Annotated in this window: 51 protein-coding genes (2 of these 51 only partly in view); 31 read left to right on the top strand and 20 right to left on the bottom strand. The window is 56.0% G+C overall.

Annotated features, from left to right (window positions below; all coding sequences use genetic code 11):
- The 7 genes from GH769_RS10160 to GH769_RS10130 form a co-directional block, all read right to left on the bottom strand.
- Nucleotides 1–426 carry the start of a benzaldehyde dehydrogenase gene (locus tag GH769_RS10160; RefSeq protein ID WP_153649722.1) on the bottom strand. Its footprint begins 1,050 nt before the window's first position, so 426 of the gene's 1,476 nt are visible here — the first part of the coding sequence; the start codon lies at nucleotides 424–426; its stop codon lies beyond the left edge, outside the window.
- A gap of 219 nt (nucleotides 427–645) precedes the next feature.
- The gene (locus tag GH769_RS10155; RefSeq protein WP_372242390.1) at nucleotides 646–804 is read right to left on the bottom strand and encodes a DUF2798 domain-containing protein; all 159 of its coding nucleotides are present in this window, start codon (nucleotides 802–804) and stop codon (nucleotides 646–648) included.
- A gap of 154 nt (nucleotides 805–958) precedes the next feature.
- Nucleotides 959–1,564 carry an OmpW family protein gene (locus GH769_RS10150; protein WP_178128922.1) on the bottom strand — a complete coding sequence of 202 codons (606 nt, stop codon included), beginning with the start codon at nucleotides 1,562–1,564 and terminating at the stop codon, nucleotides 959–961.
- 369 nt (nucleotides 1,565–1,933) lie between these two features.
- Nucleotides 1,934–3,052, bottom strand: coding sequence for a class II histone deacetylase (locus GH769_RS10145; protein WP_153649719.1), 1,119 nt, complete (start codon nucleotides 3,050–3,052; stop codon nucleotides 1,934–1,936).
- 442 nt (nucleotides 3,053–3,494) lie between these two features.
- On the bottom strand, nucleotides 3,495–4,382 hold the full coding sequence (locus tag GH769_RS10140; protein ID WP_153649718.1) for a LysR family transcriptional regulator: 888 nt from the start codon (nucleotides 4,380–4,382) through the stop codon (nucleotides 3,495–3,497).
- 36 nt (nucleotides 4,383–4,418) lie between these two features.
- Entirely contained in the window at nucleotides 4,419–5,723 is a 1,305-nt protein-coding gene (locus tag GH769_RS10135; protein WP_153649717.1) for an FAD-dependent monooxygenase, read from the bottom strand.
- 73 nt (nucleotides 5,724–5,796) lie between these two features.
- Nucleotides 5,797–7,515, bottom strand: coding sequence for an ABC transporter ATP-binding protein (locus GH769_RS10130; RefSeq protein WP_153649716.1), 1,719 nt, complete (start codon nucleotides 7,513–7,515; stop codon nucleotides 5,797–5,799).
- 466 nt (nucleotides 7,516–7,981) lie between these two features.
- Here GH769_RS10130 and GH769_RS10125 point away from each other — a divergent pair, with 466 nt between their 5' ends.
- A complete protein-coding gene (locus GH769_RS10125; RefSeq protein ID WP_153649715.1) occupies nucleotides 7,982–8,269 on the top strand; it encodes a cytochrome c5 family protein in 288 nt (95 codons plus the stop codon).
- A gap of 359 nt (nucleotides 8,270–8,628) precedes the next feature.
- On the opposite strand, the gene paaX is transcribed toward GH769_RS10125, so the two are convergent.
- Entirely contained in the window at nucleotides 8,629–9,552 is a 924-nt protein-coding gene (gene paaX / locus GH769_RS10120; protein WP_153649714.1) for a phenylacetic acid degradation operon negative regulatory protein PaaX, read from the bottom strand.
- Nucleotides 9,553–9,616: 64 nt separating this feature from the next.
- The gene (gene paaY, locus GH769_RS10115) at nucleotides 9,617–10,213 is read right to left on the bottom strand and encodes a phenylacetic acid degradation protein PaaY (protein ID WP_153649713.1); all 597 of its coding nucleotides are present in this window, start codon (nucleotides 10,211–10,213) and stop codon (nucleotides 9,617–9,619) included.
- A gap of 358 nt (nucleotides 10,214–10,571) precedes the next feature.
- Between paaY and paaF the strand changes: the two genes are divergently transcribed.
- The 15 genes from paaF (at nucleotide 10,572) to paaZ (ending at nucleotide 26,389) form a co-directional block, all read left to right on the top strand.
- Entirely contained in the window at nucleotides 10,572–11,345 is a 774-nt protein-coding gene (gene paaF / locus GH769_RS10110) for a 2,3-dehydroadipyl-CoA hydratase PaaF (RefSeq protein ID WP_153649712.1), read from the top strand.
- A 39-nt stretch (nucleotides 11,346–11,384) separates the two neighbouring features.
- Nucleotides 11,385–12,176: a 2-(1,2-epoxy-1,2-dihydrophenyl)acetyl-CoA isomerase PaaG gene (paaG, locus tag GH769_RS10105; RefSeq protein ID WP_153649971.1), complete on the top strand. Its 792-nt coding sequence runs from the start codon at nucleotides 11,385–11,387 to the stop codon at nucleotides 12,174–12,176.
- A 3-nt stretch (nucleotides 12,177–12,179) separates the two neighbouring features.
- Nucleotides 12,180–13,703 (top strand): 3-hydroxyacyl-CoA dehydrogenase PaaH, encoded by a 1,524-nt coding sequence (gene paaH / locus GH769_RS10100; RefSeq protein WP_153649711.1) that lies wholly within the window; start codon nucleotides 12,180–12,182, stop codon nucleotides 13,701–13,703.
- Nucleotides 13,690–14,139 carry a hydroxyphenylacetyl-CoA thioesterase PaaI gene (gene paaI / locus GH769_RS10095; RefSeq protein WP_039011420.1) on the top strand — a complete coding sequence of 150 codons (450 nt, stop codon included), beginning with the start codon at nucleotides 13,690–13,692 and terminating at the stop codon, nucleotides 14,137–14,139. Before paaH ends, paaI begins: the two co-directional genes overlap by 14 nt.
- Nucleotides 14,132–15,343: a 3-oxoadipyl-CoA thiolase gene (gene pcaF, locus GH769_RS10090; protein WP_153649710.1), complete on the top strand. Its 1,212-nt coding sequence runs from the start codon at nucleotides 14,132–14,134 to the stop codon at nucleotides 15,341–15,343. Before paaI ends, pcaF begins: the two co-directional genes overlap by 8 nt.
- A gap of 99 nt (nucleotides 15,344–15,442) precedes the next feature.
- Nucleotides 15,443–16,768 (top strand): phenylacetate--CoA ligase PaaK, encoded by a 1,326-nt coding sequence (gene paaK, locus GH769_RS10085; RefSeq protein ID WP_153649709.1) that lies wholly within the window; start codon nucleotides 15,443–15,445, stop codon nucleotides 16,766–16,768.
- 398 nt (nucleotides 16,769–17,166) lie between these two features.
- On the top strand, nucleotides 17,167–18,156 hold the full coding sequence (gene paaA / locus GH769_RS10080) for a 1,2-phenylacetyl-CoA epoxidase subunit PaaA (protein WP_153649708.1): 990 nt from the start codon (nucleotides 17,167–17,169) through the stop codon (nucleotides 18,154–18,156).
- Nucleotides 18,157–18,184: 28 nt separating this feature from the next.
- A complete protein-coding gene (gene paaB, locus GH769_RS10075; protein WP_007943393.1) occupies nucleotides 18,185–18,466 on the top strand; it encodes a 1,2-phenylacetyl-CoA epoxidase subunit PaaB in 282 nt (93 codons plus the stop codon).
- A gap of 8 nt (nucleotides 18,467–18,474) precedes the next feature.
- Complete coding sequence (gene paaC, locus GH769_RS10070; protein WP_153649707.1) at nucleotides 18,475–19,236, top strand: 1,2-phenylacetyl-CoA epoxidase subunit PaaC; 762 nt, start codon at nucleotides 18,475–18,477, stop codon at nucleotides 19,234–19,236.
- Complete coding sequence (gene paaD, locus GH769_RS10065; protein ID WP_153649706.1) at nucleotides 19,223–19,756, top strand: 1,2-phenylacetyl-CoA epoxidase subunit PaaD; 534 nt, start codon at nucleotides 19,223–19,225, stop codon at nucleotides 19,754–19,756. Before paaC ends, paaD begins: the two co-directional genes overlap by 14 nt.
- 33 nt (nucleotides 19,757–19,789) lie before the next feature.
- Nucleotides 19,790–20,866, top strand: a complete 1,077-nt coding sequence (gene paaE / locus GH769_RS10060; RefSeq protein WP_153649705.1) for a 1,2-phenylacetyl-CoA epoxidase subunit PaaE — start codon at nucleotides 19,790–19,792, stop codon at nucleotides 20,864–20,866.
- 175 nt (nucleotides 20,867–21,041) lie between these two features.
- Nucleotides 21,042–21,350, top strand: a complete 309-nt coding sequence (locus tag GH769_RS10055) for a DUF485 domain-containing protein (RefSeq protein WP_153649704.1) — start codon at nucleotides 21,042–21,044, stop codon at nucleotides 21,348–21,350.
- Nucleotides 21,347–22,993 (top strand): cation acetate symporter, encoded by a 1,647-nt coding sequence (locus tag GH769_RS10050; RefSeq protein ID WP_153649703.1) that lies wholly within the window; start codon nucleotides 21,347–21,349, stop codon nucleotides 22,991–22,993. Before GH769_RS10055 ends, GH769_RS10050 begins: the two co-directional genes overlap by 4 nt.
- A gap of 32 nt (nucleotides 22,994–23,025) precedes the next feature.
- A complete protein-coding gene (locus tag GH769_RS10045; RefSeq protein ID WP_153649702.1) occupies nucleotides 23,026–24,279 on the top strand; it encodes an OprD family porin in 1,254 nt (417 codons plus the stop codon).
- A 58-nt stretch (nucleotides 24,280–24,337) separates the two neighbouring features.
- Nucleotides 24,338–26,389: a phenylacetic acid degradation bifunctional protein PaaZ gene (gene paaZ, locus GH769_RS10040; protein WP_153649701.1), complete on the top strand. Its 2,052-nt coding sequence runs from the start codon at nucleotides 24,338–24,340 to the stop codon at nucleotides 26,387–26,389.
- 346 nt (nucleotides 26,390–26,735) lie between these two features.
- Here the strand turns inward: paaZ and GH769_RS10035 are convergent, their stop codons facing one another.
- On the bottom strand, nucleotides 26,736–27,695 hold the full coding sequence (locus GH769_RS10035) for a helix-turn-helix domain-containing protein (RefSeq protein ID WP_153649700.1): 960 nt from the start codon (nucleotides 27,693–27,695) through the stop codon (nucleotides 26,736–26,738).
- 166 nt (nucleotides 27,696–27,861) lie between these two features.
- Here GH769_RS10035 and GH769_RS10030 point away from each other — a divergent pair, with 166 nt between their 5' ends.
- Entirely contained in the window at nucleotides 27,862–28,875 is a 1,014-nt protein-coding gene (locus GH769_RS10030; RefSeq protein ID WP_153649699.1) for a carbon-nitrogen hydrolase family protein, read from the top strand.
- A gap of 136 nt (nucleotides 28,876–29,011) precedes the next feature.
- On the top strand, nucleotides 29,012–29,887 hold the full coding sequence (locus GH769_RS10025; RefSeq protein ID WP_153649698.1) for a transporter: 876 nt from the start codon (nucleotides 29,012–29,014) through the stop codon (nucleotides 29,885–29,887).
- A gap of 174 nt (nucleotides 29,888–30,061) precedes the next feature.
- Here GH769_RS10025 and GH769_RS10020 read toward each other — a convergent pair whose 3' ends face one another.
- From GH769_RS10020 to GH769_RS10000, 5 genes are all read right to left on the bottom strand, one after another.
- Entirely contained in the window at nucleotides 30,062–31,237 is a 1,176-nt protein-coding gene (locus tag GH769_RS10020; RefSeq protein WP_153649697.1) for a M20 aminoacylase family protein, read from the bottom strand.
- A gap of 16 nt (nucleotides 31,238–31,253) precedes the next feature.
- Nucleotides 31,254–32,579, bottom strand: coding sequence for an MFS transporter (locus tag GH769_RS10015; RefSeq protein WP_256670325.1), 1,326 nt, complete (start codon nucleotides 32,577–32,579; stop codon nucleotides 31,254–31,256).
- 54 nt (nucleotides 32,580–32,633) lie between these two features.
- Nucleotides 32,634–33,689, bottom strand: a complete 1,056-nt coding sequence (locus GH769_RS10010) for a porin (RefSeq protein WP_153649695.1) — start codon at nucleotides 33,687–33,689, stop codon at nucleotides 32,634–32,636.
- 141 nt (nucleotides 33,690–33,830) lie between these two features.
- The gene (locus tag GH769_RS10005; RefSeq protein ID WP_178128920.1) at nucleotides 33,831–34,766 is read right to left on the bottom strand and encodes a LysR family transcriptional regulator; all 936 of its coding nucleotides are present in this window, start codon (nucleotides 34,764–34,766) and stop codon (nucleotides 33,831–33,833) included.
- A gap of 433 nt (nucleotides 34,767–35,199) precedes the next feature.
- Entirely contained in the window at nucleotides 35,200–36,546 is a 1,347-nt protein-coding gene (locus GH769_RS10000; RefSeq protein ID WP_153649693.1) for an MFS transporter, read from the bottom strand.
- Nucleotides 36,547–36,730: 184 nt separating this feature from the next.
- Between GH769_RS10000 and GH769_RS09995 the strand changes: the two genes are divergently transcribed.
- The 4 genes from GH769_RS09995 (at nucleotide 36,731) to GH769_RS09980 (ending at nucleotide 41,632) form a co-directional block, all read left to right on the top strand.
- Nucleotides 36,731–37,621, top strand: coding sequence for a LysR family transcriptional regulator (locus GH769_RS09995; RefSeq protein WP_153649692.1), 891 nt, complete (start codon nucleotides 36,731–36,733; stop codon nucleotides 37,619–37,621).
- Nucleotides 37,622–37,757: 136 nt separating this feature from the next.
- Nucleotides 37,758–39,344, top strand: a complete 1,587-nt coding sequence (gene mdlC, locus GH769_RS09990; protein WP_153649691.1) for a benzoylformate decarboxylase — start codon at nucleotides 37,758–37,760, stop codon at nucleotides 39,342–39,344.
- Nucleotides 39,345–39,356: 12 nt separating this feature from the next.
- Nucleotides 39,357–40,550 carry an alpha-hydroxy-acid oxidizing protein gene (locus GH769_RS09985; RefSeq protein WP_153649690.1) on the top strand — a complete coding sequence of 398 codons (1,194 nt, stop codon included), beginning with the start codon at nucleotides 39,357–39,359 and terminating at the stop codon, nucleotides 40,548–40,550.
- A 2-nt stretch (nucleotides 40,551–40,552) separates the two neighbouring features.
- A complete protein-coding gene (locus GH769_RS09980) occupies nucleotides 40,553–41,632 on the top strand; it encodes an enolase C-terminal domain-like protein (RefSeq protein ID WP_153649689.1) in 1,080 nt (359 codons plus the stop codon).
- Nucleotides 41,633–41,711: 79 nt separating this feature from the next.
- On the opposite strand, the gene GH769_RS09975 is transcribed toward GH769_RS09980, so the two are convergent.
- From GH769_RS09975 to GH769_RS09960, 4 genes are read right to left on the bottom strand one after another with little or no spacing between them, the layout of a single operon-like run.
- On the bottom strand, nucleotides 41,712–42,758 hold the full coding sequence (locus tag GH769_RS09975; RefSeq protein WP_153649688.1) for a carbon-nitrogen hydrolase family protein: 1,047 nt from the start codon (nucleotides 42,756–42,758) through the stop codon (nucleotides 41,712–41,714).
- A gap of 25 nt (nucleotides 42,759–42,783) precedes the next feature.
- Complete coding sequence (locus GH769_RS09970; protein WP_153649687.1) at nucleotides 42,784–43,689, bottom strand: transporter; 906 nt, start codon at nucleotides 43,687–43,689, stop codon at nucleotides 42,784–42,786.
- A 44-nt stretch (nucleotides 43,690–43,733) separates the two neighbouring features.
- Nucleotides 43,734–45,239, bottom strand: a complete 1,506-nt coding sequence (gene iaaH, locus GH769_RS09965) for an indoleacetamide hydrolase (RefSeq protein WP_218584666.1) — start codon at nucleotides 45,237–45,239, stop codon at nucleotides 43,734–43,736.
- Nucleotides 45,240–45,286: 47 nt separating this feature from the next.
- Nucleotides 45,287–46,039: a helix-turn-helix transcriptional regulator gene (locus GH769_RS09960; protein WP_256670316.1), complete on the bottom strand. Its 753-nt coding sequence runs from the start codon at nucleotides 46,037–46,039 to the stop codon at nucleotides 45,287–45,289.
- Nucleotides 46,040–47,157: 1,118 nt separating this feature from the next.
- On the opposite strand from GH769_RS09960, the gene GH769_RS09955 reads away from it, so the two are divergent.
- The 3 genes from GH769_RS09955 (at nucleotide 47,158) to GH769_RS09945 (ending at nucleotide 51,633) form a co-directional block, all read left to right on the top strand.
- Nucleotides 47,158–48,489, top strand: a complete 1,332-nt coding sequence (locus GH769_RS09955) for a hypothetical protein (RefSeq protein ID WP_372242389.1) — start codon at nucleotides 47,158–47,160, stop codon at nucleotides 48,487–48,489.
- 563 nt (nucleotides 48,490–49,052) lie between these two features.
- Nucleotides 49,053–49,442: a DUF2946 domain-containing protein gene (locus tag GH769_RS09950; RefSeq protein WP_153649686.1), complete on the top strand. Its 390-nt coding sequence runs from the start codon at nucleotides 49,053–49,055 to the stop codon at nucleotides 49,440–49,442.
- A gap of 181 nt (nucleotides 49,443–49,623) precedes the next feature.
- Complete coding sequence (locus GH769_RS09945) at nucleotides 49,624–51,633, top strand: TonB-dependent receptor (RefSeq protein WP_372242398.1); 2,010 nt, start codon at nucleotides 49,624–49,626, stop codon at nucleotides 51,631–51,633.
- Nucleotides 51,634–51,681: 48 nt separating this feature from the next.
- Here the strand turns inward: GH769_RS09945 and GH769_RS09940 are convergent, their stop codons facing one another.
- Nucleotides 51,682–53,142 carry an IclR family transcriptional regulator C-terminal domain-containing protein gene (locus GH769_RS09940; protein WP_178128919.1) on the bottom strand — a complete coding sequence of 487 codons (1,461 nt, stop codon included), beginning with the start codon at nucleotides 53,140–53,142 and terminating at the stop codon, nucleotides 51,682–51,684.
- Between the two features lie 261 nt (nucleotides 53,143–53,403).
- On the opposite strand from GH769_RS09940, the gene GH769_RS09935 reads away from it, so the two are divergent.
- The 6 genes from GH769_RS09935 to GH769_RS09910 form a co-directional block, all read left to right on the top strand.
- A complete protein-coding gene (locus GH769_RS09935) occupies nucleotides 53,404–54,753 on the top strand; it encodes an MFS transporter (protein ID WP_153649683.1) in 1,350 nt (449 codons plus the stop codon).
- A gap of 10 nt (nucleotides 54,754–54,763) precedes the next feature.
- Complete coding sequence (locus tag GH769_RS09930) at nucleotides 54,764–55,750, top strand: hydroxyacid dehydrogenase (RefSeq protein ID WP_153649682.1); 987 nt, start codon at nucleotides 54,764–54,766, stop codon at nucleotides 55,748–55,750.
- A 22-nt stretch (nucleotides 55,751–55,772) separates the two neighbouring features.
- The gene (locus GH769_RS09925; RefSeq protein ID WP_153649681.1) at nucleotides 55,773–56,411 is read left to right on the top strand and encodes an RraA family protein; all 639 of its coding nucleotides are present in this window, start codon (nucleotides 55,773–55,775) and stop codon (nucleotides 56,409–56,411) included.
- A gap of 89 nt (nucleotides 56,412–56,500) precedes the next feature.
- Nucleotides 56,501–56,947, top strand: coding sequence for an amidohydrolase family protein (locus GH769_RS09920; RefSeq protein WP_178128918.1), 447 nt, complete (start codon nucleotides 56,501–56,503; stop codon nucleotides 56,945–56,947).
- Nucleotides 56,947–57,102, top strand: coding sequence for an amidohydrolase family protein (locus tag GH769_RS29395; RefSeq protein WP_153649679.1), 156 nt, complete (start codon nucleotides 56,947–56,949; stop codon nucleotides 57,100–57,102). Before GH769_RS09920 ends, GH769_RS29395 begins: the two co-directional genes overlap by 1 nt.
- Before the next feature lie 86 nt (nucleotides 57,103–57,188).
- Nucleotides 57,189–57,671, top strand: the start of a protein-coding gene (locus GH769_RS09910; protein WP_153649678.1) for an FAD-binding and (Fe-S)-binding domain-containing protein. 2,571 nt of this gene lie beyond the right edge of the window; only the first 483 of its 3,054 coding nucleotides appear in the window; it begins with the start codon at nucleotides 57,189–57,191; the stop codon falls past the right edge of the window.

The raw sequence follows: 57,671 nt of genomic DNA, 5'->3' as shown, positions 1-57,671 counted from the left end.
GAGGCGACCGGATCCCGGTGCATTGGGCAATACATCACCCTGGCTTCTTCCAGGCATCATGGCGCTTTCCTGCAACGCTTTTATCGTTACACGGGTCTCAAATGCAGCTTTTAACTGAGTCGAACCGCTTTCTTTAACCAGCCATTCGACGATATCGCCAAAATGCAATTCTGCGATTTCCGCCGCTTTGCGCATGATTGCAGCACGCTCTTCATAAGAGGTGAGAAACCAATCCGTTTGTACTTCATGAGCCACACGAGCAGCAGCTGAAACCGACGCGGCGTCTGCCATACCTATGCATCCCAACGACGCCCCCGTGGCGGGCTCTACTACCTGACTGACATTAGGAGAAACGTTTATCCAAGCACCGTCGAAAACACAGTTACTCCAGAGCTCTTCCGGCAGAAATTTTGAAGTTTTATTCATGACGTTACCTATCTAAATTATTTTTAGGGCAGTGCTATGTCTGGAACTCCTTGCGTAGCAGCACAAGGCGTGCCAATACCATTTCAGGAACACAAACCGAACAATCTGTTTAACATTTGCACACCGACCAAAAAATGTGTTCCACATTTGAACACCTATTGACCGCGCAAAAAATTTGCTCGGCGGCGACATAATCACCCACATTCCTCCAGGTAAGGTCTATTGTCTGACAGTCATTCGTACCAACTTTATTACTAACGGCCTTACGCACAACACGCAACAAAACGCTACGGGCATGGACAGCTTATAAGCTTTGAGTGCGCGCGCCAGATAACCGTCGTTGAACCCGGTGTTGGCGGCAGTGATCACCAGACACATAAGAAAAGCCATAATCCCCGACATAAAAAGCAAAAACCACGGAGTTAAAGCGAACCGGCAGCTTCCAGCACAGACGTGGAGTATAAGATAGTTTAGGCATTGAGCATTCCTACCAGATTTAACAGTGCGAGCAAATTTGTTAATTAACTATCCATCAGAAGCGAAAAACTAAGCCCGTTTGAAGCACCAGCGGATCCAAGTCGATTTCAGCTTTAACTGGGGCGCCATTCATTGTGCCCGTTGCTTCTGTATTGAGCGCGAATTTTTTCACATCAAGGAACAGACCGTATTCTTTCGTAATCCAGTACTCAGCACCCGCCTGTATTTGGAAGCCCCACGCATTTTTTACATCCAACCCTTGAACCGATCCATCCTTGGAACTGAAGATATACATGTAGGAAACGCCTGCACCGACGTAGGGACGGAACGCGCTATCCTCATTGAACTGATATTGCAAAGATAATAGGGAGGGCCCGTACTTCGCCTTGCCAAAGCTGCCAAAGCTTTTTGCAGTGCCAGTCCCTTTGAGCGTAGCCTCTGGGGGCGTACCGAAAGTGAAGCCCATCGACCAATTAGGCGTGACGCGATACCCAACCTCAACAATAAGCGCCTTATTGTTGTTAGTCTCAGCGTTTGCACCTGGAATTTTTGCGCCAAACGCTTTAAGCGTTGCGTCTTCATAATAATTAATGTAACCAGGGCCAACACGTGCCCACCAAGGCGAGTCCTCCGCAAAAACCGGTCCGGTTGTGACGGCCATAAAACCCGCACAAGCAACTAGAATTTTGGATCTACGAACACGAACAATTGAGTACTGGCACATTTTTTCAATCACTCTTATTTTGTTAGTTTATTATTGAGTGCAAAAAAGTCTTATCTACCACAAACACATGACAGAGAGTTACATCTAAATAACCTTCTTCGCCAGCCTCCATAGATCCATCACCTGCAACATGATCACTGGCAAGTCAGAGCTTTATTAGCAACGAAACCACGACGACAAGATGTATCGTACCGACGCCCTTTTGAAAGCTGTGTTTGAGTTCTGAAAAAACATCGAAACAATGCTGAACAGCCGAGTTCTAAGAACTCGGCCAGTAGCAATAAATACAGCGCATTTATAATCGGTCTATCGTAGGCCGAATGCGTCCTGTACCTCTTGGATGACTGCTTCTTGATGCGGCTGGAGCTGCCTATCGGGACTTGCCTCAATCAGTCCGAAGAAAGGATCTTCAATTCCCGTTTTGATTCCTGTCACCTCTTCTATTGTAACCAGGACAGAGAAGGGAGCCGTGTAGGGGTTGGAACACCCCTCTTGTTCGAAGATGATGCGACCGTCACAAATCTCGGACGCAGCATCTACCAGCATGCGCGCCATCTGGCGGAACCCTTCCGAGCTGACAACCATACTGCTTAATAGATCAAAAGCGCTGATGTCAAATCCGGCTCCGATGAAGATAAGGTCGGGTTGGAAGCGTCGTAACGCAGGGATAATCACCCGCTCCAGACTCGCGATGTAGGCACCGTCACCAGAGCCGGCAGGAAGGGGAATGTTGATGTTCGCTCCATCGCCAGCGCCCTCCCCGCGCTCAGATATCTCCCCCTTGAGTCCGTACCAGCTACGTTGGTGGATCGACATGGTGAGCACTGAAGGATCGGAGTAGAAGGCTTCTTGCGCGCCGTTACCATGATGCGCGTCGTAGTCCAGTATCGCGATCCGCTGCATTTTATGGACGCGTTGGGCATGATGCGCGGCAATTGCTACGTTGCCGAACATACAAAGGCCGTACGCACTGTCGGCTACCGCATGATGTCCTGGTGGACGCAAAAGCGCATAGGCATTTTTAACGTCCCCCCTTACCACGTGGTCAACCGTTTCAAGAAGTGCTCCGACCGAAAGCGCTGCGATCTCAAAGCTGTCGGTACCGGCTGGCGCACCAGGGCCAGCCATGCCACCTGGTCCCGCGGAAAGTGCCTTGAACCGCTCCAAGTAGTCAGGCGTATGGAAGTAGCAAAGCTCTTTATCGGTGGCTTGCCGGGCGCGTATCGGCACCATCCGCTCAGTAAGCCGACTGCGGTCAAGAAGGTTTTTAATACGTCGTTTTGTTTCAGGATTTTCAATGGATGCATATGGCTCGACCCAGCCGCCCGCCGGCGCCAGACCACCGGTGAGGCCGGTATTGTGCCACATAAACCATTCGTCCCAAGCGAACCCTGTTCTCGACAGACCCTGCTTATCGTTATCCACGGTCACTCTCCATTTTCTAATTGTTATTGGCAAATAAACGTAAGGAGAAACTCAACCGCCACAATACAGCCTACAGAATGCAAGCTTGAGTGAGACTCAGAGCAACGGCGGTTGACGCTGCAATGATGGGAATAATCAAAACCTGTTACAAGACTTTGAATCTGATCGATCAATCACCCTTTGCGATTAATATTTAAAGCCTAAAGCAGCAAATAATATTTAAGAAAAAACGCATCTACCGCCTGTCTTCCCCGGACGTTTTCTCACCACAACGCCTCGATGGTTTGGAAGGTTTAGCACACAGCCTACCTCACAACGTGAGGGCAACATTTCAAGCATCAATGGATGCGTAGCCTTAAGTGGGCGATGCAACGGCGAATACACCAGACCGTTACAAATGCAAAAATCGAGATTTGAGTTGCGGCGGATGCTAAAGGTGACATTATCCGGCATTGCGAATTGTCTGAACCGCGCAATCACATAATGCTCTTATACCTGGGCGTCTATTCCCTTGAAGCGTTACAAGTGACATGGTGCTGTACGAAGCGTTTTCCAGAGGAACATATCTAATGCCAGGATGGCTATGCACCTTGGCGAACGAAGCCGGAGCAGTATTAAACGCTCCGCTGTAAGCAACGGCGGCGATAACTTCCGATACCGAACGGACAGTTGTCGCTATCCGGCTAGGCTCATTACGCTCATCAGCCAAACTCCAATAAGCAATCATGTCTACTGGAGCACCCGACTCGGGAATTGCAAATGGTTTGTCAAACAGGTCTGCGACGCATAGCGTTTCCATCTGAGCCAAAGGGTGGGTTACTGGCACAACAGCAACCCGGGGCTCATCAAATAAATCAAAATATTCGAATCTGTCGTCATATACCGGAAGGCGCATCAGTAACACATCGACAATTCCGCCAATCAACGACTGGACCAAGTTTGTCATTTGCAATTCTACAAAAACAAGCTTGATATCCGGATTCATCTTTCTAAAAAGCAAGAATGTTGAATGGGTGTGCTCTGGCGCCGAGTCACCAAAAAAGCCAATTTTAATAACTGATCGCTGACTATCGGATATCGCCTTGCACTCCAAAACGGTATTATGTACATCATTAATAATTATTTTTGCTTTATCGATAAACTTTTCTCCGGCCTCGGTCAACGCCACTCTGCGGTTGGCTCGCGTGAACAATCGAAATCCCAATTCACTTTCGAGCGCGGAGATTTTGGCGCTTAAGCCCGACTGCGCCATATTCTCCAGTTCGGCGGTTTTTCCAAAGTGGAGTGTTTCGCCAAGTTTTATAGCGAGGAGTAATTTTTTTGTATCCATTAGTTAATCCACCCACCAATGATCGCAAACACTGAATCAGGCGGGCCTGTAGCCCTGCGACAACAACCAACTTCGAACCCCACGCCTCTGCGATTCCGTCAAGCCGGCAAGCACCTGCTCGTGGGGTTCTGAGCGCAACCGTCGCACAAGCGGCGCCAGCTCTACCTCCTGCACGCGCCAGGCGCCCAATGGCTGATCCCTAGTGATCACCACCTCCGCCTCAACCACAAACCCGCCCTTCAGCACAGGCGCTCGCTCAATCTTCAGAGAGCCGAAATCCACTTCGGCGTGAGCGGGCTCCGCATCTGGCCACTGTCGGCGAGCAAGCCAGAAAGGTTGGTCCTGCCATCGCTGTTCGTCTAGGTAGAAATCCCGACCGATCCTCGCGAAGCGCATGAACAACTGCTCTACTCTCTGCTGGTGAAACCGCTGGGCCAACGCCGCTCGCTCTGGTTTACACAGCAACGTATTGATCACCGTCGGCGCTTGCAGCGCTGAGGACAATGATTGGAATATCCCGTTTCCCGAGAGCGGATCGACCGCCATCGCAGCATCACCCACCCGTATCCAGTGATCGCCGCATACTTGGGGATTCAAAATTGCTGTACTGCTGCGTGCATGCACTTGCACATCAATCTCACTCGCCAGGCCAAAGAATGCTTGCGCAACCATCGAATCCCGACGTCGCTCAAGGCAATATTGGAGTAGATCCCGCTTATCAGGCAGATCGGCACTAGCGACATCCAGCGTCCACTGCCAATAACACTGGCCATCGGCTCGCCGAGCCATCCATACCCAACCGTCCTTGAGGCTTTCTATTGCGCTGGCTGTGGTACCCGGAGCACCTTGCCATCGATTCAGCAAGCTTACCGTCTCCGGCCCACGTACGCCTTTACCAAGCGATGGCGCCTGACGTCCACGCGCCTCCACCAAGAAGTCAATTTTCATTGCACCATGCCCTTCGACCTCAACTTTGTGCCCATCCGTCGAGGTCTCTATGCTCAGCACACGCCCATCTATCAACTCCACCCCCGCCAGGCGCAAGTCTTCTCGCAACCCTTTATCGAATGTCGGACGGTCCAATAGATATTCTATGTTCTGTGCATGATGCTGACCGTTCCACGCCACCTGCCGCTGTGAAGGCAATGTCGCGTCCCCCAAGGCATGATGGAATCCCGCACTATGCAAAGCCTCAAGCACACGAACCGAGACACCCTCCAGCGCTGCGAATCTTCGCCACTCGCTGACCACCGAAACCGGATAACCTAACCGCCGTAACCCCAGAGCCACCGCTGCTCCGGCAGGCCCAGCACCGAGTATGAGTATTCTGATCCCAGTCATCTATAAGGCCTCTCGCCCCGAGCAAATGAACGGATACAAGGAAACTGCTTGAAGCATCATGCCGATCCTCAGATCAGATTTCGTATTGGACCGATTTGGGCTTCAACACGCCGTCGAGCAGCTCAAAATGTAGATCTGCGTTGGCCAGCGTTGAAGGGCGATGACTGATCAAGATTCGCGTGCGCCCGGAAAACAATCGGTCGATGGCTTCGATGACTTCACGCTCGGTGGCTTCATCTACCGCAGACGTGGCTTCGTCCATGACCAAAATCATCGGATCCTGGAGCAGTGCCCGAGCGATTGCGATGCGTTGTTTTTGTCCGCCAGACAACTGTTGACCCCGCTCACCCAAAGGGCTATCGAGCCCCTCGGGGAGGGACGCGATCAAACTCTCGAGCTGCGCGAGTTGAGCCACTGCGGTTATGGCTTCCCGATTAGCGTCCGGCATGGCGTAGGCCAGGTTGTCGGCGAGACTGCCACGAAACAAGACGATATCTTGACTGACCACAGCAATCCGTCGCCGTAGCTCAAATAGGTCCAGCTCTCGCACATCGACTTCTCCCAGCAGCACCCGCCCAGCCTGTGGATCGAGATGCCGCTGAAGAAGGTCTATCAATGTCGATTTACCAACGCCGGAGCCGCCGCTCAGCGCAACTTTCAAGCCATAAGGAATCCGTGCATCGACACCGCGCAACGTGCTGAGGCGCCCGGGATGGGTGAAGTGAACGTCGTCGAAACGCAAATCACTTTGGGCGGGCATGGGCTTGGGTAATACAGGGCTGACGATAGTAGGCTCCTCACCGCGTAGCTCCATGACCCGCCCGAGACTGACCGTCATCCTTTGTATTGCAACATAAAGACCTAACAGGCTCTGAACTGGCCCTACTGCCATCCCCAGGTAGGTGGAAAACGCGATCAGCGAGCCGAGTTGCCACGTTCCTTGAACAACCCAGTAGCCTCCCAAGAGAAAAGCGCAGGCACGCGCCAAAGACGTCAATGTTCCAGGCACAGCCTGAGTAAAAAACTCCGTAATCTGCAGCTTCAGCAACTGGTTCATATAGCCCTGCCCCAGTGCTTCCAATCGATGGGATTCCCTTTTTTGCTGACCGGCTGACTGAATGAATTTCATTACTGGCAACGTCTCGACCATGAACGACGACACGTCCGCTGAACACTCACGCAACCGGCGTACATCGCGCTCGACCTTGCGACGCATCCAGCGCAACCACAGTATGTCGAGAGGAATCAACACCAGGACCAACAATGAAAGCTTCCACGATAGCGTGACCAACATCGCTACTGCACAGAGCAAGCCGACCACGCTCGATACAGCCGAAAATAATGAATCCACGGCGAAGCGCTGAATTTCCGCGACATCACCATCTAGCCGTGACATCAAATCACCGATGCGTCGCTGAGCATAAAAACTCGCAGACAAGGTCTGCAGGTGTCGATAAAGGTCGTCACGTAGCGAAAACAAAATCCGTCCCGACAAGCGCGTGTGCAGGTAACGATTTATTCCAGAAAGAGCTGTTCCCAACAGGCCTGCGACTATCATCAGGCTTGCGATTGTTAACAGCTTCGGAAAGTCACGTGCCAGCAAACCATCATCGATCAGCAGTTTCGTTAGCCATGGTTGCAGCAACACCAAAAGCGAGGCAGAAATTGACAAGCCGAGCAGCCCGGCGATCGCCAGTCGATGCGGGCGTACAAAACTGTAAAGCCAACGCAACGCAGCCAGCAGCGACTCTGGATGTTGACTGTCGATCAGCCGAGAAATCAGCCGCTGCATCGAACAGCTCCGCATGGCACAAAGATTTTTGTTTTTATCATGGTAAATCCCCGCGCGAACTTCGCATGTACGTCTGCGCCTTTAATGTCCGGCGCCCATTACGTTGCGTGCAATTTCTGAACCAACCTGGAAATCGATCGGGGTGCACACACGCTTACTATGCTCCTTAGCCCCCCCCCTCGCCTAACGCCAGTTGGCATCCCGATGATTAACGGCGCCAACCTCAACAAGCTCAAACCGCGCTGTTGGCACGCCCCATGCTTAGAGCACTACTTCAACCACAATAAATGCATGCGGTCCGCGCGGGATGATTCAACGAGGATCATTACCCCGCAGAATCAGACACTGAGATGCCTGATCCTGCCGCCTGACTGAGTTATGGAGAGCACATGTGTTCAGGAACTGAACACATGCCTGAAGTTTCGACCGTCACGGTAGAGCCTTAATACAATTCATAGGGTGAATTTTGAAAAAAATCATAGTTTCCGCTTGCTTGGTTTTCTTTGCTTGCGCTGAGGCGGCTCAAGAGCCCGAAGCCGTATTCAACCGTAGCTGTGTGATGTGCCACAGCGGCCAACTCCCGGCCGCCCCTAAGAAAGGCGATCCATCCGCTTGGCAACCTCGCTTGGATAAAGGGATGGACGTACTAGTGGCGCACGCAACGGGGGGGTTCGGGGCAATGCCTCCGCGCGGCCTCTGCATGGACTGCAGCGCCGAAGACTACCGAGCGGTTATTGATTGGATGTCGAAGTAATTTAGCCAAGCTTTACGGCACTAAAACGACCCTTCACATTTCTGAGGCCAGCCCTGTCGGCAGGGTGGTGCAGGCGGATGCGATTGATGACAAGTGCAGCACGAACATCGATGACGTAAAATCGGCTCATCGCAGTTTTCTGAGTCTGCAGCGACCAGGTGCCCGCTACCACCCATATCCATGCCAGAACAATTGTGATTTATCATCTCAAGACGCTTTGGTTCTTGCGCGCCATGACAATACCTCGCGGAATTGAACGACGCGCATGGGGGCATGGTGGCGAGCGGATTCACTCTCCCATACAAGATTATGGCTAGCGCCATACCGAAGCTGTGATTTCTCCCTCGAAAGCAAGTGGATTATTTAAGCCCGCCAAAACGCCGATAAAAGCTTTCGCCCACATCCGGTAACGGACCATCGGCAGTCTCTAGTGCGCTGTTCAACCATTCCTCGGCCTTGATATATATCAGCCGATAAATATTGCGACACAACTGCCGGGCGGCCCGTCCCTCCCAATCGCCGGGCAACAACTCGTCCGGTAATTGCGGGTCGCGCAGCAACAGTTTGCGGTACTCGTGAATAAGCAGTACACGTGCCAGGAAACACTCGGACGGCTGCAGGTTTTCCTGCTCGCGAAGCGCCTGCCAGAGCGGTCGAAACAACTGGATGAACTCGCTGTAATGGGTCGCCAGCTCCTCGATGTTCCAGCTCTCGCGCACCTGTAAACGCAAGGCCTTTGAAGCCATCACGTCCTGGGCGGTGGTTTCGAAGACGATGGTTTCCTCCTGAGTACCGAGGTCCAGTAGCGTCGCGTTGACATCGGTCCGGTCGCTGCGCGGACAGGCCAGCACCGTCGGCGATATCGCACCAAAGCCCTGCCACTCCAGTTCTTCGCGTACTTGCTTGCGCTTGTCTGGGGTCAGCTGCGTAAGCATCACCAGGCACCACGAACCGTCCCACGCCGGCACCGTAGAATTGTAAACGCGCTTGAACGCCTTTTCGAAGCGCCGGCGGCCGGTACCGGTCAGGCTGTAATAGCTGCGACGCCCGACTTTCTCGCCGGTCAGCCAGCTTTCTTTGGTCAGGCGGAAAATCGAGGTGCGGATCAGCCGTTCGTTAATGCCGATGGGCTCGAGCAATTGGATCAAGCTGCCCAGCCAGACTGTTCCGCCATGGGGTTCGATGGCATCCCCATACAACGTAATGATCAAGGAACTGGCGCGGATCGGGGTCTGCTCCTGAAAACGGGTAATTAGATGGTTCAAAGGTGTCAGGGACGACATGTACGTACCGAGCTGAAAAAGAATAGGAATATACCGAATGCGCATTCCCCTGTGGGAGCGCTGTTCACAGGCCGCTGCCTTTTGGCCGCAAGCCGCTATCGCGGATACGTGGGCGATCAGGTTCTGGCTCGCTCAACGGTTCGCAGACCTGCATCTGTTCCAGACAACGCTTGGCCAGTTGCTGATACTCACGGGTGCCGGCCTGTTTCCACGACACCTCCTCGTCGCTGAGGGCGCGCTTGACGCTGGCCGGCGCACCCATGATCAGAACCTGCTCGGGGCCTGCGAATCCTGCCTTGACGAAGGCGGCCGCCGAGACAAAACAGCGTGCACCGATGTGCGCGTTGTCCATCACCACGGCATTCATTCCCACCAGGGCGTCGGCGCCGATCCGGCAGCCGTGCAGCACCGCGCCGTGGCCAATGTGACCGTTGCGCTCGACCACGGTGTCGCTGTCCGGGAAACCGTGCATCACACAGGTGTCCTGCACATTGGCGCCCTCCTCCAGGACAATCCGACCGAAGTCCCCGCGCAGGCTGGCCAACGGTCCGACGTAGCAATGAGGTCCGACGATTACATCACCGATCAAGACGGCCGAAGGGTGAACGTAAGCGGTCGAATCGACCACAGGGGTCAGGCCATCGAGGCTGTAGCAGGTCATGGGCGTTTCCTTCTAGGGCACTCACAAAGCGATGCCGATACAGGATCATCTTGTATCACATCACTTTTAATAGAACAAAGAAGAAAAAAGGTATCACTTGTAAATCCCGTATCGGCCTACCCAGCCCCATCAAAAAAACCAGGCGATAAATCAACAAAATAGGACCTAATCTCGCCATTTACAGCGCACCCCACACGCCCACTGGAAACACCAGTCGAGCCAATAAGACACATTAAATCAACTTTTTGTTTGCATTTGCGTATCGCATTGTAGCTATACTCCGGCAAAACCGGCCTATCGAGCCGATCCAACAATGAGCCGGCACCACAGCCGAGCGTGCACCGTGAGGGCATCCGCCATGCCTCTAACCCTTGCTGTCGATTTCATCGAACCGGGCGTTCGCCTGATCACCCTGCAACGTCCACAAGCGTTGAATGCGCTGAACACCGAGTTACTCGGTGAACTGGCCGATGAACTGAACGCCGCCCAGGCCGACCCCGACACCCGCGTCGTGGTCCTGACCGGCAGCCGCAAGGCCTTCGCCGCCGGGGCCGACATCAAAGAAATGGCCGAGCGCAACCTGGTGGGCATTCTCGATGACCCGCGCCAGGCGTCCTGGCAAGCCATCACCCGGTTCAACAAACCGCTGATCGCCGCCGTCAACGGCTTCGCCCTCGGCGGTGGCTGCGAACTGGCGATGCACGCCGACATCATCATTGCCGGCGAAGACGCTCGTTTCGGCCAACCGGAAATCAACCTGGGAATCATGCCCGGCGCCGGTGGCACCCAACGCCTGCTGCGCGCGGTCGGCAAATCCATGGCCATGCAGATGGTCCTGACCGGCGAACCGATCGACGCCCGCCAGGCCCAGCGGGCCGGGCTGATCAGCGAAGTGACGCAACCGGAATTTACAGTCGAGCGCGCCCTGCAGATCGCCCGCAGCATCGCCCAAAAAGCACCGCTGGCGGTGCGCCTGGCCAAGGAGGCGCTGCTCAAGGCAATGGACACCGACCTGGCCAGCGGCCTGCGCTTCGAACGCCACGCTTTCACCGTGCTGGCCGGTACCCGCGACCGCGACGAAGGCATCGCGGCGTTCCAGGAAAAACGCACGCCGGCCTTCAGCGGCCAGTGACCACCGAATTTGAACGACCTCTTAGAGAACGCCAAGACCATGAACTTCGAACACATCCTGTTTTCCATCGAGGCCGGCGTCGCCCTGCTCAGCCTCAATCGCCCGGACCAGCTCAACAGCTTCAACACGCAGATGCATGGCGAAATGAAAGAAGCGCTGAAGCAGGTGCGGCAGAACCCGGACGTACGCGTGCTGTTGCTGACCGGTGAAGGTCGCGGTTTCTGCGCCGGGCAGGACCTCAGCGATCGCAACGTCGCACCCGACAGCGCCGTGCCGGACCTGGGCGAGTCCATCGAGAAGTTCTACAACCCGCTGATTCGTCAACTGCGCGACCTGCCGCTGCCGGTGATCTGTGCAGTCAACGGCGTGGCGGCCGGTGCGGGCGCCAATATCCCCCTGGCCTGCGATCTGGTCCTGGCGGCACGCTCGGCTAGCTTCATTCAGGCCTTCTGCAAGATTGGCTTGATCCCCGATTCCGGTGGCACCTGGACCTTGCCGCGCCTGGTGGGCATGGCTCGCGCCAAGGCCCTGGCTCTACTCGGCAACCGCCTGACGGCCGAGCAGGCCGAGCAATGGGGCTTGATCTACCGCGTCGTCGACGATACCGCACTGCGCGAGGAAGCCCTGACCCTCGCCCGCCACCTGGCCAGCCAACCGACCTACGGCCTGGCACTGATCAAACGTAGCCTCAACGCCAGCCTGAACAACACTTTCGACGAACAACTGGAACTGGAAAAGAACCTGCAACGCCTGGCCGGGCGCAGCGAGGATTACCGTGAAGGGGTCAGCGCCTTCATGGAAAAACGCAGTCCAAGCTTCAAGGGGCGCTGAGTCATGACCGCTCTGGATACCAACGCACGCATCGCCGTGATCGGCGCCGGGGCCATGGGCGCCGGCATTGCCCAGGTCGCAGCACAGGCCGGTCACTCGGTGCTGTTGCTGGATAATCGTCCGGGCGCCGCCGTCCAGGCCATCGAAGGCATCGACCGACAATTGGGCAAACGCGTCGAGAACGGCAAGCTGTCCGCCGAATCTCGCAACGCGACCGTTGCGCGTCTGCACGCCGCGCAAACCATCGAAGCCCTCGCCGATTGCGCACTGATCATCGAAGCCATCGTCGAAAATCTCGAGGTCAAACGCGACCTGTTCCGTCAGTTGGAAGACATCTGCGATGACCAGTGCATCCTGGCCAGCAACACCTCGTCGCTGTCGATTACGAGCATCGCCGCGCAACTGCGCCATCCACAACGCCTGCTCGGGCTGCATTTCTTCAACCCGGCGCCGGTCATGGCGCTGGTGGAAATCGTCTCGGGCCTGGCCAGCGATCCGGCTCTGGCGGCCTGTCTGTACGACACCGCCCGAGCCTGGGGTAAAGAACCGGTGCACACCCGGTCAACGCCGGGGTTCATCGTTAACCGCGTGGCCCGGCCGTTCTACGCCGAAAGCCTGCGCCTGGTGCAGGAGCTCGCGGCGGATTGCCCGACCCTGGATGCCCTGCTGCGTGAAGCCGGTGGTTTTGCCATGGGCGCGTTCGAACTGACCGACCTGATCGGTCATGACGTCAACTATGCCGTGACCTGTTCGGTATTCGACGCCTATTACGGCGACGCGCGCTTCCTGCCGTCGTTGATCCAGAAAGAATTGGTGGACGCCGGACGCCTGGGCCGCAAAAGCGGCCAGGGATTCTATTGCTACGCCGAAGGTGCGCAGCGGCCGCGACCGACATCGCTCGACAGCGAACGCACCGTCACTTCTTGTGTGGTTGAAGGCGACTTGGGCATCGCCAACGGGCTGATCCCGCGTTTGCGTGAGCAAGGGGTCGAGGTCATCCAGCGCGACGGCGCGGGCCTGCTGCGGGTGGGCGATGCAGTCCTGGCCCTGAGCGATGGGCGCATGGCGTGCCAGCGCGCCAGGGAGGAAGGCCTGCGCAATCTCATCCTGGTGGATCTGGCCGGGGACTACGCCAAGGCCAGCCGCCTGGCCATTGGTTGCGCCGCCGATATCGAACCTGCCGCTCTCGCAGACGGTGTTGCCCTGCTGCAACGAGCCGGGTTTATCGTCAGCCGGCTCAGCGATAGCCCGGCGCTCCTGGTGTTGCGCACCGTGGCCATGCTGGCCAATGAAGCCGCCGATGCGCTGCTGCAAGGCGTGGCCTCGGCCGCCGACATCGACCTGGCGATGCGCGCCGGGGTCAATTACCCGCAAGGCCCCCTGGCCTGGGCGGACAGTATCGGCCTGACGCACATTCTCAAGGTCCTGGAAAACCTGCAAGCCAGCTACGGCGAAGAGCGCTATCGACCGTCGCTGCTGCTGCGCCGCCGCGTCGCCGAAGGGAGGACATTACATGACCCATCATGAAGCCATGAACCTGGCCATCGCCTGTGCGCAAGCGATGTTCAAGCGCGACACCGCCAGCCAGGCGATGGGCATGCGCCTGCTCTCCGTGGCGCCGGGCTGCGCCAGCGTGGGCATGAGCGTGCGCGCCGACATGATCCAGGGGCACGGCACCTGCCACGGGGGCTACCTGTTCGCCCTCGCCGACTCGGCCTTCGCATTCGCATGCAACAGCTACAACGAAGCGACGGTGGCCATCGGTTGCAGCATCGATTACATCGCCCCGGCACGCCTGGGTGACACCTTGACCGCCCAATGCACCGAGCAAAGCCGCTCCGGTCGCACCGGCAATTACGACGTACGCGTTGAAAACCAACTGGGCCAGCTGATCGCCCTGTTCCATGGCAAGTCCTACAAAGTGCGCGGCGCAGTGCTGGCGCAGGAGACCCCGAATGAATGACGCCTTGATCATCGATGCAGTGCGGACCCCCATCGGCCGCTACGCCGGAGCCTTGAGCAGCGTGCGCGCCGATGACCTCGGCGCGGTGCCGTTGCGCGAGCTGCTGCGCCGCCACCCGCAGGTGGATTGGAGCGTCGTGGATGATGTGATCTACGGCTGTGCCAACCAGGCCGGCGAAGACAACCGCAACGTCGCGCGCATGTCGGCGTTGTTGGCCGGTTTACCGATCAGCGTGCCCGGCACCACCCTGAACCGCTTGTGTGGCTCCGGCCTGGACGCGGTCGGCACCGCCGCCCGGGCGATTCGCAGCGGCGAAGCCGGCTTGATGCTGGTGGGCGGCGTCGAATCGATGTCGCGCGCGCCGCTGGTGATGGGCAAGGCCGAACAGGCGTTTTCCCGTGAGGCACAGGTCTACGACACCACCATTGGCTGGCGCTTCATCAATCCACTTATGAAAAAAACCTACGGCGTCGACTCCATGCCGGAAACTGCCGAGAACGTCGCCGAGCAATTCAATATCTCCCGCGCCGATCAGGACGCCTTCGCGCTGCGTAGCCAGCAACGGGCCGGCGCCGCCCAGGCAAGCGGCCGTTTTGCCAAGGAAATCGTCGCGGTACAAATCCCTCAGCGCAGGGGCCCGGACAAAGTCGTCGAACATGACGAACACCCACGCGGCGATACCACGCTGGAGCAGTTGCAGAAACTCGGCACCCCTTTTCGTGAGGGTGGCAGCATCACCGCCGGCAATGCATCCGGCGTCAATGACGGTGCTTGCGCGTTGCTGCTGGCCAGCCCGCAGGTCGCCAAACGCCACGGCCTCAAGGCGCGGGGCCGGGTCGTCGCCATGGCCACTGCCGGCGTCGAACCACGCATCATGGGCATCGGCCCGGTGCCAGCCACTCGCAAGGTACTGGAACTGGCCAACCTGAGCCTCCCCGATATGGACGTGATCGAACTCAACGAAGCTTTCGCCGCACAGGGCCTGGCGGTGCTGCGCGAGCTCGGCCTGAGCGATGCCGATCCAAGGGTAAATCCCAACGGTGGCGCAATCGCTCTGGGTCATCCATTGGGCATGAGCGGCGCACGGTTGGTCACCACAGCCCTTCACGAACTGGAAGAACGTCAGGGACGCTATGCCTTGTGCACCATGTGCATCGGTGTTGGCCAGGGCATCGCGCTGATCATCGAGCGCCTGTCCGTCTGAAGAATCGCAACGCCCGAGGGGCCCAGGAGTATCCTCGGGGCATGCACTCAAAGCCCTGGCGCAACAGGGCGCGAACACAACAATAATTCGAGTGAAGTTATGAACATGCCAATCGCCAAAGCCGTGCTTGATCCCGTGCTCGACCCGCTGGAAACCGCCAGCATAGACGAACTGCGCCAGCATCAACTGGAGCGTCTGCGCTGGAGCCTGAACCACGCCTACAACAACGTGCCGCTGTACCGCCAGCGCTTCGACGCGCTGGGCGTCCACCCCGACGACATCAAAACGCTGGACGACCTGGCGAAGTTTCCGTTCACCACTAAGACTGACCTGCGCGACAACTACCCCTACGGCATGTTCGCGGTGCCGATGCAGGACGTGGTGCGCCTGCACGCGTCAAGCGGCACTACCGGCAAACCGACCGTCGTGGGGTACACACAGAACGACATCGATACCTGGGCCAACGTCGTCGCGCGCTCAATCCGTGCGGCCGGGGGGCGCCGCGGCGACAAAGTGCATATTTCCTATGGCTATGGCCTATTCACCGGTGGCTTGGGCGCGCACTACGGCGCTGAACGCCTGGGTTGCACAGTAATTCCGATGTCCGGTGGCCAGACCGAAAAACAAGTGCAACTGATCAAGGATTTCCAGCCTGACATCATCATGGTCACGCCGTCCTACATGCTCAACATCGCCGATGAAATTGAGCGCCAAGGCATTGACCCGCACAAACTAGCCCTGCGCCTAGGCATTTTCGGCGCCGAGCCGTGGACTGGCAAACTGCGTAGCGCGATTGAAAACCGTCTGGGCATCACCGCCCTCGACATCTACGGCCTCTCGGAAATTATGGGGCCGGGCGTCGCCATGGAGTGCGCCGAAACAAAAGACGGTCCGACGATTTGGGAAGATCACTTCTACCCGGAAATCATCGACCCGATCACAGGCTTAGTACTGCCAGATGGTCAGATGGGCGAACTGGTGTTCACCTCACTGAGCAAAGAAGCCTTGCCGATGATCCGCTACCGTACCCGAGACCTGACGCGCTTGCTGCCAGGCACCGCGCGACCAATGCGACGGATCGACAAGATCACCGGGCGCAGCGATGACATGCTGATCATTCGCGGGGTCAACGTGTTTCCGACACAGATCGAAGAGCAGGTACTTAAAATAAAACAGCTATCCGAATGCTACGAGATACATCTGTATCGCAATGGCAACCTGGACAGCGTCGATGTGCACGTGGAGCTCAAGGCCGAACACCAGCACTTGGGCGACGACCAGCAGAAAGCTGTGTGCGCCGAGTTGAGCCGGCACATCAAGACCTTCATCGGCATCAGCTCACGAATCGTCCTGCAGCCGTTCCACTCGATCAAACGCTCCGAAGGCAAAGCCTGCCACGTCTTGGACAAACGTCCCAAAGCATGACTGCTGCACCCTTTTGAGCCCCGCTTTTGCGGGGCTTTTTTTTGCTTCTTCACTGTCTGTCTGGGTAGATCAGTACTGAATGAAAAGCTGCGTCCGCGGACACGTCGAATTATCGCACCGCCGCTCACACTGTGACCGTGTGTGACTGCAACTCCCCCCATATACCCAAGATCCCTGTGGGAGACTGCTCGCAATGGCTGAGTGTCAGGCGACATCGATGTGCAAGATCACTCCATTTGCGAGCGGACTCGCTCCCACAAAAAAACAAAGTAAGGCGGCAATCACTCCAAAGCGATACAAAAAACGAATACGACACGCCACTTACCGTTTGATATTAATTTCTGTATCGCTTATAAAGTTCTCCATGCCCTCGATCAGATTCAAGGCGGGAGACCCCCATGTACGCACAGCTCGTAGAAACCGGCGTAAAACGCATCAAAGACCTCTCGGAGATGTCCGAACAGGAACGCGCCTTCCAGGAAAAAATCGATTCAGAAATCAAGATCGAAGCGAAAAACTGGATGCCTGATGCCTATCGCCAGACCCTGATCCGTCAGATCTCCCAGCACGCCCACTCCGAAATCGTCGGCATGCTGCCCGAAGGCAACTGGGTCACCCGGGCGCCATCGCTCAAACGCAAACTGCAACTGATGGCCAAGATTCAGGACGAAGCGGGCCACGGCCTGTACCTGTACAGCGCCATGGAAACCCTCGGCGCCGACCGTGACGAGGAAATCGCCAAACTGCACAGCGGCAAGGCCAAGTACTCGAGCATCTTCAACTACCCGACCTTGAACTGGGCCGACATGGGCGCTGTGGGCTGGCTGGTGGATGGCGCAGCGATCGTCAACCAGGTCGTATTGCAGCGCACCTCCTATGGCCCCTACTCCCGGGCCATGGTGCGCATCTGCAAGGAAGAAAGTTTCCACCAGCGCCAGGGCTACGAAATCCTCCTGACCATGATGCGTTACGGTAATCAGGCGCAGAAAGACATGGTCCAGGACGCGATCAACCGCCTGTGGTGGCCGTCACTGATGATGTTCGGCCCAAGCGACGAACACTCCCCCAACAGCGCTCAGTCCATGGCCTGGAAAATCAAGCGCCAGAGCAACGACGAACTGCGCCAGCGCTTCATCGACCAGACCATCCCGCAACTCGAATTACTCGGTTGCACCTGCCCCGACCCGGACCTGAAGTGGAACGCCGAGCGCGGTCACTACGACTTCGGCGAAATTCAGTGGAGCGAGTTCTACGAAGTGCTCAAGGGCAACGGCCCATGCAACCAGGAACGCGTCGCCACCCGCCGCAAGGCGATTGAAGACGGCGCCTGGGTCCGTGAAGCCGCGGTCGCACACGCTCGCAAAAAACATAACAAGAACGCCGCCTGATTCGGCCACCTGATCTGGAGACACCGCCATGTCCGAATGGACCCTTTTCGAAGTCTTCGTGCGCAGCAAGCACGGCCTCAACCACAAGCATGTGGGCAGCGTGCACGCCGCCGACACCACCATGGCCATTGAAAACGCGCGCGAGTTGTACACCCGTCGCAGCGAAGGCGTGAGCCTGTGGGTGGTGCCATCGGCGCTGATCACCGCGTCGTCGCCGGATGAAAAAGACCCGCTGTTCGACCCCTCGGACGACAAGGTCTACCGCCACGCCAGCTTCTACGAGCTGCCGGCCGAAGTCGGGCACATGTGAGGTCGACCATGAACACCAAGAACGATCTGATCGAATACCTACTGCGCCTCGGCGACAGCGCCCTGATCCAGGGCCAGCGCCTGTGCCAATGGTGCGGCAAGGCCCCGGCGCTTGAAGAAGAACTGGCGCTGATGAATGTCGGCCTCGACCTCGTCGGCCAGGCACGCAACTGGCTCGAATACGCCGCCGAACTGCTGGACGACGGCCGTGATGCCGATCACCTGGCATTCCGCCGCGATGAGCGCGCCTATCGCAATCTGCTGCTGGTGGAACAACCCAACGGCGATTACGCGGTGACTATCCTCAAGCAGTTCCTGTATGACGCCTGGCACCTGCAAGTGCTCAGCGGCCTGAGCCAGTCCAGCGACGAGCGTATCGCCGGGATCGCCGCCAAAGCGGTGAAGGAAGTGACCTATCACCTGCGCCGGTCCGGCGAGTGGGTCGAGCGTCTGGGTGACGGCACCGAGGAAAGCCACCAACGCATGCTCGCGGCGATCCCTGAGGTCTGGCGCTTCACCGTTGAACTGACCAGTGCCGATGACAGCGAACAGCGTTTGCACGCAGCCGGCATCACCCCGGACGCCGCCCAGGTCGCTGCGGCCTGGCAAGCCAAGGTCAACGAGATTTTCGCCAGCGCCACCCTGCCCGTGCCGGCCGCGCCGAACTATTTCTATCTGAATGCACGCAAGGGCCTGCACACCGAACACCTGGGCATTCTGTTGGCCGAGATGCAATTCCTGCCACGAGCGTACCCCGATGCGACCTGGTGAGCTGATCGCCAGCGACCTCGGCGCCCGGCCGGCACAACCGACCGACCTGGCCGCCGCGTGGGCGACTCTGGCGCAAGTCATGGACCCGGAAGTGCCGGTGGTCAGCGTCGTAGACCTGGGCATCGTGCGCGATCTCGACTGGCAAGCCGGGCATCTGCATGTGGTGGTCACACCGACCTACTCCGGCTGCCCCGCCACCGAAGTGATCGAAAGCGATATCCGCGATGCGCTGGAGCTCGCCGGTTTTCGGGCGCCGCAGCTGGAACGCAAATTGACCCCGGCCTGGACCACCGACTGGATCACCGACAGCGGCCGCGAACGCCTGCGTGCCTACGGCATTGCACCGCCCGACGGCAGCACCAGCAAGCGCAGCCTGCTCGGTGAAAGCCCGGTGATCGTCTGCCCGCAATGCGGCAGCGCGCACACCGAAGTGCTCAGCGAGTTCGGCTCCACGGCCTGCAAGGCGTTGTACCGCTGCGTCGATTGCCGTGAACCGTTCGACTATTTCAAGTGCATCTGAGCGGCGATCGGCCGTCCCAGCTGGAGAACAATAATGAGTAAATTTCACAGCCTGACCATCAAGGACGTTCGCGCCGAGACCCGTGACGCGGTGTCCATCGCCTTCGAGATTCCGCAGCACCTGCAAGACAGCTTTCACTTCACCCAGGGCCAGCACCTGGTGATGCGTACGCAAATGGACGGCGAAGAAGTGCGTCGTTCGTATTCGATCTGCACCGGCGTCAACGACGGTGAATTGCGCATCGCCATCAAGCGCGTCGCGGGCGGGCGTTTTTCAGCGTTTGCCAACGAACAACTGAAGGCCGGACACAGTCTGGAAGTGATGCCGCCGGCCGGGCATTTCCATGTCGAGCTCGATCCCGCTCGCCATGGCAATTACCTGGCGGTTGCAGCAGGCAGCGGCATCACGCCGATCCTGTCGATCATCAAGACCACCCTGCAAACCGAACCCCATAGCCGCGTGACGCTGCTGTATGGCAACCGCTCAAGCTCCGGCGCGTTGTTCCGCGAACAGCTCGAGGACCTGAAAAACCGCTACTTGCAGCGCCTGAACCTGATCTTCGTCTTCAGCCGCGAACAGCAGGATGTCGACCTGTACAACGGCCGGATCAACGCCGAGAAATGCGAGCAACTGTTCACTCGCTGGCTCGACGTCAAAGCCCTCGACGCGGCATTCATCTGCGGCCCGCAGGAAATGACCGAAACCGTGCGCAACAGCCTGAAAGCCAACGGCATGCCGGCTGAGCGTATCCACTTCGAACTGTTTGCCGCCGCCGGCAGCCAGCAAAAACGCGAAGCGCGGGAAGCGGCACGGCAGGTGGATGCCGCGGTCAGCCAGATCACCGTCATCAGCGACGGCCGCGCCCTCGCCTTCGATCTGCCGCGCAACACCCAGAGCATCCTCGACGCCGGCAACGCCCAAGGCGCCGAACTGCCCTACTCGTGCAAGGCCGGCGTGTGCTCGACCTGCAAATGCAAGGTCATCGAAGGCGAAGTGGAAATGGACAGCAACCACGCCCTGGAAGATTACGAAGTGGCTGCCGGTTATGTGCTGTCGTGCCAGGCCTTTCCGGTCAGCGACAAAGTCGTCCTGGATTTCGATCAGCTCTAAGACGCAACGCAAAACACCTGTGGGAGCGAGCCTGCTCGCGATGAAGGCAGTCCATCCAGCATCAATGGAGGCTGACCCACCGCTATCGCGAGCAGGCTCGCTCCCACAGGGGGCCAGTGATCGACCGGAATACACCGTTTCACCCCACAACAAAAACAACAACCGAGAGCGCGCCATGACACCCACAGACGTAGAACTCATCCGCCAACACCCCGACTTCATCCAGTTGGTCCGCCGCAAACAGAACCTCTACTGGTCGCTGTCGCTGATCATGCTGGTGATCTATTTCGGCTTCGTCCTGCTGGTGGCCTTCTCCCCCGCCACCCTCGGCCAATCCCTGAGCGGTGGCGTGACCTCCGTAGGCATGCTGGTCGGCGTGGTCATCGTGATGCTGGCCTTCGCACTGACCGGTTTCTACGTCTATCGCGCCAACAACGTGATCGACCCACTCAACGACAAACTGAAACAGGAGTGCGCCCGATGAGCCGTCTTCTCGCCTTGTTCCTGCTGCCTCTGGCCTTCGTCGCTGACTTTGCGGCAGCGGCCGACGGCGCGTCTCGCCCATTGAACTGGAACGCCATCGGCATGTTCCTGGTGTTTGTGCTGTTCACCCTCGGCGTAACGCGCTGGGCCGCCTTGCGCACGCGCTCCGCCAGCGATTTCTACACCGCGGGCGGTGGCATGACCGGTTTCCAGAACGGTCTGGCGATTGCCGGCGACATGATTTCCGCGGCGTCCTTCCTCGGCATCTCGGCGATGATGTTCCTCAACGGTTATGACGGTTTGCTGTACGCACTGGGTGTGTTGGCGGGTTGGCCGATCATTCTGTTTCTGATCGCCGAACGCCTGCGCAACCTCGGTAAATACACCTTCGCCGACGTGGTGTCCTATCGCCTCGAACAAACCCCGGTGCGCCTGACCTCGGCGTTCGGCACGTTGACCGTCGCGTTGATGTATCTGGTGGCGCAGATGGTCGGCGCCGGCAAACTGATCGAGTTGCTGTTCGGCATCGACTACCTTTACGCGGTGATGCTGGTCGGTGTGTTGATGGTGTTCTACGTGACCTTCGGCGGCATGCTCGCCACCACGTGGGTGCAGATCATCAAGGCCGTGATGCTGCTGTTCGGCACCACGTTCATGGCGTTCATGGTGCTCAAGCATTTCGGTTTCAGCACCGAGGCGATGTTCGCCGGCGCCACCGCCGTCCATGCCAAGGGCAACGCGATCATGGCCCCGGGCGGTTTGCTGTCGAACCCGATCGATGCGATCTCGCTGGGGCTGGGCATGATGTTCGGCACGGCCGGCCTGCCACATATCCTGATGCGTTTCTTCACCGTCAGCGATGCCAAGGAAGCGCGTAAAAGCGTGTTCTACGCCACCGGCTTTATCGGCTACTTCTACCTGCTGCTGATCATTGTCGGCTTCGGCGCCATCGTGATGGTCGGCACCGATCCAGCGTTCCGCGATGCCAACGGCGCGATCATCGGCGGCGGCAACATGATCGCTGTGCATCTGGCGCAAGCCGTGGGTGGAAACCTGTTTCTCGGCTTCATCTCGGCGGTTGCCTTCGCCACCATTCTGGCGGTGGTCGCCGGTCTGGCGTTATCCGGCGCCTCGGCGGTGTCCCACGATTTGTATGCCTGTGTGATGCGCAAAGGACAGGCTACCGAGCAGCAGGAAATCCGCGTCTCGCGAATCGCCACGCTGTGCATCGGCGTGCTGGCGATCATTCTCGGCCTGCTGTTCGAATCGCAGAACATTGCCTTCCTCTCCGGCCTGGTGCTCGCCATCGCGGCGTCGGTGAATTTCCCGGTGCTGTTCCTTTCGATGTACTGGAAAGGCCTGACCACTCGCGGCGCGGTCACCGGCAGCCTGACGGGGCTGATCTCGGCGATTGTCCTGCTGGTGCTGAGCCCGGCGGTGTGGGTCAACGTGCTGCATCACGACAAGGCGCTGTTCCCCTACTCCAACCCGGCACTGTTTTCCATGAGCCTGGCGTTCTTCAGTGCCTGGCTGTTTTCGGTCACCGACACCTCGCCGCGAGCGGCCCTTGAGCGCGGCCGTTACCTGGCGCAGTTCATCCGTTCGATGACCGGCATCGGTGCTTCCGGCGCCAGCAAGCACTAACAACGACCGACTGATGGCAGGGAATAAAAACAATGAAGCCCGCACGTTCTACACCTTACGAATCACTGTTTTCGCTGGCCGCCGCATTGAGTCTGCCCATGGTCGCCCCATGCGCCATTGCCGACTTCATGGACGACAGCAAGGCCCGTATTGAAATGCGCAACCACTACATCAATCGGGATTTCCGTCAGGACAACGCGCCTCAATCCAAGGCTGAAGAATGGGCGCAAGGGTTCACCGCGCGCATCGAGTCCGGGTTCACCGATGGCACCTTCGGTTTCGGTCTCGACGCGCTGGGGAAACTGGGGTTGAAACTCGACTCCAGCCCGGATCGCCGGGGCACCGGTCTGCTGCCCTTCGGCCCGAACAGCCATGAGCCGGCGGACGAGTTCAGCGAACTGGGGCTCACCGGCAAGCTGCGCGTATCCAAGAGCGTGTTGAAGCTCGGCACCCTGCAACCCTTGCTGCCGGTGGTGACCTACAACGACACCCGTCTGCTGGGCTCGACCTTTGAGGGCGGTTTGCTGACCAGTCAGGAGATCACCGGCCTGACCGTGAATACCGGGCGCCTCACCAAGGCGAACCTGCGGGATTCTTCCAGCAACGATGACATCGGTTACGGCGCCGCCAGCAGCGATCACTTTGACTTTGCCGGCGGCAGCTACGCGTTCAGTCCGCAACTGAACCTGAGCTACTACTACGGCAAGCTTGAGCAGATTTATCGCCAGCAGTTCGTCGGGCTGGTGCATACCCAGCCGCTGGGCAATGGTTTCAACCTGCGCAGTGACCTGCGCTATTTCGACAGCCGCGGCGACGGCGCCGAACGCGCCGGGCGTATCGACAACCGCAATTTCAACAGCATGTTCACCGTGTCCCACGGTGCCCACAAAGTCAGTGCCACGTACCAGCAGTTGTCCGGCGACAGTGCCTTTCCGTTCCTCAACGGCGGCGATCCGTACGTGGTCAACCTGGTGACCTACAACACCTACACCCGCGCCGACGAAGACTCCTGGCAGCTGCGTTACGACTATGACTTCGCCGCGCAAGGTATCCCCGGCCTGACCTTCATGACCCGCTACACCGACGGCCGCCACGTCAAGGCCGGCGCCGTCGATAACGGCCGCGAACGCGAGCGCGACACCGACATCAGTTACGTCATCCAGAGCGGCCCGTTCAAGGACGTCAGCCTGCGCTGGCGCAACGTGACCTTCCGTTCCGGCAATGGCTTGAGCACCGCCATCGATGAAAACCGGCTGATCGTCGGTTACACCGTGGCGCTTTGGTAATCCCTGAAGAGCGCGGCCGCGGCCGCGCCAGACTTTTTTTTAACCTGGAGGAATCGTGATGCCTCACGCCCCTACCCTGCAAAGTTTCATCGCCGGTCGCTGGATCGGCCAACACGGTGCCCAGGTGCTGCGCAGTGCCATCGACGGCCACGAGATCGCACGCACCCACGAAGAGCGTCCGGACTTCGCCGAAGCCATCGAGCACGGTCGGCGCCAGGGCGTCAGCGGGTTGATGGCACTGGATTTCCAGCAACGCGCCCAGCGTCTCAAGGCATTGGCCTTGTACCTGAGCGAACGCAAGGAACAGCTTTACGCGATCTCCCATCACAGCGGCGCCACCCGCGCCGACAGCTGGATCGACATCGAAGGCGGCAACAGCACGCTGTTCACCTACGCCAGCCTCGGTTCGCGGGAACTGCCGTCAGGCAACATCTTCCACGAAGGCCCGGCGCTGCAACTCAGCAAACTGGGCACCTTCGCCGGCACGCATATTCTGGTGCCACGTGGCGGCCTGGCAGTGCACATCAACGCCTTCAACTTCCCGATCTGGGGCATGCTGGAAAAGTTCGCGCCGAGTTTTCTCGCCGGCATGCCGTGCATCGTCAAGCCGGCCAGCGCCACCAGCTACCTGACCGAAGCCGTTGTGCGCCTGATGGACGAATCGGGTTTGCTGCCGGCCGGCAGCCTGCAATTGATCATCGGCGGCACCGGTGATCTTCTCGACCGCCTGCAAGGCCAGGACGTGGTGACCTTCACTGGTTCGGCCAACACCGCGGCCAAGCTGCGGGTCAACCCGAACCTGATCCGCAACTCAGTGCCGTTCAACGCCGAAGCCGACTCGCTTAACTGCGCGATCCTCGCCCCGGACGTCACCCCGGACGATGAAGAATTCGAACTGTTCATCAAGGAAGTCGCCCGGGAAATGACCACCAAGGCAGGGCAGAAATGCACCGCCATCCGCCGTGCGATTGTGCCAGCCAGACACATCGATGCAGTCGCCAACCGTTTGCGCGATCGCCTGAAGAAAGTCGTGGTCGGCGACCCGTCGGTGGAAGGCGTGCGCATGGGTGCGTTGGCCTCTCACGATCAGCAAAAAGACGTCGCCGAACGCCTGGAAAGCTTGCTGCAAAGCAGCGATATGCTGTTCGGCGCCCGCGACGGTTTCGAACCGCGTGGCGAAAACGTCAACCAGGGCGCGTTCTTCGCACCGACCCTGTTGCAGGCCCGCGATCCGCACGCCGAGGGTGGCGCCCACGACATCGAAGCGTTCGGCCCGGTCAGCACCTTGATGGCCTATGACGATCTGGATGAAGCACTGGTTTTGGCCGCTCGCGGCAAAGGCAGCCTGGTGGCCAGCTTGATCACCAAGGACCCGAAGATTGCCGCCAAAGCCATCCCGGTCGCGGCCGCCTGGCACGGTCGCTTGTTGGTGCTGGATCGCGAATCCGCCACCGAATCCACCGGCCACGGCTCGCCGCTGCCGCAACTCAAACATGGCGGCCCGGGTCGCGCCGGCGGCGGTGAAGAGCTCGGTGGTCTGCGCGCGGTGAAACACTACTTGCAACGCGCCGCGGTGCAAGGCTCGCCGACCATGCTCGCTGCGGTCACCGGCGAATACGTGCGGGGGGCCAAGGTCATCGAAACCGAAGTGCATCCGTTCCGTCGGTTCTTCCAGGACTTGCAGATTGGCGAATCGCTGTTGACTCACCGTCGCACGGTAACCGAAGCCGATCTGGTGAATTTCGGTTGCTTGTCCGGCGATCACTTTTACATGCACTTCGACGAAATCGCCGCGAAGGAATCGCAATTCGGCAAACGCATCGCCCACGGCTACTTCGTGTTGTCGGCCGCAGCCGGTCTATTCGTGTCCGCGGCACCTGGCCCGGTCCTGGCCAATTACGGCCTCGACACCCTGCGCTTCATCAATCCGGTCGGCATCGGCGATACCATCCAGGCACGCCTGACCTGCAAACGAAAAATCGACCAGGGCAAAAAGAGCCCGCAAGGCATTCCGCAGGGCGTGGTGGCGTGGGATGTGGAGGTGACCAATCAGTTGGGCGAGCTAGTGGCCAGTTACGACATTCTTACACTGGTTGTGAAACGCCAATAGCAAACCTGTGTTGAACACATCGGGGCTTAAATCCGTCTTGGTACCCGCTCTGCCGAGCAGGCATCAAGACGGGTAAGGATTGTCACCGCTCGTATTTAAGCAATCATGAAGAACTTCGCGAGCACTTGGCCTGACCAGTTGCTCGTCTACACCAACTTCCTTGAACAATCCTGCCATGTATCGGAGTAGCTTCCGGTAGCAGCGCCGCGCCCCTCTCAAAACATAAAAAGCGAAAGCTTTGCAGTTTGGCGACGCTAGCCTGCAGCCCTCGCTGTGTGCGGTACTGCTTTCCGAACAAACCCTCGTATTCGGTACGAGAATCGAGCATCGGCAAACGCCCCTCCGGTCACTCAGGTTTAACTGCGATTTGATGCTCGTTTCTGAACTCGCGAGGCGAGCGTTCGTATCGCATTTTGAAAACCCGGCTGAAATACGACATATCAGTAAAGCCCCACTGATATGCGATTTGACTGATCTGCTTGTCGGCCAGTTCTGCCTTCGCCATGGCCCGCGCGCACCGCTGCAGCCGAGCGGCCATCACGAAGCGGCCAAAGGATGAGCCCTCAAGCTGAAGCAGGCTATTGATGTAGCGTGGTGTCACTCCAAAATGTGAGGCGACCCGTTGAAGCGAAAGTTCGCTATCCCCAAGATATGAATGAATATGTTCCTTGATCCTGAATAATAAAGCTGTGCTGCGACTGTGGTTAGGGACTGCTCGCTGTACTCGATCCGCCAAGGACATTGCGAGCAAATCTAGCGCTTGCTCCTGGAGCTGTAACTGTCTCGACTCCTCGTGTTCCGACAGTTGCGTCAGAGCCAGGAGAAAATCGAACGTGATGCGTTCCAGAGCGGGGGTGCGAGAAAGCGGAATCGCGGTCAGGAGATCAAGCTTAGCCAGGCGTTGTTGCATCGCCAAACGTGGAATCTGCACCACAACATGCCGAAAGGCGTCATCAAAATGCAGTTCATATGGAGAGCGCGTATCGTAGATTGCGAAGCTACCGGTGCCCAGCGTTGCCTCACGGCCACCTTGAACAATGATCGACTGTCCCTCAAGAGCAAGGCTAACGAGTACGAATTCGTCGCTGCTTCGTGAAATCCTCTGCTGATTCCGCACTACTGTTTGCGCGGAGGCCGTGACATCCACGATGCTCAAATCGGCGAATGGATGTATCAGAAGAAGGCCCGAGAAGCTGGGCTTATGGTGAGGTCTGCATTCCAAAGGTACAAAGGTGTCGCAGACCGCTTCCTGCCAATAGGATGAGCGCTCGCGTGCTGGAACATTACCCGTGTCAAAGCGATACATTTCAACACCCCTACGATTCAATAACGTGTCCTATCTACCCAGTTCCAACACCAGACTTTCTTGCAGTAATTCCCTACGATCATAGTATCGCTTCCTCCTTGTCCTACCGGCAGAAGGGTGCCTGTCGGTAGGCTTTTGATACAAAAACACAAAGAGGAGTACACCCATGAAAGAAGCTATCAAGGTCGCCTGCGTACAAGCCGCCCCGGTCTACATGGATCTGGAAGCAACGGTGGATAAAACCATCAAACTGATGGAGGACGCAGCACGTAACAATGCTCGTCTGATCGCCTTTCCGGAAACCTGGATTCCAGGCTATCCATGGTTTCTTTGGCTCGACTCACCCGCATGGGGAATGCAATTCGTACGCCAATACCATGAGAACTCAATGGAGCTGGATAGCCCCCAAGCCAAGCGCATTTCAGATGCCGCCAAGCGCTTGGGAATCATGGTCACTCTGGGGATGAGTGAGCGGGTCAGCGGCACCCTTTACATCAGTCAGTGGTTCATAGGTGATAACGGTGAAACCATCGGGGCCCGGCGAAAGCTGAAACCGACTTTTGTTGAACGTACCTTGTTCGGGGAAGGAGATGGTACATCGCTAGCTGTTTTCGAGACGCCGATTGGAAATCTGGGCGGCTTATGCTGCTGGGAGCACCTTCAACCTTTAACGAAATACGCCTTGTACGCACAAAACGAGGAAATTCATTGTGCGGCTTGGCCAAGCTTCAGCATCTACCGCAAAGCGACCGAAGCCCTGGGACCAGACGTCAATGTGGCGGCCTCTCGAATCTATGCCGTTGAGGGACAATGCTTCGTACTAGCATCGTGCGCGCTCGTTTCGCAATCCATGATCGACATGCTTTGCACGGATGACGAAAAGCATACCCTCCTTCAAGCGGGTGGCGGGCACTCTCGCATCATCGGGCCTGATGGTAGCGACCTGGTCGCACCTCTTGCCGAAAATGAAGAGGGCATTCTCTACGCAACCCTCGATCCCGGAGCACGCATCTTTGCCAAAGTAGCGGCAGACCCCGCAGGTCATTACTCCCGCCCCGACGTCACTCGTTTGCTGATAGATCGCAGCCCTAAATTACCGGTGGTTGAAATTGAAACTGATCGTGGCCCTTACGCGGTGGGCAAAGCACCCGAAGCGGGCTCGCAATTCGAAGAACTTTGATTTTATCTAGCTAGCACGCGGGGAGTTATGAATTTTTGCTGAACGAATAACATCTGAATATGTAAGTCCATATTCAGTGTATTCGTGGGTGCCTCCCGCGTGCTCCGTGCATCTTGCCTCAGTCAGGAATTAGCCGATGCCTAACAAATATAAAGTTTGCTTGCTTCTTGGTTTTGCGTGCGCCTCGACCTCAATCTATGCACTGGAGATTGCACCTGGTGATTACGAGCCAATCCCTGCTGGAATGACAGCATTTCTAACTTATTACCAACATGCCGAACGAAAAGATTTTTACAGCAAAGGGCACAAGGTTTCTGATAACTCAAAACTACGTTCGGATGTTGCGCTACTGCGCCTGATTCATTCTGTCGGGCTCTCCGAAAGTCTAGTAGTTCAGCCACAATTCATCCTCCCGTATGGTCAGCTTAAAGCGGGTGGTGATATTGATACGCTTGGTCAGGTAACCGGGATTGGCGATCTGATACTAGGTGCGCCCTTCATCTGGACGCTCCCAACCGAGCACAAAGATGTTGTTTCAATTGCGCCTTTCATCTATTTGCCGACAGGCGACTATGATCACGATCGCGGTCTCAATTTGGGCGACAATCGGTGGAAGTTCGTCTTGCAAGGGGTTTATAACCACCACTTTTCTGAAACCTGGGCGCTGGACGCGGCCGCGGATGTCACGTGGGCAACCAATAATGATGAATACGGACCTGACGAGATACGATCAGAGCAAAAGGCGCGTTATGAATACCAGACGCACGTGAGGTATAACGTTAACAATACTATGAGCGTGGCAGTGGGGGCTGGGCACATTAGAGGCGCTGAAAATTCGCTTGAGGGGGCTAGCCAAAATGACGAACTTCGGACAACTTATGCTCGGCTGACGTTTACGTATTTTGTTGAGCCGACCATGCAGTTGCAGGCACAGCTTGGCAAAGATCTCGAAGTCGACCAGGGTTCCAAGGAATCCAGTAGAATCAATTTGCGATTTACTAAAGTTTTTTAAACCTCCGAGCTGCGGCCTATCTAGGTCGCAGTTTCAAAGAGTTTGAGCACCCTGAAAAAATCAACTTCGAGGCGTCAGAGAGTTCATCCTGATGTTCTTTGGATGAGTTCGCATATGCTTTGCCACGCCACTTCATGTACATAGCGCGCCCTTTCGCCCCCGCAGACATGAGCATCAGAGATTTACTTGTTTGACTAGGTTTACCCAATAAGCCGAACCGGTGACCAAAATAGAGTCGTTGAAATCGTACTGGGGAGTATGAACGTTCGCGCAGTAATCCCCGTCTCGGCCATTACCGATGAGAATGTAGGCGCCGGGAACCTTCTTCAACATGAAGGAAAAGTCCTCGCTTCCAGAAAGTGGCCTGAGTTCTGAATTCACTCGATCTTTACCTACCGTTTCTATAGCTGCACGGACAGCCAGTTCAGTTTCCTGCTCAGTATTGATCACTGACGGATATCGACGAAGGTAGTCAAACTCGACGGTGCAGCTGTGTGCCAATGCGCAGGCCTGTGCAATCTGGCCCAAACGTTTCTCCAGCGTATCCTGAGTGGCCGGCAAGAAACTTCTGGCCGTTCCCCGAACCACGACGCGTGAAGGGATCACGTTTGCCGAGTCGTAATGACCGCCCTGGATATAGCCGACGCTCAGAACAGCTGCGTCAAGGGGGGCAACGTTTCGAGAAACGATGGACTGCATGGTGGTAATGAAGCCGGCTGCCGCAAGCGTGGCATCCGTCGCACCTTGCGGCATGGAACCGTGCCCTCCCGTACCTATAAAGTTCACCGTCCAAGTATCGCTAGCAGCCATCATAGGCCCTGGACAGATAGCGAAGTCACCGCTCCCAATGCCAGGCATGTTATGCATGCCAAACACCATTTCACAGGGAAAAAGCTTGAACAGGCCTTCTTCGACCATGACGCGCCCGCCGCCGAGCCCTTCCTCCGCAGGCTGGAAAATGAAGTGAATGGTGCCAGGAAAATCCCGATTCCGAGAAAAGTAGCGCACCGCGCCCAACAGCATTGCCGTATGGCCATCATGACCACATGCGTGCATTTTTCCTTCGTGAATGGATTTGTGCTCACACTTCGAGCACTCTTCGATATCAAGCGCATCCAGATCAGCACGCAGACCGATAGTGCGACCAGGAAGGCTACCTTTTAGTGTCCCTACGACCCCCGTTTTCGCAAGCCCGCGGTGCACCTCTACCCCCCACTCGATTAGGAGATCGGCAACGAGCTGCGCTGTGCGATGCTCTTCAAACGCTGTCTCGGGGTGTCGGTGGATATCCCGTCTGATAGCGATGAGTTCTTGTTCAAACTCTTTGATTTCGGATAAAGCGGTACTCATATGCGGTTCCTTAAGACTATTTGGCGAGGCTGGCAGTCTGTGCCGCCTGGACAGTGACTAGGCCCGATTCAATAGAATCTGCATCGAGATCGTCATGGCTCCTGTCCCTGAACATCAGCACTGCTGCGAACGAAACGATCCCTATGCCAATCACGTAGTAGGCTGGTGAGATAGGGTCTTTAGTGAACTCAATGAGCGCGGTTACGATGAACTGTCCGAATCCACCACTAATGGTCACAGCAACGCTGTAGACGGTAGCCATCCCCGTTACACGCATGTGACGCGGGAAAAGTTCAGTCAATGCGGCCAAGAGCGGCGCAATGCCTAGCGCATTGAGAATGCTGAGGTAGGCGATACAGATAAGCAGTGTCATCGCCGTTGGCGAGGCGTTAATTGCTAGGAAGGCTGGATAGATCGAGACAATCATCAGGCTCCTGGAAATTATCAGGATAGTTTTTCGCCCATATCGGTCGGTGAGCTTTCCCGCAAGCGGCGAGATTGAGAACATCAAGAGCCCACCCAGCAGTGCTGCCCCCGAAGAGATGGCTGGCGACAGACCAAGCTCTTTGACGCCATAGGTCGGCATATACAGGTTAACAATCGTGTAAGCAGAGTTCGCACCCAGCAGGAGCAGCAAGCCTATCAGTGCCTCCCTCCACTTAGAGAGAAGGGTGGCCTGGGGCCTCGCTTCCGTCGAATCAGAGGCGTGAAGATCTGCTGCGGTATCCTCAAGGTTTTTACGCAGATAGAACCCTACGGGGACGATGAGCACCCCCGCGATGAACGGAATGCGCCATCCCCAGGCTGCCAAGTCGCCTGGATCCATAGACAACGATAGCACCCATGCCAGACTGGCTGCGGCAGCAACCGCCAGTCCCTGGCTAGCACCCTGCCAACTCACATAAAAACCGCGCTGCTTGCGAGGTGCCATCTCAGCAAGCAAGGTCGTGGAAGCGCCAGTCTCCCCGCCTGCGGAAAATCCCTGCAGGAGGCGCCCCACTACTACAGCGATGGGAGACCAGATTCCAACCATGGCGTAAGTCGGCGCCAAGCCAATCAAGCAGGTTCCTACAGCCATGAGCATCAGGGTCAAGTTGATACCTTTCTTGCGCCCATACTTGTCTGCATAGCGCCCAAGGATGATTCCACCAAATGGGCGTGCGATATAACCGACGCCGTAAATAGCAAAGGAGAACATCAACTGGATAGAAGGATCATGCTCGGGAAAAATGAGTCGACCTATATAGATTGCAAAGAAGGTGTACAAGGTCAAGTCAAAATACTCCATGGCGTTCCCCAGGGAGATACCTGCAACCACCTTGACTCTTTGGCGGTGTGTCATTTCTGAACAGTTCATAGATGCCAACCAGATTTAAAAGTTATTAGTATTTTTGATTTAGAAGCGGACTCTGACCCCGCCCCCCATCGCCGACGGATCAACGCCAGGTTCCTCTACCTCAATGGAGTTTGTCGTAAACCTCGAACCTTTACGATTCTCTACAACGCTAGCCCTGACATATAAATCCCATTGGTTGGTGAGATGATATTCGCCCCCAATTGCAATGGCATTGGCGACATTCCCCATACCCGTAACATCTCTTTTGTAAAAGCTGGCACGCAGAACGTATTTGGGCTGAGGATAAACAGCGCCAACACTGTAAATCTGCGCAGCACTAGCATCGGGCGACTCAGGTCGATAGTAATTGAACCCAACGTTGCCGTAGAAACCTGAAAAATGATATCCAATGACAGAAGTCAACATATGAGTGTCGACATGTTCGAGAACTCTGTCGCCAAACACAAAGTCATTGATACGTCGCACCCGATTGTACCCCGCCCCCAGACGCCAGCGAGCATCGTCATAGACGGCTAGAACCCCCGTATTTTCCGCTCCGACCTCATCAGGCCCCGTAGACTGGTCAGGCGAATAGAGGAACTGGACATGAGTGTTGTTAAGCGTAGGCGTTATATAGCTGATCGCGCGGCTAATACGCCCTCCTAGCGTTGTTGCCGCGGTCCCGAGACCGCTCACACTATAGCCAACAGAAACGAATGGCGAAAAGGGTGAAACTGCCAAAAATGGATCGTCTTCCAAGCCGATTGATGCTGAATATTGTCGACCATAGATAAGTGATCCATATGATTTGGACTCCAACTTCAGATGGGCCTCGCGATTGAAAGGAGTGTGCTTTAAAAACTCCCCTTCAATAAGATCAATCCCAGATTCAAGCCTGGCTGACAAACGCCAATCAGCATTAAGATCATAGGCAGTGAGCAAACCCACCCGAGATGTTGAAGCGCCGCCACTTTGAATGCGGGACTGACTTAAATTTCTCGCGTGTGAATAACTGCCATACACATCAAACACCCCATAGGGTTTTATATCAAATTGCGCACAGGCTTGCCCCCCTGCGCAGATACACAACGCACCTACTACAACCTGCTTTAGCATTTCTATGCTCTCTTTTTGTTAGTATCGCGGCAGATCCCGAAACTTCATTCATGCGAATGTGTCGGTACTCCGAATACTCACAGATGAGCATGCGCAGGGAAATCGAATTTTCTTCAACACGCTACAACCGAATGGTTGAAGCTACCAAGCGGGGGTGATGCTAGCCTCATAAGCGAGCGTGTCTCTGAAGAGCAAGCTCAGCGTGTCCAAGGGACGTTTCATTGACCAGACCACCGCCATGGGGTCGAGATCAAGATCGATTTTCACATCCATTGGTCGTGCGATCTCCTCTCGCTTCCACTGCAAGGCGACCCGTTTAGACGCGATCGCCAGGCAACTGCATCGCCGCATCACCCGGGTTGAAAGACTAAAGGTAGGAAGCTCGATGATGTTCTGCGGTGCTGGAAGGTGCAGTCGCTTTAGTGATTTCAGAAAGCTCTGCCTGACGTTGCTCGAAGTGGACGGAAGACACCAAGGCTGTTTCAACAGGACGTCCCAATCCTGACAGTCGCCGGGAACTTCGCTTAACTGGCTCGCGAGGATTTCTGCATCATCATCGTAAAGAGATAGCGCTCGCAACTCAGGATCATCTTGCCCAATCTGGCATCGGGAAATCACGAGATCAAGCCCCCCCTCACGGAGATGTTGGAGCATTTCGCTTGTGCGCGCCTCTCGCAGCCGTATGACGCTCTTAGGGTACTGGAGCTTCAAGCGTGCCAGCGTTCGAGCTATCGCATCATCTAGCGAGGGCGCATGAATGCCGACGGTAATCTCCCCGGCACCTTGCGTACGAAGCGTATCGATGCGTTGACTCGTTTTTTGAAGCTCTGCATTGACTCGCTTGGCTGCATCAACAATGAGAAGGCACTCAGGAACAGGAACAAGCTCCTTAGGGGTTCGAACAAAAAGGGCTGCCCCAAATTGCCCTTCGATTTCGCCAAGCGCCTTGGAAGCGGCTGCTGGCGTTACATTCAGGGCTTCAGCTACCCGGGTGAGATTACGTTTTTCTTCAAGGGAAATGAGAAAGCGCAGATGGCGAAGCGTGAGCCGAGAGGTGAAAAAAAGGTCGAGTGACATAGTGATCGGCTCAGAACAGACGGAGGGCTTGCTTGGAGACCGCAGCGCAGCTCCCGGAGAGAGAATTGGTAATACGCCATGGTATCGACGCCTGCACTGCAGGCGCAATCTACCGATCGGGAGGCAGGCTGAGTGCAGCGTCATTGGGCCATGGGGGCATAAGCTAAAGCCCGGTTGCTCGCCGATTAGGAAACAGGCTCAAATAACCAGTGAGGAGTGACAACTCCAAGGGTGGTACCTCCTCAAATCTGCGTTGCTCCGCCGCATTGGCAATCTCCGCGGTGTTGAGACGCGCACCAGTAGCGGGTTCAAACACCTGCATTTCGCTCTTGGCCGACTTCCAGGCTCCGTTGAAAAAAGTGCTTTCCCGCGATTTTCTTCCATAGCGCCAACAATGGACGCGGATGGATTTTCAAGGTGGGCAATAGCCATATCAGACGTTCTCCGCAGGGTGAGTTTGCGCAAGGGGAAGTGCAACGGGCTTCTGCGATATCAACAATACGGCAACCACCGCAATCACGCCGGGAAGGGCAAAGACCAGAAAGTTGTGTTCGAAAGGCAAGCCCAGACTGAGCAGAAAACCGCCCAGCAGCGGCCCCGCCACAGCGCCACAGCGACCTATTGCAGCAGCCATGCTGACACCTGTGGAACGCACCTGGGAGGGGTAAAGATCGGCAGCCAAGGTATGGACGACAGAAAGACAGCCCACAGTTGATCCGCCGGCAATTAATAACAGGGCATACAGTGTGATAGCGTCCGGCTTGATACCCAACATTGATATGGCAATGGCAGACATGGCGAAGAACACCGCCAGTGTCGCCTTGCAACCCCAACGATCCGCCAGCACACCGCTGATCAAGGTACCGATCAGGGAGCCCACGTTCATGACCACCAAAAACACGATGCTAGAGCCCAAAGGATAACCACCGCTGCTCATCAGCTTCGGCAGCCAAGTGTTCAGGCCGTACACCATCAGCATGCACATGCCAAAGCTCAGCCAAAGCATCAACGTACTGCGGCCGCGACCATGGCCAAACAATGCAGACAGCGACTTTTGGCCACTACCCGCCTCCACGGTTGACTCCAGGACATAGGTCACCGGGCCTGCGGGATTGTACTCGGGATTGATCCGACGCAGCATTTCAGCTACTTCGGTCTGGCGGTTGCGATGCAATAAGTAGGCGACCGATTCGGGCAGGGTTTTGTAGAGCAACGGCAAGGAAAACAACGACAGCCCCGCAACGTAGAATGGCGAATGCCAACCCATGAGCGGTATCAGGTAGATACCGGCCAGGCCCGAGAGCAGACCGCCTATAGCGAAGAAGCTGAGCATCAGGTTGATCAGTCGATTGCGACATGAACCTGGCGACATTTCTTTGAGAATGGTCACCAGGTTGGGCACCACGCCGCCTAGGCCGGCGCCCGTGAGAAAACGGCACAAGGCGAAACTGATGGCGTCGGTGGCGAAGGCGTTGGACAGCGCCGCCAAACTGAATAGACCGACACAGAAAAGAATGATGCGGCGCCTGCCGAAGCGGTCGGCTTGAGTGCCCAGGGTCACGGCGCCGAACATCATCCCGACCATGGAACTGGCGCCCAGCATGCCGGCCTCACCCGGTGTCAGCGTCCACGCAGTCATCAGATGGGGCAACACCGAACCGTAGATGACCAGGTCGTAGCCATCGAACATCATGATGAACGAACACCAGAACACCAGCAGGTAATGGAATCGGTTGAGTCGTGCAGAGTTGACAACTTCCAACGCATTGATCGAGCGCATAAACGTTACTCTTATTATTGTCATGGCACGGCAGCGGGGCCTGGGGACCCGATACCTCGTGAGGATTGCCAAGCGGAGTAGGCCTACTTCGTTTGCGTTTCCAGACGATATGGATAGAATGCAAATAGATCAAATAGATAGATTTTTCTATCAAATATAAATACAGGCTATACACGGAGCGCCAGTGATCGATCTCAACCTTGTCCGGGTTTTTGTGACGATTTTCGAAACCGGCAGCGTCAGCGGTGCCGCCGAGCGTTTGCATGTGACGCAACCGTCCGTGAGTTACGCGCTGTCTCGCCTGCGTACCTTGCTCAATGAGCCGCTGTTCAAACGCAGTCGGGACGGTATGCAACCGACGTTCCTGGCCACACAGCTGTACACGAAATTCCGTTACTCACTGTCGGAGATAGAGCGGGCCATTGCCCAGACCAGCCACTTTGATCCACGGGTATCGAGCCGCGGTTTTCGCCTTGCATTGTCCGATCTGGGCGAGGTGTTTTTTCTGCCATATATCCTCAAGGCCCTACACACGCAGGCCCCGGGAACCGAGCTGGAAATCATCCAGATCGACATCGACAAACTGGGCGAGTGGCTGAGTACCGGAAAGATCGACGCGGCCATCTGTAACCGCAGCGACTCCCCGCTCAATGCCAACTGTGATCTGATTTTCAACGAGCGCTATGTGTGCCTGGTATGTCAGGACCATCCTCGAATCGGTTCGACGATGACGATGGAGCAATACCTGGATGAGAACCACATCGTGGTGTCGGCAATGACCGGGCACCATGTGGTTGAGGATCGTCTGCGCGAGTCCGGTCTGGAGCGCAAGGTCAGATTGCGCGTGCCGCATTTCAGTGTCTTGCCGGAGGTTGTTTCCAGCAGCGATTTACTGGTCACCCTGCCCTCGCGAGTGGCGACGATGTTCGCGTCTCGCAGCCATACCCGCGTGGTGGAACTGCCGTTCAGCGTGCCATTGATCGAAGTCAGCCTGCAATGGAATGACCATGACAGCGATATCCTCGCCCAACGCTGGTTTTGTGGACTGTTAAAAGACTCGCTAGCAGGCCTTTGATTCGAGTTGCTAGAAGCTGTTTTATTTCCACTTAAAAATAGACATCATCTATATTTAATCGAAAAAACCATCTATTTGATCTATTCAAGACGACCTTTTACTTTTGAGGCCGACGTTTTGAAAAGAGATCAACACGATGACTTCGGTACATTCCACCACCTACGAACTGCTGCGCCGCCAAGGCATTACCACTGTCTTCGGAAACCCCGGTTCCAACGAACTTCCATTTCTCAAGGACTTCCCTGATGACTTCACCTACATCCTCGGTTTGCACGAGGGTGTGGTGGTCGGCATTGCCGATGGCTTCGCACAGGCCAGTGGTACTCCCGGGTTCGTGAACCTGCATTCGGCTGCCGGTACCGGCAACGCCATGGGCGCGCTGAGCAATGCCTGGAACTCCCATTCCCCGCTGATCATCACCGCAGGCCAGCAGACCCGCGCCATGGTCGGGGTGGAAGCGCTGTTGACCAACGTCGACGCTGCCAACCTACCCAGGCCACTGGTCAAATGGAGTTATGAACCGGCCAGTGCCCAGGAAGTACCGCACGCAATGAGTCGTGCGATCCATATGGCCTCAATTTCACCGCGCGGGCCGGTTTATTTGTCCGTGCCGTATGACGACTGGGCACGTGAAGCTGATCCGCAATCTTCACACTTGCTGGACCGGCGAGTAGTCAGCGCTGGGATGCCGGGCGAGGCCCTTCTGGCAGAACTGATCGAGCAATTGGCGAGCGCCAAAAAGCCGGTGCTTGTGCTCGGCCCCGATGTCGATGCGGCGAAGGCCAACTTACATTGCGTGGAATTGGCAGAACGTCTTAAAGCGCCAGTATGGGTCGCACCGTCAGCGCCACGCTGCCCGTTTCCGACACGTCATCCGTGCTTTCGCGGCTTGCTGCCGGCAGGTATCGCGGCCATTGGAAAACTGCTTGAAGGTCATGACCTGGTGCTGGTGCTCGGTGCCCCGGTGTTTCGTTACCATCAATATGATCCGGGTCAGTATCTGGCTGAAGGAACTCGGCTGATTGCGGTCACCTGCGACCCACTGGAAGCGGCGCGAGCGCCCATGGGTGACGCCATCGTTGGCGATGTCGCGCTGATTGCCGCCGCCCTGGCGAAGCGCGTGCCCCTCTCCTCCCGAACCATGCCGAAACCATTAACACTGCCTGAATCGGTAGAGCAACACGCCGGCCCTCTGCGCCCGGAAGTGGTGTTCGACACGCTCGACGAAATTGCCCCGCACAATGCCATTTACCTGAACGAATCCACCTCCACCACCGCTTTGATGTGGCAGCGCCTGGCGATGCGTAATCCTGGCAGTTACTACTTTGCTGCAGCCGGAGGTCTGGGCTTCGCCATGCCAGCGGCAGTCGGCGTCCAACTGGCCGAGCCTGAGCGCCGTGTCATTGCAGTGATCGGTGATGGCTCGGCCAACTACAGCATCACGGCCCTGTGGACCGCAGTGCAATACAACATCCCGACGATTTTCATCATCATGAACAACGGCACCTATGGCGCCTTGCGTTGGTTTGCCGGGGTTCTGGAAGTGGAGAACGTACCTGGCCTGGACGTTCCGGACATCGATTTCTGCGCCTTGGCCAAGGGTTATGGCATGCAGTCGTTCAAAGCCGACGACCGCGGTCAACTTGAAGATGCACTTCACCAGGCCTTGGCGCTGCACGCGCCAGTACTGATTGAAGTCAGCACATTAGCGCCGCAGAGCTGAGGAGCATCGTCCATGTGGAACAATGCTCCGCTGAACGTCGCCGACTATCGCGAACTGGCCCGTCGGCGCTTGCCAAAGATGGTCTTCGATTACCTTGAAGGTGGCGCCGAAGACGAACAGGGTCTGCAACACAACCGCGAAGTATTCCAGAATGTCCGGTTCAAGCCTCGGCGGTTGGTGGATGTCAGCCAGCGCGAACTATCGACCAGCCTCTTCGGCAAACGCCAGGCGCTTCCGTTATTGATCGGCCCGACGGGGCTCAATGGCGCGCTGTGGCCCAAGGGCGATCTGATTCTGGCTCGTGCAGCAAGCCGGGCAGGCATACCTTTTGTGCTGTCTACCGCCTCCAACCTCTCCATCGAGGATCTGGCCCGGCAGTGCGACGGTGAGTTGTGGTTTCAGCTCTATGTGGTTCATCGCACTCTTGCCGAACAGATGGTCGAGCGAGCATTAGCGACGGGTTACAAGACCCTGGTGCTGACCACTGACGTAACCGTCAACGGTTACCGCGAACGTGACTTGCGCAACCAATTCAAGATGCCCATGAGCTATACCCCGCAGGTGATGCTCGACGGTTGTCTGCATCCACGCTGGTCATTCGATCTGCTGCGCCATGGCATGCCCGAACTGGCCAACTTTGTCAGCAGCCAAGCGTCCAACCTAGAGGTCCAGGCCGCCCTGATGAGTCGGCAGATGGACGCCAGCTTTGATTGGCAAGCGTTGCGCTGGTTGCGTGAAAAATGGCCTCACACCCTGCTGGTCAAAGGCCTGTTGGATGCCGACGATGCAGCCCGATGCATCGCCGAAGGTGTCGATGGGGTGATTCTGTCGAACCACGGCGGACGTCAACTCGACACCGCCATCTCACCTTTCGAAGTGCTGGCCGAAACCGTGCGCAAGGTCAGCCAACCTGTGCTTATCGACAGCGGCTTCCGTCGCGGGGCCGACATCGTCAAGGCGCTGGCCATGGGGGCAGGCGCCGTACTGCTGGGGCGCGCCACCCTGTATGGCCTGGCTGCGCAAGGCGAAGCCGGCGTCGACGATGTATTGCGCCTGCTCAAGGCCGATATCGATCGGACCCTGGCTCAGATCGGCTGTCCTTGCGTGGAGCACCTGTCGCCCGCGTACCTCGATCTGACGCCCGCACCAGCACAGGCTGCTTTGGCATCGGCCCGGATTCATTCACTTGAACAAGCGAGAAAATAAAGATGTCTGCCGCCAAGATCACCGGACTCAAGTCCCGTGCTGTGAACGTTCCTCTGACCTATCCCATCCATACCGCCGTCGGCACTGTCGCCACAGCCCCGCTGGTTCTATTGGACATAACGACCGACGCTGGCGTAACCGGGCATGCTTACCTGTTCGCTTACACACCGATTGCACTCAAGCCGCTCAAACAGATGGTCGATGACATGGCCAGCCTGATCGTCGATCAACCCTTGTCACCGACTGACCTGGAACAGATGCTCAGCAAGCGCTTCTGCCTACTGGGTTTCACTGGCCTCGTGCGCATGGCCGCAGCTGGCATCGACATGGCGGCTTGGGATGCTTTGGCCAAGACCCAGGGCTTGCCGTTGGTTGAGTGTCTGGGTGGCAGCTTAAGAACAGTGAAAAGCTACGACAGCCACAGTCTTGACGGTGAAGCCCTAGCGACATCACGTGCCGTCGACGCCGCCGAGACGGGCTTTCGTGCGGTCAAGACCAAGATCGGTTATGCCAGCCTAGCCGAAGACCTACGCGTCATACGTAGCATGCGCCGCGCGGTGGGTGAGGATTTCTCCATCATGGTGGACTACAACCAGAGCCTGAGCGTGCCTGAAGCTATCCGACGAGGCCTGGCCCTGCAAGACGAAAGCCTAGCCTGGATCGAAGAGCCGACCTTGCAGTACGACTACGCCGGGCATGCACGAATCTGCGAAGCGTTGGATGTACCGATTCAGATCGGCGAGAACTGGTTTGGTCCCGAAGATATGTTCAAGGCGCTGAGCGCTGGCGCCTGTGACCTGGCAATGCCGGACATCATGAAAATCGGAGGTGTCACTGGATGGCTCCGGGCAAGCGCACTGGCGCAGCAATTTGGCCTGCCACTTTCCAGCCACTTGTTTCAGGAGTTCAGCGCGCACCTGCTGGCAGTCTCCCCTACCGCGGACTGGCTCGAACGTCTGGACATCGCGGGTGCCGTGATCGAGCCGACGCTTACCTTCAAGAATGGTCACGCGGTGATTCCGGACTTGCCGGGGGCCGGGATTGTCTGGCGTGAATCACAGATCGATAAATTCAGCGTCTGAGGCTTTGAAACAACACCTCCCGCCAACACGCTTTCGAGTTAACGGGTTGCCGGGAGGTTTGCGTTCTACTGAAAAAGTTTTACTTATCGCCTTGTACTTCCGGGCTGTCCTCACTTCTTGCGGCATCCGGACCGAACGCTAGCAACGAGTTTGCCGGTAACGGTTGTGGCTGAACATGATGCACACGCGTCATTGGCTCCCGGTTGAACAGCAACCGCAGCACATCAGGGCGAGAATAGTGACCCACGGGGTCGTAGGCCGCCTTGGCTAAACCAATCGCCCCCAAATCAATATCCGCATAGAGGATTCCCTCCTCTGCTTCCGCCAATGGCGTACAAAGAGGTGCGCCATCCGGGCCGTAAATCATCGCGAAACCGCCGCCTTCCAGCAACAACTCAGCTTTGGCCGGAGTATCAATCAGCTCGTCGAGCATTTCCTTGGACACTGTGGCGCAGGGTGCCAGTACAAAACACTGACCTTCCAGTGCGTAGACTTGCGAGGCGGCATTATTCGCTTGAGCACTCAGCTGAAACGCGGCCCCCCGATATACCGAAAAGCTCGGCCAGGCAGCAATATGCACCTGTTCGTTCTGAGCATACATGGCGTACTTGGACAGCGGCTGGATATGCTCCGCGCAACACAACGCACCGATCCGCCCTAATGCGGTATCGTGCACCGACAAGTCACTCCCATCACCCTCGCCAAAGACCGAGCGCTCCACGTGGGTCGGTTTGAGCTTACGCCGAGTGGCGACTACCCGACCGCAATTGTCAATGATCGCCTGAGCCAAATACAAGGTGCCACCAGAACGCTCTGTGAAGCCCAGTACGACGTAGATTTTGTTCTGTGCCGCTGCCCTGCAAAGACGCTCGAAGGGTTCGCTGCCGACCTCCAGGGCATTGTCGAAGTTTCGCTGAACGAAGCGCATGCCGCCGGCCGGGGAGTCCACCCAGATCCACCAGGGATATCCAGGCAGCCACGCTTCGGGGAAAGCTATTAATGAAGCGCCCTCAGCCGCCGCCTGAGCCATCAACCCGATCGTTTTGACCACGCCAGCTTCCAGATCGAGGAACGCAGGGGCAGCCTGCACCGCGGCAACTTTGTACTGTTTTTTTTGTATCGTCATGCTTGATCACCCTGGTTATTGTTAGTCAGAAGATATGAGCCAGACGCAAGTTCACCCGCAGGCTTTCCTGCGGACCATTACGTACATCGAGGTCCTGTCCCGTTTGGGCTTGCAATTGCGTTTTAGGGGTAAGGAAATGCGCCCAGGTCAGCAAATAGCGCTTGGTATTCAGGCTGTCGTCCAAGCCAACACCGTCTAAATGATTTTCACCTCCCGTGGTATGGAAGTAGCTCACCGCAAACTGATCGGTGGGACCGAACACATAACGCAGGTGCGTCTGCACTTCGAAAACCGAATCCTGACGTAGCGTACGACCGAAGAAGTCGTCGTTCTTACCGAATTCATCGTGTTCCAGAGTAATTTCGCCGTATAAAGTGTGAGGAATAATTGCCTGCACGTAGTTGACTTCGAACGCGCCTTTCCAGCGATTCTCACCGATGTTCATTGAGCCCTTTTCATCGTCATAGCTGCCTAGCGGCAAGCTAATATAACCACCGAGGCTGAAGTAGCGTTCATTGACTGCATCGTTGAGGAGCCAGATATTGCTGCCAATGATCGGGTCACCAAAGTTGCTTTCAGACGCATGGCTGTCACCGCTCATTTTCAGGTGCCCGTAGGGCAGGATCACCTGCGGTGTCACCAGGAAGCCGCCGAGTGAAGTCCACTTCACATAGCGAGCGACCGCTATGTCGCTGTCCAGACGGAAGTCTCCCGGGACATCATGGCCATCCACCTTCAATTTGTTGCGCTCGGCGTGTTGGTAGTAGAGAACGCCGAGGTCTGTGCCCTCGGGTAAGGGGGCAGAATCTCCAGGATCGGTGGTGATCATCGCGGCGCTAGTCCCAGCGGAAAAACCTATCAGCAGCGTCGCCACTGCCCGTTTCAAACCTCGCACAGGGCTGCAATATTTTAGCTCCGACTCGCACTTCATATCAGTTCACTCTTGTTATTGGAGAGTTGCAAAATGTTTGCGATTTATTGAGCGGGGCCAGCCTGCCTTCCGAAGACCGACTGCATCGTCAGGCCGATAGCCAAGAGATGAGCGTCTGAGTCGGACAATCCGTCTATTTCCAGACCAACCGGCAGCGCGCTGCGTGGGCCGAGCCCAATAGGAAGAGTCAAACCAGGCATGCGAGCATTGCTGCCCGGATCAGCGTTGCGGATCATTCGTGCAAACGCCGCGAAGGTAGTGGCTTGAGGTTCGCTTTTGATCGCGACCTCGGGCGAAGTCGGAAACACCAAGGCATCCAGGCGATTGTCCTGTATGACTCTCAGGTACATCTGCTTCAACGCCGGCATGCCTGTATTGATAGCCCAGTCGTAGGCGGGTGCCAGATCAACAAGATTGCCATTGGGGTCGGGAATTTTTTGTGGGGTAATGAACCGGTCAAAAATTTCGCGTACGTCGGGGCTGGATATCTGCGAAGCTAAGGTCTCAATGCTGACGCCGCTGCCGCTAATGGCCAGATAACGCTGGAGGTCTGTTTTGCCCTCGTACAAGGCAATCGGCATCCCCACTTTGGCATCCAGTTCGAACACCCCATACATTGAAATAGGTACGAGCTGGAAGCCGGCGGCCTCAAGCTTTTTAAGCGCCAGGTCAGCGACAACTGCCACCTCCGGCTCCAGGTCTTGCCAGAACTCGGCGGGTACACCCAGCCTTATCGCCGCGGCCTTCGGTGCTACTAATGGCTTGAGCCCGGTGATGACCTGATCCAGCAACACAACATCCTCGACGCTGCGTGCCATGGGCCCGGCTGTGTCACGTGTATGGGATATCGGTGTAATACCTTGCTGGCTGTAGCGCCCTACCGTAGGCCTGAAACCTACACAGCCATTCAGTGCACACGGCTGACGGATGGATCCTCCGGTATCAGTGCCCAAGGCTATGGGGACCAGCCTGGCGCCCACCGCACTGGCGCTACCAGAAGACGAACCTCCGGCAATCCGCGTAGGGTCGTAGGCGTTACGCACACCAACGACTCCGGGCTCATGAAACGCCGTGTTGTAGCCAGATGTGCCGTAAGCCAACTCCTGCATGTTGCTCTTACCGATGACAATCGCGCCTGCAGCTATCAGGCGATCAACGATGGGGGCGCTGGCGTTCGGATAAAAATTAGCCAGAGCGGGAGTTCCCGCACTATTGGCGAAACCTTTGACATGGATATTGTCCTTGATGGCAATAGGCACACCGCCCAAGGGCAGACAGGGTTTGTGCTGCTGCATGCTTTGGTCATAAGCATCCGCTTGTGCCAGAGCGGCACGTGCGTCAACCGAAATGAAGGCATTCAGGGCCTTATGAGTTTCTATCCGCGCTAGCCAGCCTTCCACCAATTGGCGGCTAGTGACGGTTTTCGAGCAGATCAACTTTGCCGCGTCTATACCGGTCAATTCATAAAAATCAGCCGGTAGTACCCCAGCACTCGATACACTGGCGGCCAATGCCAACGGTGGTCCCATACCCCATATCAACTGTCGCATCACTCGTGTCCTGTCCAGTTGTCGGGCCCAAATGCCCTGCCACTAAACTAACGAGCGTGCCGTTCGCTCGCTTCCTCATTAATGAGGAGGCCATACGAAAACTGTCGAGCCAGTTGAGTGCGATTGGCGCAGTCGAGTTTGCACATGGCATTGTTCAAGTGGGTACGAACAGTGGTGAAGGCAATGCCCAACTGTCGAGCGATTTCCTTGTCGCTCGCACCATTTGCGACCAATCGCGCAACATCGGCCTCACGCCCTGAAAGCCCTTGTGCAGAATGAATGGTCGGCGACAACGAACGCACGAAGTAAGGGGAAAGACTGTTGAGGATCCTTTCCTCCCTAAGTGTAAAGGGATGTCCTCCAGCACCCCGCCAAATACGCAAATCACCTACATCAACGCCACCATCGAAGAAGTAGATATTTATGCCATGGTACATACCGGCCGGCTTCAGAAAATCGACGTAGAATTCGCTGCCAAGGAGCTGCGGACGAGCGATCACATTGTCCACGTTCGTGGCCGACACGCAGGCGCGCAAGGCCGGAGTAACATTATCAGTCTGATAAAAGTATTGATCATAGTGATCCAGCGCCGCATCACTGATATTGACCGCAACGCTCTGGGTTGATTTCTTGCGTTGTGCATCCCAGACAAACGAGGCTGCATAGTCCGCGTCTACCAGCTCGGTCACTAGTTTAAGAACCTCCGCGCGCGCCTGAGCCTTACCACGATATTCGGAGAGCCGCCAGATAATCTCGGCGACGCACTCCACTTCCGACTTGCTCAAATCTTTCGTGACCATAGCGATGAGCACTCCCCGACCGTTTGCACCAACAGAACAACATGCGCACAGCAAGAATCAGTCCCTTGTGCAGGTTACGCAGATCAGCGTCTCAGAGTATCCGAAGGCTGCGAGCTTTCTCTCACGGATAAACGTTGAGGGAACAGACGCAAGCTGGAACCTTGCAAAGGTTCAACCGAGTTCTAGCTGCGCATACTCGGGGAAAGCTAATGTAGTGGCTACCGATGTGCTCATTGATGAGCGCGATAAAGCACACCGGCCCGCATTCTTGGAGACCTGGATGTGCTGACTCAAGAGGTGTGTATTCATGTCCGCATTTCTCTGATTATTGTTATGGACCACTAATCGTGCGCACCGAAAAACAGAGCGAAGGGGGTGACCCGACTTTACGGTCACATGAACGATATGAGCTGCGCTGCAACAGCACAAATAGATAGTTTAAAGAATGTATATAAGCCGTTCTTATAATCTGCACGATAGCCAAAAACTTAATAAAACTCCGAAGGTATCGGCATTGCGATTGATCCCCTCGGCAACGTAGGTTTATTACTCCGCCACGCTCGCTATCTGCAGGTTCATTTCGCTGACCACGCGGTGTGGCGTGGTGCCGAAGTAGATTTTTTTTGCTGAGCACAGTTTTTCCTTAGCACAGCGCTGTCGCAGCGGTAGCCTATTGTTTGACGGCCATATACTCCACCGCCGTAACACATGACGACTGACGCATCTTCAGAACTTACCACATCAAAAAACCATACTTGAGAGCCGATCTATGAGACCGCAACAATACCGCTAGCGCCCGCCTCGCCAGTTGGACTTTTGAACTGTGCAAAGTGTTCACCCCCCCACATGACGTGTTCTATATTTCAACACAAACAAGCAGCAAAAACACCTGACACCTCTAATAAAACCTTAAACATCATGATGTTGTGCAACTTTAGAATCATGGCATGCCATTTGCCATGGCATCCATGTCGAGGTGATGACATCAGGAAGGAGGGGTCCAGCGGTTTACTGACTCGAACACGCCTCAGCCAGCCCGTTAATACAATGAGCACGCGCCCGACAATAAGAACCTGACAACAGTGAAACTATAATAAAACTCCAAAAGGGGCATGACTTTGAAACCGACACCAACCAAAAACATCATCCTATTTTCTCTTCTGTCCGGCACACTTATAACCACTATATCGGCACATGCGTATGAGTTCTATAATCAGAACGGAACTACCGTCAGCGGGGATCTAGAAGCTGTCTTTGGCGCGATGCATAGCCAAAAAAACTATGGATTGCTAGGTACGCAGCGTGCAGGAAGTTCAAGCTGGCGTGAAGGCTATTTGAAGTATGGATTACACGGCAGCCAACAGATGGACAACTTTGGCAGCATGTACGGTGCGTTCAGCATGGTGTCTTCAGCGACGTGGGGGGACGGCGATGCTGGCGGCTTTACGAAGGGCACAGAACGGCGAACAGCAGTAGAGGATGCCTATTTGGGATGGCGTTCAGATACGTTATTCCCTGCGCTTGGAGAAAATGGCATCGACATCTCCTTCGGCAGCCAGAAGATCGTTGTGGGCGATGGATTTTTAATCAATGGTGACGCGGTGAGCCTTGGTGATGTCGCATTGGGCGAAGATTACGATCGAGGGGGCGCTTTCTACATCGCCCCCCGAAAGGCGTTCGACCACACTGCGGTTCTGCGCTTAGGCGGGGATAAAGGCTGGCGCGGAGACTTGATGTGGCTAAGGTCTGATAACCCGGCCCAAGCTGAAACAGAGCTTACCATTGCCACGCTCGAACACATTTCTGAACCTGGCACGCTTGGTCTGACTTATATCCGTACTTCGGATGTGAATGAGCGGTTTGCTACACCAGCTCAATTGTCCCGAGAAGGGATGGAAACGATAAGCCTGCGAGGTAATGGCTCACTGGGTGTCAAAGATCTTAATCTTTCTTTCGAATACGCTTCGCAAGACAGCAGTCAGGGCAGTGAAAACGCGTGGTACCTTGAAAGCAGCTGGAATTTTTCTGACACTTTCTGGACACCGACGCTCACCTATCGCTTTAGCCGTTTCTCAGAAAATTTTGACCCCTTGTTTTATGGAATGAGCCGTGGTTATGGCACATGGTACCAAGGCGAAGTGGCATCCAACTATGCAGGCCCACTTAATAGCAATACACGTGTGCATCATGTCGGATTAAAAATTACCCCCAGAGAAGACTTGACCATCGGCGCGTTGTATTTCGACTTTAACTCCATCAATAAGAACTTAGGCAATTTTGATGGCCGAGAATTGGACATTTACGCAGAGTGGCGTGTCGACGAACACTGGACAGTGAGCCCCGTCTTGGGATTATTCAAACCGGAGCGGTCGGGGTCTGAAGGGGGCTCGCAGTTGGGTGGCAACGGCACCAGTACTTACACTCAACTGATAATTGCTACTGTTTTTTAATCATGCATAAACTCAAGAGCCGGTTGTTACCAAGACACCGGTTCTTGACGCCTACTATTCACCCAGAGAGCGATAGCCTACTCAATCCTTAGCTTTCGATAAATCGACCGCGGCGACGCCCAATCACAGTGGCGTAGTCTTACGTTGCCTCGGTTGGCATCCGAGGAGTCCTGGATTTAATTCCTTTAACGATTTCGCGCTGCGTTTCTATTCCACTTGCTCCCCTTAGAAAATGTTCGGAGAATCAAAAACCCTTGATCGGCCACGGCGACCGCCAAGCGAACAACCGGCTCCAACTGCCTGATATTTCCACGCCATTCTTGCTGCTCGATCAGCTCCAAAGCCTCAGGTTGCCAGGAACCTCCCTGTATCCTCAATTTCAGCCAGCAGCAGTGTTCCGCCATATGGCCATACATCCAGCGTATTGAGGGACAGCTTAACACCTGGGGTAGTCATGTTGCTGAAGCAGGCCAAGTTGCCTGTGGCGAAATAGCGCACCCGGGGAAATTTACTTCATTCGTTTAAGCGGGCTAAATAAACGTCCCTTCGCGGCGATTTCATTTATGAGTTCTTGGAAACGCATCAGTCCCTGGATTGCTTGCCTGGCCGTCTTGCTCAACCTGGTCGCCATGCCGCTGAGCCGTGCGATGCAGACGCCGGACGTACGCCTGATGCTTTGGGCTGGGTTCTGTTCAGGCGGCAACATGGGAGCCCTGCCTAAAGACCTCGGCAAGGCCATCGATGCCCTGGAGATTCCTCAGTCTAAACCTGCCATGCAACACGGTGACTGCTGTTGTGGGCATGCCGGATTGGCAGCTCTACCGTCCAATTACTACCGGCATTTCCTACCGCAGTACACCGCCAACACTGCCCTCGAAAACCCTGTACTTCCGACACTGCATCCACGCATTCGCTGGCCCAGCCTAAGTCCACGCGCCTCCCCTTTCACCTGATCACACCACCGCTGACACCGCGTGGTGCTGCCCTCATTTAAATCCTTTCAGCGACCTCCGTTGGACGCTGAAAGCCCTTAAAGTTTCTTGATATCAGGAAATGCGTGCTATGCCTGCTCCGATTACTTTGCTTCAAGCAAAGCGTTTGTCTGTGTCCCGCTCCATGTGGCCTCTATTTTCGATGGGCATGCTTGCATTAAGTCCGCTGTCCCTGGCATTAGCCGAAGCCGACAAAGCCGAAAGTTCAACGCTGACCCTCGGCGCGGTGAGTATCCAAGGCTCGGCCAGCGGCACGCTGAACGCCAGCAGTGTTCTGAGCTCCGTAGACATCCTAGGCGCGGACTTCCTTGAAAAATTACCGGTCAACTACAGTTGGGAGCTGTTCAGCCGCGCCCCAGGTGTGATGTTGACTGAATTCAATCAAGGCACTACCTCCGGCAAAATCTCCTTCCGAGGCTTTAACGGCGAAGGGGAAGTGAACGCTGTCAAATTGCTGATCGATGGAATCCCAAGCAACAGCAACGACGGCAACATGCCGTACATGGACATGATTTTCCCCATGGAGCTGGACAGTATCGAGGTGGTACGTGGCACCAGTGATGCGCGTTATGGCCTGAATAACATTGCCGGCAACGTCAATATGCTGACCCGCACGGGTGGCGACTACAACAAAACGCGGCTGCGTTATGGCAGCTTCGATACCCAGGAGGCCCAACTCGCCAAGGGTATTCAGAGCAGCAACTGGACGCAAAACTATTTCTTCGCCTATCAGAAATCCGACGGCTACCGAGATCACGCTGAAGCGGACAAGTTTTCAATGTCGGGGAAATGGTTCTACACGCCGGACGATGATAGTTACCGCATCGGTCTGATTGCTCGTCATTACGAAACCGAGGCTCAGGAGCCAGGCTATCTGGCTGAGGACGATGCTCGACATCATCCGGAAATGACCAACAGCTTCAACGCGACGGACAAAGGCACGCGGCGCATGAACCAGGTCAGTGTGCATTTCGATACCGACCTAGCCGATACGCTCGCTTGGTCAGCGAAGACCTACGTCAACACCTTCGACGACAGGCGCTGGACGCAATATTGGCGCACAAGCTCGCAGCAAGAGCGCGACACATACGAGACGCAGTATGGCGCCCTCACCTCTCTTACCTGGCGCCCGGATTTCAGTTGGCTCTACGATTTCGCCCTCGAAGGCGGTGCGGACGTGCAACAGCAGCAGAACAAAAGTGAGCGCTATCGCACCAAAGACCGCGAGCGTCTGGCGACCACGCGCGACCAGAAATTTGATTTCGATACTTACGGCGCGTATGTCCAGGCCGAGATTAAACCGTTCGAGTCGTTGAAAATCGTACCGGCATACCGGGTCGACAAGATCCAGGGCGACTTCACCAACGAAATGACCGGCTCGGATTACGACATCAACGATTACGGACCGATCAAGCAGCCGAAGATCAGCATTGTCTATTCCCCGTGGGACGTCGCCAGCTTGTACGCGAACTGGGGGCGAACCTTTCAAGTGGGCACTGGAGCGGCGGCTTACAAGATTCCACCCAGGGATACTGACTTGGCTCCGTCGATCAACGAAGGCTGGGAAACCGGTATCAAGTTCACGCCGGCTGACTGGGTGGATGGACGCGTCGCATACTGGCAGCAAGAGGCATCAGGAGAAGTCAGTCGCAGACTGAACGATCCAAGCGGCGAGTCCGATAACGTGGGTGAAACTCGGCGGTGGGGTTATGACTTACAAATGAACCTGCACCCTAACGACCGCACCGAAATATGGATGGCCTACTCTTGGCAGTACTCGAAAATACTCCAGCCGAGCGCCACGTTGCCTAACAGCAAAAGCCAGGAAATTGACCACATCCCGCGTCACCTTTACAACGCCGGCATTAGCTATGACGCGACGCCGGCATTACAGCTGACTGCCTGGATGAACGGCCAGACTAATTATTACTTGGAGCGAGAAAACACGAAGGGGACTTATGGCGGTTACGTGTTGATGAACCTCGGTGCGACCTACAAGTTCACGCGGTCAGTGAGCGTCGACCTACAGTTGAAAAACCTCACAAACCGATATTACGAATACGTCTGGTACGACCCGGACGGTGCCCAGGCATCTCTGCATTCCCCGGGTGATGGGCGCGCGCTATACACCGGGGTGACCGTGGACTTCTGATGTAGAACATTGCTGAGGCCCTTTAGGCCTCAGCAGCTTAACGTTAGGTCATTGTCCCGTCTTTACGCCTAGTGACAATAAGCGCTCAATCTTTGCAGTTGCTTCACGCATCAGACTGGTTAGCATCGGTAGATCACGCTCATCTTTACGGTATTGAGGAATGGTCGCTGAGATTGACCCTCGAATTTTACCATCGACAAAAAAAGGTACAGCCAAACCAAAAGCGCCTAGTACACGTTCACCTTCACCGGTAGCCCAGCCTCGCTCTTTTATGGTCACCAATTCTTCCTTAAGCACCTTGCGGGAAGTAATCGTCGCATCGGTAATCTTTACAAGCTTAAGAGAGTCAACCAAGTGGGGGGCGCAGTAAGCCAGTACAGCCTTGCCGGCAGCACCGGCATAGAGCGGAACGTCCACATTCACTTGGAGCTTATATTGAATAGGTCTCCATCCCTGTATGACGTCAAGAAATTCGGCCTTTTCAGTCACTTCATCGAATGAAAGAAGCGCTATCGTCTCGCCGGTCTCTTGAACTAATGTAGACAGGATCTTCCTAGTAATATCAGCGAGATTGCGATGAGCGGAGTTCATCCTGGCCGTCCATTGATAGAGCCTTGGGCCTGGATACAAGGTGCCGCCAACCAAACTGACCAGTTCGGCTTCAACGCCTGATTGTATCAGTCGTTTAGCCGTAGCCGCATTGCAAAGAAGCTGATCGTACAATTCAACAGAATTAATTAATCCATCAGGGAAGATACAGGCAAGCAGGAGAAGTCTTTCAAGTCGATCAACCGTAGATTTATTATCTTTCGTGGAGAGAGCGGGATAAGCCTGAAGCTTCTGAAATGTCTTCGACTCGATATCACCCGTTATCTCTTCGATAACTCGCAGCACATCAGCATCCAACGGCCGTCGTATTCTTGAGTCTGCACTACCAGCGGAGTGGACAGAGACTGATATGATTAGCCCGCTCGCTATCCTTTCTACAACAATTGATAACGCGCTGGGAAACTCAGACTCCGATAGCAGCCCAAGTGCATTATCAGTCCGAAAAATATACTCCAGATCGCCCCTCTCATCTTGCGGGGGGGTACATAAAGCATTTGCGTCGAGATAGTTAGCCAACTGTCTACCAATGTCTCCAAAGCTCAATGGATAGACCACGCCTAACTGAGGCCTGAACGTGAGTGTCGCTTCGGCTTCGCTACAAGCTGCGATGAAATAACCTCTGCTGCGAGGGCAGTAGATAGAAACAAGAGCTGTGCACTTAGAGGCTTCAGCAAGTTGACCAAGCGATTTTCCACGTAGTCCGAGAAGTACACTTGAATCACTGAGCGCTTTCGTTAGGACGTCAATTCTAGGCCCTACGCTGTACTTGCCATCGCCCGCCTCGCTAGCGAACCCTATATCGACCAGAGAGACCAGAATCCGATTAACGGTACTCCGGCTCTCGGAAAGCTCTGCCGCAAGCTCTCGAACGCCCCAAGGCTCTCCATTGGTTCGTTTCACAAGTGCGTCCACTACCTGGATCAACCGGGTATGGCTGGATGCTGGGGCTACCAGCGAAGACGTAGTGATAGAGCGGTTTGTTTGAGGCATCGCAAGTCAGATTGAAGGTTCGGGCCCCCATTCTGGGGTCTAAAGCCGCCCTACCGCAAATCACACTTGGCTGTTGACAACTGTCCCGGCGTTCTAGAAGCTAGATAAAACAAGAGCAGGACACTGTCCCATTTTTTGAATGAGGCAGACAATCCGACAACCGAGGTGCCCATGAACAACAATAACGTTATGGCCGAGCCCGTTTCACTGGCCGTTGAAGAAACGGAACAAACGAGAAGAGCCAAGAAAGCCACAAGGGCCGCTGTATTTGGGACTTTCGTTGAGTATTACGACTTCAGCGTGTACGGGTATGTCGCAGCAACGCTCGCGATGGTTTTCTTCCCTTCGGACAATGCAACGATTGGCCTGCTGAATACCTTTCTAGTATTCGGGTCTGCCTTTCTGGTAAGGCCGCTCGGTGCAATTGCTTTCGGCTGGCTTGGTGACAAGGTAGGAAGGCGCTTCAGCCTGATCGCCAGCATCACCTTAATGGGAGCTGCAGCCACGCTCATTGGCCTGCTGCCCGGCTATGCGCAGATTGGCGTTTGGGCACCAATACTGCTAGTTGTTCTGCGCATGCTCCAAGGGTTCTCCGCAGGTGGCGAAATCGGCGGCGCTGCGAGCTACATCCGTGAGTGGGCACCACCTAAACGCCGCGCGTTGTACATATCCTTCCTTCCCTCCATCGCTCAGTTCGGTAAAGGTTTGGCGGCGGCAATTGCCGGTCTCGCAGCGGCAACTCTCACGGATCCAGAAATGCTCTCCTGGGGCTGGCGTATTCCGTTCCTGCTGGCTCTGCCGCTGGGAATCATCGGTCTTTACATGCGACTGAGCATTGAGGACAGCCCTGAGTTCGCATCGAAGAAAAACGATGCGGAAGTCAAAAAAGGTCAGCCCTTTGCTGAGCTGATTCGGGACTATCGCAAGCCTTTAGCAAAAGTGATCATGATCTCGATGGTGCAGAACATCGGCACATACATCGGCACCGTATTCATCGCGGCGTACTTCAGCTCGATCTTGGGATACTCGAAAGGTGAAGCATCCACTATTGTATTGATTGCAGTGATTCTCGCTGCATTTTTGATCCCTCTTGCTGGCCAGCTGGGTTCCTATCGCGGCGGCAGATCAGTCCTGCGGTATGCCTACGTGGCTTATGCCGTGTTGTCGATACCCTCGTTCATGCTCATGCAGCAAGGCTCGGTCAATCTGGCAATTGCTGGGCTGGCGCTCGGCATGATCCCTTACGCGCTCTGCCAAGCCGGCACCTATTCGGTAATGCCGGAGTTTTTCCCGATGCACATCCGCCACACCGGCGTCGCATTCGGCCACAGCGTAGGCGCCGTTATCGGCGGAGGTTCAGGCCCATTCCTGGCGACCTGGCTGATCGGAGCCACCGGTAATCAGTCCACCCCCGCATTCATCTTGTGCGCATCAGGTCTCTTGGGGCTGATCGTTATCTCGACCGTTCGTAAAAATGCGCCGGCGGCTAGCGATGACGTCAATACCCACCAATTCTCATAAGGTGACGATCATGTCTTTGATTTATGTGACTAGCCCGATCCATCCAGAAGTACTACAGGCCCTTTCTTCGGTGGGCGAAGTTCGACTCGGCTATGGCCCAAATGCTGTGCCTTACTCGGAAATTCAAAACGAGGTAGACGCGGTATTTTTACGCGGCGGCCATATCTCCGCCGAGATGATCGCGGCCTCCCCTAAGCTTCGCATCGTAGCTCGTCATGGTGCGGGGTACGACAACGTCGACTACAAAGCGGCAGCAGAGCTGGGGGTCTGGGTAACCAATACGCCTGGCGCGAACAGAAGAAGTGTTGTGGAGCATGTATTTGCTCTGCTGCTGGGTATTAGCCGCAAGGTTCAACTGGCAACTGATCAAACCCGCAACAATATTTGGGCGCAAGATCGACTGTCGCTTACAGGAATCGAGCTCGAAGGGCGCACCTTGGGCCTGATTGGATTCGGCGACATTGGTCGGCATGTTGCGCCAGTTGCTGAAGCTTTCGGAATGAAGGTTCTGGCGACTGATCCTGCTTATGACACGAGTTTTGATAAGCGCTTGGTAGATCTCGACACGTTGTTGACCCAAGCAGACGTCGTGAGCCTCCACGTGCCTCTGCAGGCAGGCACCGAGAACCTGATCAGCGGAGCTGAAATCGAGAAGATGAAAACCGGCGCTATCTTGATCAACACCAGTCGCGGCGGAGTGATCGATGAAGCAGCTGTTGCTGATGCCCTGCGTAGCGGCAAGCTGGGTGGCGCGGGTATCGACGTTCTAGCTGCAGAAAACACGGACATGATCACTCCATTCAGTTGCAACACGTTCCCTGTTGCTGACCTTCCGAACCTGCTCGTCACTCCCCACGTTGCCGGGCAAACAAATGAATCGCTGCTTCGGGTTGGCATGAGCGCAGTAGAGGCTATTTCTGCTGTCTTGCGCGGCGGATCCCCGCTCCACCCAGTCAACAAACCAGTACCTAAAAACGTTCAACTAATAGCGTTCTAAACGGATTTACGCCGAGGCCACCATGTTTATCAACGTATCTGATGAAAGCATCACCGTGAGCGAAGATTGGGAACGCGCGTCCCTTGAACACATTGAAGAGATATCGCATTACCCGGTCGCACTGATCGGCGATGTATTGCAGCGCCTGGGGATGATGGCTTCCGCTATCCACCATGTTGCAGGTAAAGCTTCTTTCTACGGAACGGTACTGCCTATCCTCACTTGGGAAGGTGACAATCTGGCCATCCACAGGGCATTGGACGATGCCAAGCCAGGTGATGTTCTAGTGATCAACGGTAACGGTGAAACCAACCGTGCGGTCTTTGGTGATCTGCTGGGTGAGGTGTGTCTGATTCGCAACGTCGCAGCGGTGGTCATCGACGGCGCGGTTCGAGATGTGGAGGAGCTGAGCGCTATGGGGCTGCCAACCTATGCGCGCGCCGTGAATCCAGCCGGCCCATCCAAATACGGCCCCGGGCAGGTAGGTGCGCCCGTCGCTTGCGGCAATGTGGTTTGCAACCCGGGCGACGCAATTTTGGGAGACAAAGACGGAATCATCGTTATCAGTCGCCACTTGGTTCCATCGCTCGCCGGGAAGCTCAAAGTCCAGGATGGGATAGAGAACAGTTTCAGGGAAAAAGTCCGAGCGAGCATTCGCTGAGGATCGGTGAAGACATAAGGGAGGTCATATCAAGCCTCCTTTATACAACCCCACATTCAAACCGACCGTCACGACCGCATGCACGTAGCGTGCTGGTCAAACCACAAAACAAAACACCGAAAAACATAAAAATACGGGAGGAAGAACTCAGTAGCCTGGATCAGGCTGGCGTTAGAGGCATTCGATTCAACCTGAGCTTCGGCGGACCCGAAATCGAGGAGCTGGAACGCCTCGCTTCAAGGGACAATGAACTCGACTGGCACGTGCGGCTGGTGTCGCCAGGCGATCAATTGCCGGGGTTAGAATCCGAATTACTCAAACTGCCATGCCGATTGGTGATTGATCATCTGGGCCAACTTGCTCAATCCGGCGGCGTCACGTCCGATGGCTTTTCGGCAATTTCAAGATTGCTCGCTACAGGTCGCGTTTGGACGAAACTGTCCGCTCCCTACAACACCTCAAAGAGCGGCGCACCTGAATACTTTGACTTTGGGCAGGTTGCTTCAGCACTCGTGAAACTGAAAGCCGAAGGTTAATGTGGAAAAGCGATTGGCCTCACCCGACAATGAAATTCGATAAACCCGACGATGCCAAAATTCTCGATCTTCTAGCGATTTGGGAGCCCAAAGATGGTGACCGGCGACTCATCCTTCGAGAAAACGCGGTCAAGCTTTACGGCTTTGATGCCTGATCGTCCATACAGGCTAAAGGCATCGCCGTTCTCCCCTTCCGACAAATTAGCTAGTCAAAAAACCGCATGCCGGTTGGAGTTTTATCATGATCGCACGGTTGCTTCCGTCCAAAAATCAAAGCGTGAAATACGGCTTATTTCTAAGGCAGCTCAGTAAAGCGGGCTTTCAGGGAGAAGTCGCCTACAGCTACGGCCAGCGGACGGTGCTTGCAACTGACAACTCGATTTATCAACGTCTACCCCAAGCAGCCGTGTTCCCCCTGAATGCTCAGGACGTAGAGATTCTCGCGACCCTGGCGGCTCATCCCAAGCATAGATCTGTCGTGCTGACACCACGAGGTGGTGGCACCGGCACCAACGGTCAGTCTTTGACTGATGGCATCGTCGTGGACATGTCACGTCACATGAACACCATCTTGGAAATCAATGCTGAAGAGCGATGGGTTCGCGTCCAAAGTGGTGTGGTGAAAGATCAATTAAATGCTGCGCTTAAACCTTACGGGCTTTTCTTCGCACCGGAATTGTCCACCTCCAACCGAGCAACTATCGGCGGCATGATCAACACCGAT

It is taken from the genome of Pseudomonas sp. CFSAN084952 (assembly GCF_009648855.1).
Lineage (GTDB): Bacteria > Pseudomonadota > Gammaproteobacteria > Pseudomonadales > Pseudomonadaceae > Aquipseudomonas > Aquipseudomonas paracarnis.
The sequence above is the reverse complement of the archived record's forward strand: the minus strand, read 5'-3'. Positions and strand labels throughout refer to the sequence as shown.

What these genes read in the sequence shown, in the direction of transcription:
- paaZ (WP_153649701.1), top strand. Translation starts at nt 24,338, where the DNA reads ATGCCTCACGCCCCTACCCTGCAAAGTTTCATCGCCGGTCGCTGGATC.
- paaF (WP_153649712.1), top strand. Translation starts at nt 10,572, where the DNA reads ATGCCTCTAACCCTTGCTGTCGATTTCATCGAACCGGGCGTTCGCCTG.
- GH769_RS10130 (WP_153649716.1), bottom strand. Translation starts at nt 7,515, where the DNA reads ATGCAGCGGCTGATTTCTCGGCTGATCGACAGTCAACATCCAGAGTCG.
- GH769_RS10025 (WP_153649698.1), top strand. Translation starts at nt 29,012, where the DNA reads ATGCCTAACAAATATAAAGTTTGCTTGCTTCTTGGTTTTGCGTGCGCC.
- GH769_RS10045 (WP_153649702.1), top strand. Translation starts at nt 23,026, where the DNA reads ATGAAGCCCGCACGTTCTACACCTTACGAATCACTGTTTTCGCTGGCC.
- iaaH (WP_218584666.1), bottom strand. Translation starts at nt 45,239, where the DNA reads ATGCGACAGTTGATATGGGGTATGGGACCACCGTTGGCATTGGCCGCC.
- GH769_RS09985 (WP_153649690.1), top strand. Translation starts at nt 39,357, where the DNA reads ATGTGGAACAATGCTCCGCTGAACGTCGCCGACTATCGCGAACTGGCC.
- GH769_RS10035 (WP_153649700.1), bottom strand. Translation starts at nt 27,695, where the DNA reads ATGTATCGCTTTGACACGGGTAATGTTCCAGCACGCGAGCGCTCATCC.
- GH769_RS10020 (WP_153649697.1), bottom strand. Translation starts at nt 31,237, where the DNA reads ATGAGTACCGCTTTATCCGAAATCAAAGAGTTTGAACAAGAACTCATC.
- GH769_RS29395 (WP_153649679.1), top strand. Translation starts at nt 56,947, where the DNA reads ATGTGGAAAAGCGATTGGCCTCACCCGACAATGAAATTCGATAAACCC.
- GH769_RS10015 (WP_256670325.1), bottom strand. Translation starts at nt 32,579, where the DNA reads ATGACACACCGCCAAAGAGTCAAGGTGGTTGCAGGTATCTCCCTGGGG.
- paaG (WP_153649971.1), top strand. Translation starts at nt 11,385, where the DNA reads ATGAACTTCGAACACATCCTGTTTTCCATCGAGGCCGGCGTCGCCCTG.
- paaA (WP_153649708.1), top strand. Translation starts at nt 17,167, where the DNA reads ATGTACGCACAGCTCGTAGAAACCGGCGTAAAACGCATCAAAGACCTC.
- paaI (WP_039011420.1), top strand. Translation starts at nt 13,690, where the DNA reads ATGACCCATCATGAAGCCATGAACCTGGCCATCGCCTGTGCGCAAGCG.
- pcaF (WP_153649710.1), top strand. Translation starts at nt 14,132, where the DNA reads ATGAATGACGCCTTGATCATCGATGCAGTGCGGACCCCCATCGGCCGC.
- paaX (WP_153649714.1), bottom strand. Translation starts at nt 9,552, where the DNA reads ATGTCGTCCCTGACACCTTTGAACCATCTAATTACCCGTTTTCAGGAG.
- GH769_RS09975 (WP_153649688.1), bottom strand. Translation starts at nt 42,758, where the DNA reads ATGACGATACAAAAAAAACAGTACAAAGTTGCCGCGGTGCAGGCTGCC.
- mdlC (WP_153649691.1), top strand. Translation starts at nt 37,758, where the DNA reads ATGACTTCGGTACATTCCACCACCTACGAACTGCTGCGCCGCCAAGGC.
- paaD (WP_153649706.1), top strand. Translation starts at nt 19,223, where the DNA reads ATGCGACCTGGTGAGCTGATCGCCAGCGACCTCGGCGCCCGGCCGGCA.
- paaH (WP_153649711.1), top strand. Translation starts at nt 12,180, where the DNA reads ATGACCGCTCTGGATACCAACGCACGCATCGCCGTGATCGGCGCCGGG.
- GH769_RS09945 (WP_372242398.1), top strand. Translation starts at nt 49,624, where the DNA reads ATGGGCATGCTTGCATTAAGTCCGCTGTCCCTGGCATTAGCCGAAGCC.
- paaK (WP_153649709.1), top strand. Translation starts at nt 15,443, where the DNA reads ATGAACATGCCAATCGCCAAAGCCGTGCTTGATCCCGTGCTCGACCCG.
- GH769_RS10140 (WP_153649718.1), bottom strand. Translation starts at nt 4,382, where the DNA reads ATGGATACAAAAAAATTACTCCTCGCTATAAAACTTGGCGAAACACTC.
- GH769_RS10150 (WP_178128922.1), bottom strand. Translation starts at nt 1,564, where the DNA reads ATGGCCGTCACAACCGGACCGGTTTTTGCGGAGGACTCGCCTTGGTGG.
- GH769_RS09925 (WP_153649681.1), top strand. Translation starts at nt 55,773, where the DNA reads ATGTTTATCAACGTATCTGATGAAAGCATCACCGTGAGCGAAGATTGG.
- GH769_RS10050 (WP_153649703.1), top strand. Translation starts at nt 21,347, where the DNA reads ATGAGCCGTCTTCTCGCCTTGTTCCTGCTGCCTCTGGCCTTCGTCGCT.
- GH769_RS10010 (WP_153649695.1), bottom strand. Translation starts at nt 33,689, where the DNA reads ATGCTAAAGCAGGTTGTAGTAGGTGCGTTGTGTATCTGCGCAGGGGGG.
- GH769_RS10155 (WP_372242390.1), bottom strand. Translation starts at nt 804, where the DNA reads ATGTGTCTGGTGATCACTGCCGCCAACACCGGGTTCAACGACGGTTAT.
- GH769_RS10055 (WP_153649704.1), top strand. Translation starts at nt 21,042, where the DNA reads ATGACACCCACAGACGTAGAACTCATCCGCCAACACCCCGACTTCATC.
- GH769_RS09950 (WP_153649686.1), top strand. Translation starts at nt 49,053, where the DNA reads ATGAGTTCTTGGAAACGCATCAGTCCCTGGATTGCTTGCCTGGCCGTC.
- GH769_RS10000 (WP_153649693.1), bottom strand. Translation starts at nt 36,546, where the DNA reads ATGCGCTCGATCAATGCGTTGGAAGTTGTCAACTCTGCACGACTCAAC.
- GH769_RS10030 (WP_153649699.1), top strand. Translation starts at nt 27,862, where the DNA reads ATGAAAGAAGCTATCAAGGTCGCCTGCGTACAAGCCGCCCCGGTCTAC.
- paaC (WP_153649707.1), top strand. Translation starts at nt 18,475, where the DNA reads ATGAACACCAAGAACGATCTGATCGAATACCTACTGCGCCTCGGCGAC.
- GH769_RS09980 (WP_153649689.1), top strand. Translation starts at nt 40,553, where the DNA reads ATGTCTGCCGCCAAGATCACCGGACTCAAGTCCCGTGCTGTGAACGTT.
- GH769_RS09935 (WP_153649683.1), top strand. Translation starts at nt 53,404, where the DNA reads ATGAACAACAATAACGTTATGGCCGAGCCCGTTTCACTGGCCGTTGAA.
- paaE (WP_153649705.1), top strand. Translation starts at nt 19,790, where the DNA reads ATGAGTAAATTTCACAGCCTGACCATCAAGGACGTTCGCGCCGAGACC.
- GH769_RS10135 (WP_153649717.1), bottom strand. Translation starts at nt 5,723, where the DNA reads ATGACTGGGATCAGAATACTCATACTCGGTGCTGGGCCTGCCGGAGCA.
- paaB (WP_007943393.1), top strand. Translation starts at nt 18,185, where the DNA reads ATGTCCGAATGGACCCTTTTCGAAGTCTTCGTGCGCAGCAAGCACGGC.
- paaY (WP_153649713.1), bottom strand. Translation starts at nt 10,213, where the DNA reads ATGACCTGCTACAGCCTCGATGGCCTGACCCCTGTGGTCGATTCGACC.
- GH769_RS09930 (WP_153649682.1), top strand. Translation starts at nt 54,764, where the DNA reads ATGTCTTTGATTTATGTGACTAGCCCGATCCATCCAGAAGTACTACAG.
- GH769_RS09970 (WP_153649687.1), bottom strand. Translation starts at nt 43,689, where the DNA reads ATGAAGTGCGAGTCGGAGCTAAAATATTGCAGCCCTGTGCGAGGTTTG.
- GH769_RS09960 (WP_256670316.1), bottom strand. Translation starts at nt 46,039, where the DNA reads ATGGTCACGAAAGATTTGAGCAAGTCGGAAGTGGAGTGCGTCGCCGAG.
- GH769_RS10005 (WP_178128920.1), bottom strand. Translation starts at nt 34,766, where the DNA reads ATGTCACTCGACCTTTTTTTCACCTCTCGGCTCACGCTTCGCCATCTG.